This window comes from Actinomadura verrucosospora (assembly GCF_039540335.1).
Lineage (GTDB): Bacteria > Actinomycetota > Actinomycetes > Streptosporangiales > Streptosporangiaceae > Spirillospora > Spirillospora verrucosospora.
The window spans coordinates 1-55035 of sequence record NZ_BAABEV010000015.1; the positions used below are offsets into that span (position 1 = coordinate 1).

Annotated in this window: 58 protein-coding genes and 2 pseudogenes (1 of these 60 only partly in view); 45 read left to right on the forward strand and 15 right to left on the reverse strand. The window is 73.6% G+C overall.

The window, feature by feature from the left end:
- The 19 genes and pseudogenes from ABD944_RS17985 to ABD944_RS18075 form a co-directional block, all read left to right on the forward strand.
- A pseudogene (locus ABD944_RS17985) lies at nt 1–561 on the forward strand (fibronectin type III domain-containing protein); the annotation flags it as partial.
- 125 nt (nt 562–686) lie between these two features.
- Nucleotides 687–1814, forward strand: coding sequence for a DUF6801 domain-containing protein (locus ABD944_RS17990; protein ID WP_345177895.1), 1128 nt, complete (start codon nt 687–689; stop codon nt 1812–1814).
- A 9-nt stretch (nt 1815–1823) separates the two neighbouring features.
- The gene (locus ABD944_RS17995; protein WP_345177897.1) at nt 1824–3047 is read left to right on the forward strand and encodes a lipase family protein; all 1224 of its coding nucleotides are present in this window, start codon (nt 1824–1826) and stop codon (nt 3045–3047) included.
- Between the two features lie 54 nt (nt 3048–3101).
- Nucleotides 3102–3620, forward strand: coding sequence for a hypothetical protein (locus ABD944_RS18000; protein ID WP_345177899.1), 519 nt, complete (start codon nt 3102–3104; stop codon nt 3618–3620).
- Between the two features lie 55 nt (nt 3621–3675).
- On the forward strand, nt 3676–4461 hold the full coding sequence (locus ABD944_RS18005; protein WP_345177900.1) for an MlaE family ABC transporter permease: 786 nt from the start codon (nt 3676–3678) through the stop codon (nt 4459–4461).
- Nucleotides 4462–4464: 3 nt separating this feature from the next.
- Nucleotides 4465–5292: an MlaE family ABC transporter permease gene (locus tag ABD944_RS18010; protein WP_345177903.1), complete on the forward strand. Its 828-nt coding sequence runs from the start codon at nt 4465–4467 to the stop codon at nt 5290–5292.
- Nucleotides 5289–6548 (forward strand): MCE family protein, encoded by a 1260-nt coding sequence (locus ABD944_RS18015; protein ID WP_345177905.1) that lies wholly within the window; start codon nt 5289–5291, stop codon nt 6546–6548. The genes ABD944_RS18010 and ABD944_RS18015 overlap by 4 nt, the downstream gene beginning before the upstream one ends.
- A gap of 29 nt (nt 6549–6577) precedes the next feature.
- A complete protein-coding gene (locus ABD944_RS18020; protein WP_345177906.1) occupies nt 6578–7600 on the forward strand; it encodes an MCE family protein in 1023 nt (340 codons plus the stop codon).
- A complete protein-coding gene (locus ABD944_RS18025) occupies nt 7597–8640 on the forward strand; it encodes an MCE family protein (protein WP_345177909.1) in 1044 nt (347 codons plus the stop codon). The genes ABD944_RS18020 and ABD944_RS18025 overlap by 4 nt, the downstream gene beginning before the upstream one ends.
- On the forward strand, nt 8640–9632 hold the full coding sequence (locus tag ABD944_RS18030; protein ID WP_345177910.1) for an MCE family protein: 993 nt from the start codon (nt 8640–8642) through the stop codon (nt 9630–9632). The genes ABD944_RS18025 and ABD944_RS18030 overlap by 1 nt, the downstream gene beginning before the upstream one ends.
- Nucleotides 9629–10684 (forward strand): MCE family protein, encoded by a 1056-nt coding sequence (locus ABD944_RS18035; RefSeq protein WP_345177913.1) that lies wholly within the window; start codon nt 9629–9631, stop codon nt 10682–10684. Before ABD944_RS18030 ends, ABD944_RS18035 begins: the two co-directional genes overlap by 4 nt.
- Nucleotides 10684–11931: an MCE family protein gene (locus ABD944_RS18040; protein WP_345177915.1), complete on the forward strand. Its 1248-nt coding sequence runs from the start codon at nt 10684–10686 to the stop codon at nt 11929–11931. The genes ABD944_RS18035 and ABD944_RS18040 overlap by 1 nt, the downstream gene beginning before the upstream one ends.
- Nucleotides 11928–12458 (forward strand): hypothetical protein, encoded by a 531-nt coding sequence (locus ABD944_RS18045; RefSeq protein WP_345177916.1) that lies wholly within the window; start codon nt 11928–11930, stop codon nt 12456–12458. The genes ABD944_RS18040 and ABD944_RS18045 overlap by 4 nt, the downstream gene beginning before the upstream one ends.
- Complete coding sequence (locus ABD944_RS18050; protein ID WP_345177918.1) at nt 12455–12979, forward strand: hypothetical protein; 525 nt, start codon at nt 12455–12457, stop codon at nt 12977–12979. The genes ABD944_RS18045 and ABD944_RS18050 overlap by 4 nt, the downstream gene beginning before the upstream one ends.
- A gap of 10 nt (nt 12980–12989) precedes the next feature.
- Nucleotides 12990–13520 (forward strand): hypothetical protein, encoded by a 531-nt coding sequence (locus ABD944_RS18055; protein WP_345177919.1) that lies wholly within the window; start codon nt 12990–12992, stop codon nt 13518–13520.
- 1 nt (nt 13521) lies between these two features.
- Nucleotides 13522–14100 carry a hypothetical protein gene (locus ABD944_RS18060; protein WP_345177921.1) on the forward strand — a complete coding sequence of 193 codons (579 nt, stop codon included), beginning with the start codon at nt 13522–13524 and terminating at the stop codon, nt 14098–14100.
- Between the two features lie 120 nt (nt 14101–14220).
- Entirely contained in the window at nt 14221–15918 is a 1698-nt protein-coding gene (locus ABD944_RS18065; protein WP_345177923.1) for a GMC oxidoreductase, read from the forward strand.
- Between the two features lie 39 nt (nt 15919–15957).
- Nucleotides 15958–16320: a PadR family transcriptional regulator gene (locus tag ABD944_RS18070; RefSeq protein ID WP_345177924.1), complete on the forward strand. Its 363-nt coding sequence runs from the start codon at nt 15958–15960 to the stop codon at nt 16318–16320.
- Entirely contained in the window at nt 16317–17363 is a 1047-nt protein-coding gene (locus ABD944_RS18075; protein WP_345177927.1) for a hypothetical protein, read from the forward strand. Before ABD944_RS18070 ends, ABD944_RS18075 begins: the two co-directional genes overlap by 4 nt.
- A gap of 11 nt (nt 17364–17374) precedes the next feature.
- Here the strand turns inward: ABD944_RS18075 and ABD944_RS18080 are convergent, their stop codons facing one another.
- Entirely contained in the window at nt 17375–18592 is a 1218-nt protein-coding gene (locus tag ABD944_RS18080; protein WP_345177928.1) for a coiled-coil domain-containing protein, read from the reverse strand.
- A gap of 236 nt (nt 18593–18828) precedes the next feature.
- Between ABD944_RS18080 and ABD944_RS18085 the strand changes: the two genes are divergently transcribed.
- A complete protein-coding gene (locus ABD944_RS18085; protein WP_345177930.1) occupies nt 18829–19191 on the forward strand; it encodes a VOC family protein in 363 nt (120 codons plus the stop codon).
- 12 nt (nt 19192–19203) lie between these two features.
- Here ABD944_RS18085 and ABD944_RS18090 read toward each other — a convergent pair whose 3' ends face one another.
- Entirely contained in the window at nt 19204–19536 is a 333-nt protein-coding gene (locus ABD944_RS18090; protein WP_345177931.1) for an ArsR/SmtB family transcription factor, read from the reverse strand.
- Between the two features lie 89 nt (nt 19537–19625).
- Between ABD944_RS18090 and ABD944_RS18095 the strand changes: the two genes are divergently transcribed.
- The 3 genes from ABD944_RS18095 (at nt 19626) to ABD944_RS18105 (ending at nt 22402) form a co-directional block, all read left to right on the forward strand.
- On the forward strand, nt 19626–20624 hold the full coding sequence (locus tag ABD944_RS18095) for a zinc-dependent alcohol dehydrogenase family protein (protein ID WP_345177933.1): 999 nt from the start codon (nt 19626–19628) through the stop codon (nt 20622–20624).
- A gap of 126 nt (nt 20625–20750) precedes the next feature.
- Nucleotides 20751–21725, forward strand: a complete 975-nt coding sequence (locus ABD944_RS18100; protein WP_345177934.1) for a GlxA family transcriptional regulator — start codon at nt 20751–20753, stop codon at nt 21723–21725.
- Between the two features lie 71 nt (nt 21726–21796).
- The gene (locus tag ABD944_RS18105) at nt 21797–22402 is read left to right on the forward strand and encodes an isochorismatase family protein (RefSeq protein ID WP_345177936.1); all 606 of its coding nucleotides are present in this window, start codon (nt 21797–21799) and stop codon (nt 22400–22402) included.
- Between the two features lie 2 nt (nt 22403–22404).
- On the opposite strand, the gene ABD944_RS18110 is transcribed toward ABD944_RS18105, so the two are convergent.
- On the reverse strand, nt 22405–22893 hold the full coding sequence (locus tag ABD944_RS18110) for a MarR family winged helix-turn-helix transcriptional regulator (RefSeq protein WP_345177937.1): 489 nt from the start codon (nt 22891–22893) through the stop codon (nt 22405–22407).
- A gap of 105 nt (nt 22894–22998) precedes the next feature.
- Between ABD944_RS18110 and ABD944_RS18115 the strand changes: the two genes are divergently transcribed.
- The 5 genes from ABD944_RS18115 (at nt 22999) to ABD944_RS18135 (ending at nt 28104) form a co-directional block, all read left to right on the forward strand.
- A complete protein-coding gene (locus ABD944_RS18115; protein WP_345177939.1) occupies nt 22999–24231 on the forward strand; it encodes an amidohydrolase family protein in 1233 nt (410 codons plus the stop codon).
- Between the two features lie 82 nt (nt 24232–24313).
- Nucleotides 24314–25642, forward strand: coding sequence for a serine/threonine-protein kinase (locus ABD944_RS18120; RefSeq protein ID WP_345177941.1), 1329 nt, complete (start codon nt 24314–24316; stop codon nt 25640–25642).
- 68 nt (nt 25643–25710) lie between these two features.
- On the forward strand, nt 25711–26316 hold the full coding sequence (locus ABD944_RS18125; RefSeq protein WP_345177944.1) for a GNAT family N-acetyltransferase: 606 nt from the start codon (nt 25711–25713) through the stop codon (nt 26314–26316).
- A 161-nt stretch (nt 26317–26477) separates the two neighbouring features.
- Nucleotides 26478–27077 carry an RNA polymerase sigma factor gene (locus ABD944_RS18130; RefSeq protein WP_345177946.1) on the forward strand — a complete coding sequence of 200 codons (600 nt, stop codon included), beginning with the start codon at nt 26478–26480 and terminating at the stop codon, nt 27075–27077.
- Nucleotides 27070–28104 carry a CU044_5270 family protein gene (locus ABD944_RS18135; RefSeq protein ID WP_345177948.1) on the forward strand — a complete coding sequence of 345 codons (1035 nt, stop codon included), beginning with the start codon at nt 27070–27072 and terminating at the stop codon, nt 28102–28104. Before ABD944_RS18130 ends, ABD944_RS18135 begins: the two co-directional genes overlap by 8 nt.
- A gap of 76 nt (nt 28105–28180) precedes the next feature.
- Here ABD944_RS18135 and ABD944_RS18140 read toward each other — a convergent pair whose 3' ends face one another.
- From ABD944_RS18140 to ABD944_RS18150, 3 genes are all read right to left on the reverse strand, one after another.
- Entirely contained in the window at nt 28181–28777 is a 597-nt protein-coding gene (locus ABD944_RS18140) for a hypothetical protein (RefSeq protein ID WP_345177950.1), read from the reverse strand.
- Between the two features lie 77 nt (nt 28778–28854).
- The gene (locus ABD944_RS18145) at nt 28855–29211 is read right to left on the reverse strand and encodes a hypothetical protein (RefSeq protein ID WP_345177953.1); all 357 of its coding nucleotides are present in this window, start codon (nt 29209–29211) and stop codon (nt 28855–28857) included.
- A 22-nt stretch (nt 29212–29233) separates the two neighbouring features.
- Entirely contained in the window at nt 29234–29725 is a 492-nt protein-coding gene (locus ABD944_RS18150; RefSeq protein WP_345177955.1) for a hypothetical protein, read from the reverse strand.
- A 399-nt stretch (nt 29726–30124) separates the two neighbouring features.
- Between ABD944_RS18150 and ABD944_RS18155 the strand changes: the two genes are divergently transcribed.
- Nucleotides 30125–30535: a hypothetical protein gene (locus ABD944_RS18155; protein WP_345177957.1), complete on the forward strand. Its 411-nt coding sequence runs from the start codon at nt 30125–30127 to the stop codon at nt 30533–30535.
- Nucleotides 30536–30645: 110 nt separating this feature from the next.
- Here the strand turns inward: ABD944_RS18155 and ABD944_RS18160 are convergent, their stop codons facing one another.
- From ABD944_RS18160 to ABD944_RS18175, 4 genes are all read right to left on the reverse strand, one after another.
- Nucleotides 30646–31068, reverse strand: coding sequence for a hypothetical protein (locus tag ABD944_RS18160; protein ID WP_345177958.1), 423 nt, complete (start codon nt 31066–31068; stop codon nt 30646–30648).
- 126 nt (nt 31069–31194) lie between these two features.
- Nucleotides 31195–31461: a DUF397 domain-containing protein gene (locus tag ABD944_RS18165; protein ID WP_345177960.1), complete on the reverse strand. Its 267-nt coding sequence runs from the start codon at nt 31459–31461 to the stop codon at nt 31195–31197.
- 38 nt (nt 31462–31499) lie between these two features.
- Nucleotides 31500–31685 carry a DUF397 domain-containing protein gene (locus tag ABD944_RS18170; RefSeq protein ID WP_345177962.1) on the reverse strand — a complete coding sequence of 62 codons (186 nt, stop codon included), beginning with the start codon at nt 31683–31685 and terminating at the stop codon, nt 31500–31502.
- On the reverse strand, nt 31682–32491 hold the full coding sequence (locus ABD944_RS18175) for a helix-turn-helix domain-containing protein (protein ID WP_345177965.1): 810 nt from the start codon (nt 32489–32491) through the stop codon (nt 31682–31684). The genes ABD944_RS18170 and ABD944_RS18175 overlap by 4 nt, the downstream gene beginning before the upstream one ends.
- Nucleotides 32492–32591: 100 nt before the next feature.
- Here ABD944_RS18175 and ABD944_RS18180 point away from each other — a divergent pair, with 100 nt between their 5' ends.
- Nucleotides 32592–33032 (forward strand): ATP-binding protein, encoded by a 441-nt coding sequence (locus tag ABD944_RS18180; RefSeq protein ID WP_345177966.1) that lies wholly within the window; start codon nt 32592–32594, stop codon nt 33030–33032.
- A gap of 294 nt (nt 33033–33326) precedes the next feature.
- On the opposite strand, the gene ABD944_RS18185 is transcribed toward ABD944_RS18180, so the two are convergent.
- Nucleotides 33327–34439 (reverse strand): hypothetical protein, encoded by a 1113-nt coding sequence (locus tag ABD944_RS18185; RefSeq protein ID WP_345177967.1) that lies wholly within the window; start codon nt 34437–34439, stop codon nt 33327–33329.
- 54 nt (nt 34440–34493) lie between these two features.
- On the reverse strand, nt 34494–35708 hold the full coding sequence (locus ABD944_RS18190; RefSeq protein WP_345177970.1) for a L,D-transpeptidase: 1215 nt from the start codon (nt 35706–35708) through the stop codon (nt 34494–34496).
- 374 nt (nt 35709–36082) lie between these two features.
- Between ABD944_RS18190 and ABD944_RS18195 the strand changes: the two genes are divergently transcribed.
- Genes ABD944_RS18195 through ABD944_RS18230 form a run of 8 tightly spaced genes read left to right on the forward strand, consistent with a single transcriptional unit; the run spans nt 36083 to nt 45660 of the window.
- A complete protein-coding gene (locus tag ABD944_RS18195) occupies nt 36083–37489 on the forward strand; it encodes an exopolysaccharide biosynthesis polyprenyl glycosylphosphotransferase (protein ID WP_345177971.1) in 1407 nt (468 codons plus the stop codon).
- A complete protein-coding gene (locus ABD944_RS18200; RefSeq protein ID WP_345177974.1) occupies nt 37486–38814 on the forward strand; it encodes an O-antigen ligase family protein in 1329 nt (442 codons plus the stop codon). Before ABD944_RS18195 ends, ABD944_RS18200 begins: the two co-directional genes overlap by 4 nt.
- Nucleotides 38811–40508, forward strand: coding sequence for a lipid II flippase MurJ (locus tag ABD944_RS18205; RefSeq protein WP_345177975.1), 1698 nt, complete (start codon nt 38811–38813; stop codon nt 40506–40508). Before ABD944_RS18200 ends, ABD944_RS18205 begins: the two co-directional genes overlap by 4 nt.
- Nucleotides 40480–41157, forward strand: a complete 678-nt coding sequence (locus ABD944_RS18210) for a polysaccharide deacetylase family protein (protein ID WP_345178176.1) — start codon at nt 40480–40482, stop codon at nt 41155–41157. The genes ABD944_RS18205 and ABD944_RS18210 overlap by 29 nt, the downstream gene beginning before the upstream one ends.
- Complete coding sequence (locus tag ABD944_RS18215; RefSeq protein WP_345177978.1) at nt 41154–42287, forward strand: glycosyltransferase; 1134 nt, start codon at nt 41154–41156, stop codon at nt 42285–42287. The genes ABD944_RS18210 and ABD944_RS18215 overlap by 4 nt, the downstream gene beginning before the upstream one ends.
- Nucleotides 42271–43029, forward strand: a complete 759-nt coding sequence (locus ABD944_RS18220; RefSeq protein WP_345177981.1) for a Wzz/FepE/Etk N-terminal domain-containing protein — start codon at nt 42271–42273, stop codon at nt 43027–43029. The genes ABD944_RS18215 and ABD944_RS18220 overlap by 17 nt, the downstream gene beginning before the upstream one ends.
- A complete protein-coding gene (locus ABD944_RS18225) occupies nt 43026–44213 on the forward strand; it encodes a GNAT family N-acetyltransferase (RefSeq protein WP_345177982.1) in 1188 nt (395 codons plus the stop codon). The genes ABD944_RS18220 and ABD944_RS18225 overlap by 4 nt, the downstream gene beginning before the upstream one ends.
- A complete protein-coding gene (locus tag ABD944_RS18230) occupies nt 44206–45660 on the forward strand; it encodes a glycosyltransferase (protein ID WP_345177984.1) in 1455 nt (484 codons plus the stop codon). The genes ABD944_RS18225 and ABD944_RS18230 overlap by 8 nt, the downstream gene beginning before the upstream one ends.
- A gap of 287 nt (nt 45661–45947) precedes the next feature.
- Here ABD944_RS18230 and ABD944_RS42435 read toward each other — a convergent pair.
- Nucleotides 45948–46304: pseudogene (locus ABD944_RS42435) on the reverse strand (glycosyl hydrolase family 26); the annotation flags it as partial.
- Between ABD944_RS42435 and ABD944_RS18235 the strand changes: the two are divergent.
- The 3 genes from ABD944_RS18235 (at nt 46219) to ABD944_RS18245 (ending at nt 49360) form a co-directional block, all read left to right on the forward strand.
- Complete coding sequence (locus tag ABD944_RS18235; protein ID WP_345177985.1) at nt 46219–46395, forward strand: hypothetical protein; 177 nt, start codon at nt 46219–46221, stop codon at nt 46393–46395. The pseudogene ABD944_RS42435 and the gene ABD944_RS18235 overlap by 86 nt on opposite strands.
- 393 nt (nt 46396–46788) lie before the next feature.
- Entirely contained in the window at nt 46789–48078 is a 1290-nt protein-coding gene (locus tag ABD944_RS18240) for a carboxylate--amine ligase (RefSeq protein WP_345177987.1), read from the forward strand.
- Nucleotides 48079–48106: 28 nt separating this feature from the next.
- Nucleotides 48107–49360, forward strand: coding sequence for an NAD(P)-binding domain-containing protein (locus tag ABD944_RS18245; RefSeq protein ID WP_345177989.1), 1254 nt, complete (start codon nt 48107–48109; stop codon nt 49358–49360).
- A 73-nt stretch (nt 49361–49433) separates the two neighbouring features.
- On the opposite strand, the gene ABD944_RS18250 is transcribed toward ABD944_RS18245, so the two are convergent.
- The gene (locus ABD944_RS18250) at nt 49434–49685 is read right to left on the reverse strand and encodes a hypothetical protein (protein ID WP_345177991.1); all 252 of its coding nucleotides are present in this window, start codon (nt 49683–49685) and stop codon (nt 49434–49436) included.
- 373 nt (nt 49686–50058) lie between these two features.
- On the opposite strand from ABD944_RS18250, the gene ABD944_RS18255 reads away from it, so the two are divergent.
- The 3 genes from ABD944_RS18255 to ABD944_RS18265 all read left to right on the forward strand — a co-directional run bounded on the left by ABD944_RS18255 (nt 50059) and on the right by ABD944_RS18265 (nt 53032).
- Complete coding sequence (locus ABD944_RS18255) at nt 50059–51147, forward strand: hypothetical protein (RefSeq protein WP_345177992.1); 1089 nt, start codon at nt 50059–50061, stop codon at nt 51145–51147.
- 197 nt (nt 51148–51344) lie between these two features.
- Nucleotides 51345–52361, forward strand: coding sequence for a chaplin family protein (locus tag ABD944_RS18260; RefSeq protein ID WP_345177994.1), 1017 nt, complete (start codon nt 51345–51347; stop codon nt 52359–52361).
- Nucleotides 52362–52471: 110 nt separating this feature from the next.
- On the forward strand, nt 52472–53032 hold the full coding sequence (locus ABD944_RS18265) for a class E sortase (protein ID WP_345177996.1): 561 nt from the start codon (nt 52472–52474) through the stop codon (nt 53030–53032).
- Nucleotides 53033–53082: 50 nt separating this feature from the next.
- Here the strand turns inward: ABD944_RS18265 and ABD944_RS18270 are convergent, their stop codons facing one another.
- Nucleotides 53083–54048, reverse strand: a complete 966-nt coding sequence (locus tag ABD944_RS18270) for a matrixin family metalloprotease (RefSeq protein ID WP_345177998.1) — start codon at nt 54046–54048, stop codon at nt 53083–53085.
- Nucleotides 54049–54474: 426 nt separating this feature from the next.
- On the opposite strand from ABD944_RS18270, the gene ABD944_RS18275 reads away from it, so the two are divergent.
- Nucleotides 54475–55035: the 5' portion of a PRC and DUF2382 domain-containing protein gene (locus ABD944_RS18275; RefSeq protein ID WP_345178001.1), read on the forward strand. It continues 474 nt past the right edge of the window; the window shows 561 of its 1035 coding nt (coding positions 1–561); its start codon is at nt 54475–54477; the stop codon falls past the right edge of the window.

Sequence of the window (55035 nt, forward strand, 5' to 3'; positions counted from 1 at the left end):
TATCGAACTACGCCCACCCCCACGCCGACCCCGACCCCCACCGGCGGTGAGCACTACGACTTCACCCTCTCCGGTGAGACGTTCGTGAAGGCGCCGAACGGCAAGGCGCCCCTGACCGGCTCCGTCGGCGCCGACCTGAACCTGGACACCGGCGCCGTCACCGCGGACCTGAAGCTCGCCCCGACCAAGGGCAACTTCCAGATCCTCGGCTTCCTGCCGGTGACCGCCGACATCGGCCTCGTCACGCAGGGCCCGACCACCGGCCTCTACAAGGACGGCCAGCTCACGACCAACAGCAAGGTCATCACCAAGCTGTCGTCGTTCAACGTGTTCGGCGCCATCCCGATCGGCGGCGGTGAGAACTGCCAGACCACCAAGCCCTCCGACATCCGGCTCCAGTCGCCCGCGGGCGAGTTCTTCGACCCGGGCGTCGGCGGCAAGATCAGCGGACGGTACGCGCTCTCGTCGATCGACCAGTGCGGGCCGCTGACCGGCATCCTCAACCTCTTCACCGCCGGTGACGGCAACACCATCGACCTGACCCTCACGCCCAAGGCGTGACGGCGGCGGTGAGCTGACGGTCAACCAGGGCGGGCCCCCGCCGCCGCGCCGCGAACGCGGCGTGCCGCGGACGCGGCGCAGCCGGACACGGCGGGGGCCCCTCCCAGACGAGGCGAGGTCGACAGGTGACGAAGAAGAAGAGAACGGGCGCCGCGCTGGCCCTGGCCGCCGCCCTGCTGGCGTCGGGCCTCGCCGGCGCGGGCCCCGCCGCGGCGGGCCCGGCCACCCTCGGGCTCGACTACCACTGCACGTTCCCGCTCCTCGGGCCCCAGCCGGTGCACGTGGAGCTCAGCGCGAACGTCCCCGCCCGGGTCGAGGTCGGCGAGGTCATGCCGGGCATCACCGTCGACTCGGTCTCGACGGTGAGCGCGGAGTCCGCGCGTGGCCTGCGGGCCCTGTACGCGACGACCCTGCAGGGCCACGCGCTGGCCGACGCGACGCTGACCGTCCCCGAGACGCCGGACGGCCTGCCCGTCGAGGTCGACTCCGCGCTGGACGGGATGCCCATCCCGGCGTCCGGCGGCTTCACCGTGAAGGGGCGCGGCGCGGCGCCCGACCTGACGTTCACGAAGGCCGGGCCCGGCAAGGTCACCGTGGGGAACCTCGTCCTGACCCTGACCCCGCGGACGGACGACGGCGGCGCCTCCGGGCTCGGCACGTTCGAGTCCGAGTGCACGCAGGACCCGGGGCAGGACGCCGTCCTCGCCTCCTTCGAGATCGTGGACGAGGACGGCGGCCCGGGGGCCGCGCCGTACTCCTACACGCTCCAGGGCACTTCCACGATCAGGGCGTCCGGCGGGACGATCCCGCTGACCGGCGCCCTCGACGCGAAGATCGACGGCGGCGCGGTCACCGGCGGCCTCACGCTGGACCCGTCCAAGGCCCGGTTCCAGATGCTCGGCTTCCTGCCCGTGACGGCCGACGTCGTGTTCGCCGCCGAGGGCGGGACGACCGGGACCTACAGGGACGGCGTCCTCACCACCGTCTCGAAGGTGACCGCGCGCTTCCCCGCGTTCACGGTGTTCGGCTTCCTGCCCGTCGGAGGCGGCGAGGCGTGCCGGACGTCCCGTCCGTCCGGCCTCACGCTGAGCTCCGCCGCGGGGTTCGACCCGAAGGCGGGCGGCGCGCTGACCGGCGCCTACGAGCTGCCGCCGATCGACGGCTGCGGCCCCCTCACCGGCGTGCTCGGCTCCTCCCTCGCCGGCCCCGGCAACGCGGTCACCGTGACGCTCACCCCGAAGAAGACGAGCTAGGAGCAGGCGATGCCGAACCACCACCACCGGCGAGCGGCGCTCCTCGCCCTGGCCGCCGCGCTGCTGGCCGCGCTCTGCGCCGTCCCCGCGTCCTCCGCGCCCGCCTCGGCGGCCCCGGCGACCGAGCCCGGCCCCGCCGGGGACGCCTTCTACACCCCGCCCTCGCCGCTGCCGTCCGGCTCCCCGGGCGACGTCATCCGGGCGCGCCCGGCCAAGGCGGGCCCGCCGACCGCGCGCTCCCTCGCCGACGCCTGGCAGGTCATGTACCTGTCGACCGGCGCGCTCGGCAAGCCCGTCGCCGTCACCGGGATCGTCCTCGTGCCGAAGAAGGCGGACCCGGCGAAGGCGCCGATCGTGGGGTTCGGTCCCGGCACCAGCGGCCCGGCGTTCCGCTGCGCGCCGTCCAGGTTCATCGACCAGGGCGCCTTCTACGAGCAGGCGGCGCTGAACGAGATGCTCGGGAAGGGCTACGCGGTCGCCGTCACCGACTACGAGGGCTACCACGAGAACCCGGCGACCACCTACGTGGTCGACTCCATGGGCTACTCCGTCATCGACGCGGTCCGCGCGGCGCAGCGGCTCCCCGAGTCGGGCCTGGCGAAGGACGCGCGGGTCGCGTTCCGCGGCTACTCGCAGGGCGGCGCGGCCGCGATGTGGGCGGGGCAGAAGCAGCCGGAGTACGCGCCGGAGCTGAAGCTCGCGGGCGTGGTCGGCGGCGGCGTGCCGTCCGACCTGGCCGCCGTGGGCCTGCCGCTGGAGGGCCGGGACCCGTTCGGCTTCCTCCTCTACTCGATGGTCGGCATGGACCACGCCTACCCGGAGCTGGACCTCGCGTCCTACCTCAACGACGAGGGCCGCGCCATGGTGGACGGCCTGGAGGGCGGCGCCTGCACGCTGGAGCTGCTGCTCGACTACAAGGGCAAGACGATCCCCGACTACTTCACCACCAGCCCGTTCGCGACCGAGGCGTGGCTTGACCGCGTCGCGGAGAACCAGCTGGGCGGCGAGCCCGTGAAGGTCCCCGTCTTCCAGTACCACTCGGTCTCCGACGAGATCGTCGCGTACGGGCAGGCCAAGCAGCTCCGGGACGACTACTGCAAGCTCGGCGTCCCCGTCACCTGGAAGACGTGGGACGGCGTCAGCCACATCACCCTCGTCTACCGCGGCAACGACGACGCGATGGCGTTCCTGGCCGACCGGTTCGCCGGGAAGCCCGCCGCCTCCAACTGCTGACCCCGACCCCGCGACCGCCGGCACGGTCACCCACCCCCCGAGAAGGAGACAACCATGGTTCGGCGATCCGTCGCCCTCGCGGCGCTGGCCTCGGTGGCCGCCCTGTCCGCGGCCGGATGCGGCTCGGAGAAGAAGGACGGCCCCGAGGTCGCCTGGGCGGGCAGGGCCTGCGGCGTCCTCACCCAGAGCGCCCCTATGCGGGCGCCGAAGCTGGACAGCGCGAGCGTGCTGAAGTCCAAGGCGTCGCTCGTCCAGCTCCTCGACGGCATCTCCGACCGGATGCGGACGCTGGAGACGAGGCTGTCCGGGCTCGGCGCGCCGCCCGTCGACAACGGCGAGGCCGTGTTCTCCACCACGATGAACAACCTCACCCGCACGCACTCGACCGTCACGACCGCGTCCAAGAACCTCAAGCGGGCGAACGTGACCGACAAGCGGTCGCTGCAACGGGCCGTCGACCAGATGGGCAAGGCGTTCGGGCAGTACAGCGGCTACCAGGGGCCCGAGCAGGACCTCCGGAAGAACCCGCAGCTGGCCGCGGCGTTCGCCAAGGCGCCGGCGTGCAAGAGATGACGCCGCGTCAGGACCCGGGGGCTCCGGCGGCCTTCACGCAGGCAGGAGCCGCCGGATGACGGCGCCCCTGGCCACGTATCCGCTGAGCGCGCTGCGCGAGGCGGGCCGGATGTTCGCGCTCGGCGCCACCGTGTCCGGCATGGCGTTCCGGCGGCCCTTCCAGGTCCGCGAGTTCGTCGAGCAGTTCTGGTTCATCGCCAGCGTGACGATCCTGCCGACGGCGCTCGTGTCGATCCCGTTCGGCGCGGTGACGTCGCTGCAGGTCGGCTCCCTCACCCAGCAGTTCGGCGCGCAGTCGTTCACCGGCGCCGCCAGCGTCCTGGTGGTGATCCAGCAGGCCAGCCCGATGATCGTGGCGCTGCTGGTGTCGGGGGTGGCGGGCTCGACGATCTGCGCGGACATCGGCGCCCGGACGATCCGCGAGGAGCTGGACGCGATGGAGGTGCTCGGCGTCTCGCCCGTCCAGCGGCTCGTCGTCCCGCGCGTCCTCGCGTGCGTCGCCGTCGCCTTCCTGCTGAACGGGCTCGTCTCGGTCGTCGGCGTCGCGGGCGGCTACTACTTCAACGTCATGATGCAGGGCGGGACGCCCGGCGCGTACGTCGCGAGCTTCTCCGCCCTCGCCCAGCTCCCCGACCTCTACGTCGGCGAGGCGAAGGCGCTGCTGTTCGGCTTCGTCGCCGGGATCGTCGCGGCCCACCGGGGCCTGAACCCGAAGGGCGGCCCGAAGGGCGTCGGCGACGTGGTGAACCAGTCGGTCGTCATCACGTTCCTGCTGCTGTTCCTGCTCAACCTCGTGATCACCGGGATCTACCTCCAGGTCGTCCCGCCGAAGGGAGGCTGAGCGATGGCCGTGATCGGAGCGGGCCCCGCCGGGTGGTTCGCGTGGCTGGACCGGCCCGGCGACCAGGGCGTCTTCTACGTCCGGGCGCTGCTGTGGACGCCGCGCGCCGTCCACCGCTACCGCAGGGAGGTGCAGCGGCTGCTCTCCGAGGTCGCGTTCGGCAGCGGCGGCCTCGGCGTGATCGGCGGGACGATCGGCGTGATGGTCGCGATGACCCTCGCGACCGGCGTCGTCGTCGGCATGCAGGGCTACTCGGCCCTCCAGCAGATCGGGACCTCGGCGTTCACCGGGTTCGCGTCCGCCTACATCAACACCCGCGAGATCGCCCCGGTGGTGTCGGGCCTGGCGCTGTCGGCGACGGTCGGCGCGGGGTTCACCGCGCAGCTCGGCGCCATGCGCATCAGCGACGAGGTGGACGCCCTGGAGGTCATGGGCATCCCGTCGCTGCCGTACCTGGTGACGACGCGGATCGTCGCGGGCGCCGTCGCGATCGTCCCGCTGTACGCCATCGGCCTGCTGTGCGCCTACCTGGCGTCCCGGGAGGTCACGGTGGTGTTCAACGGGCAGTCGGCGGGCACCTACGACCACTACTTCCGGCTGTTCCTGGCGCCGGCGGACGTCGTCCTGTCGTTCCTCAAGGTGCTGGTGTTCAGCGTCCTGGTGATCCTGTCGCACTGCTACTACGGCTACCGCGCGGCCGGGGGACCGGCCGGGGTGGGGCGCGCCGTCGGCCGCGCGGTCCGCACGTCCATCGTCCTGATCAGCGTCAGCGACTTCTTCTTCAGCCTCGCGCTCTGGGGCGCCGGCACGACGGTGAAGGTGGCCGGGTGAACGCCCGCGGCGGGGTCCTCGGCCGGCGGCTCGCGGGGGTGGCGTTCCTGCTGGTGCCGGTGCTGCTGGTCTGGCTGTCGGTCGCCGTCTACGGCAAGAAGTTCACCGACGTCGCCTGGGTGACGCTGCGGACGGCGAGCGCGGGCAGCGAGATGCGCCCGCACGCGGACGTGAAGCTGCGCGGCGTGGTCGTCGGCGAGGTCCGCGAGATCTCCTCGGACGGCGGCGTCGCGACGCTCCGGCTGGCGATCCGGCCGGACAAGGTGCGGCTGCTGCCGCGCAACGTGTCGGCCCAGCTCCTGCCGACGACGCTGTTCGGGGCGCGGTTCGTCGCGCTCGTCCCGCCCGCGCGGCCGTCCCCCGAACGGCTCACCGGCGGGAGCGTCATCAGCCAGGACCGGTCGGCGAACGCGATCGAGCTCCAGCAGGTGATGGACACCCTGTACCCGCTGCTCACGGCCGTCCGGCCGGCGGAGCTGGCGGCGACGCTCACCGCCGTGTCCCAGGCGCTGGACGGCCGCGGCGCCGACCTCGGCCGGACGATCGCCGAGCTGGACTCCTACCTCAAGAAGATCAACCCGAGCGTGCCGGCCCTCAACCGCGACCTCAGGCTGCTCGTCGAGGTGAGCCGCGACTACACCGAGGCCGCGCCCGACATCCTCCAGGCCCTCCACGACTTCGCCTCCACGAGCCGGTCGCTGGTCGAGCAGCGCGACGACCTCGCGCGGCTGTACGCGTCGGTCACGGACGCCTCCCAGGACCTGGCCCACTTCCTGCACGAGAACTCCGGCAACGTCATCCGGCTGTCGGCGGCGAGCCGCCCGACGCTCGAACTGCTGAGCAGGTACTCGCCCGAGTACCCGTGCACGCTGCGGATGCTGACCGACTTCGTCCCCGTGATGGACAAGGTGCTCGGCAAGGGCACCGACCGGCCCGGCCTGCATGTGGACGTCACGACGCTGCCGTCCAAGGGCCGCTACGTCCCGGGCAGGGACCGTCCGCGCTACACCGACAAGGGCGGCCCGCACTGCTATCCGGTGGGCGGGACCGCCGTCCCGAGGTCGGCGCCGGTCGATGCGGCGACGCCCGTCGCGGTGGCGCCGGGCGCGCTCGGCCTGCCGAACTCGCCCGAGGAGAACCGCCTCGTCAACGAGCTGCTCGCCCCCGGGCTCCAGGAGGTTCCGGAGGCGCTGCCCGACTGGAGCAGCGTCCTCGTCGGGCCCGTCTACCGGGGCACGGAGGTGAGGCTCAAGTGAACCGGACGGCGCGAGGGAAACGGGGCCTGGTGAAGCCGCTGGTCAAGTCGCTGGCCTTCGTCGTGGTGACCGTGGTGGCGACCGCGATGCTCGCCCTCAGCATCACCGGGTCCGGCGGCGGCGACGCCGTCACCTACCGGGCGCGCTTCACCGACGCGTCCGGGCTCCGCGAGGGCGACGGCGTCCGGATCGCGGGCGTCGAGGTCGGCCGGATCGGCGGCATCGAGGTCGTGGACCGCCGCGTCGCGCTGGTCTCGTTCTCCGTCGAGCGCGGGCGCCGGCTGCCCGCCTCGTCCACCGCCACGATCAAGTACCTGAACCTGATCGGGCAGCGGTACGTCGAGCTGGGACGGGGCGCCGGGACCGGCGGGACGCTGCGGCCCGGCGCCACCATCCCCGTGGAGCGGACGGCGCCCGCACTGAACCTGACGCAGCTGTTCAACGGGTTCCAGCCGCTGTTCCAGGCACTGTCGCCGCAGGACGTGAACCGGCTCGCCGGGTCGATCGTTCAGGTGCTCCAGGGCGAGGGCGGGACGGTCGAGGGGCTGCTGTCGGCGGTCGGGTCGCTGACGCGCGGAATCGCCGACAAGGACCAGGTCATCGGGCAGGTCGTCGACAACCTGAACGCCGTCCTCGACACGGTCAACGCGCGCGGCGACCACCTCGGGAACCTGGTCGGGACGCTGCGGAGGCTCGTGTCCGGGCTGGCCGCCGACCGCACGTCGATCGGCGCGGCGATCGGCGCGCTGGACGACCTCGCGAGCACCGCCACCGGCCTGCTGCGCGACGGCCGCGAACCGCTCAGGCGAGACATCGCCCAGCTCGGGCGGCTGTCGCGGAACCTGTCGGACGACTCCCCGAAGGTCGAGTCGTTCCTGCGGCTGCTGCCGGTGAAGATGACCGCGATCGGGCGCATCGCCTCCTACGGGTCGTGGATGAACCTCTACCTCTGCCAGGCCGACCTCGGCGGCGCCGCCTACCGGCAGTACCCGGGCGAGGAGCATCCGCCGCCCACCGGTGTCCCGCTCACGGCCGAAAGGTGCGGCGCATGACGAACAGACGGCACGCCGAAGGCCGGCGGCCTCGGCTGCGGCCCGTCCGGGAGCGGAACCCGGTCGCCGTCGCGGTCGTGTCGCTCACGCTGATCAGCGCGCTGGTCCTGCTGGCGTTCAACGCCGGGGACCTGCCGGTGATCGGCGGCGGCACCCGCTACACCGCCGAGTTCGGCGAGGCCGCCGGGCTGCGTCCCGGCAACGAGGTCCGCGTCGCGGGGGTGAAGGTCGGCGAGGTCACCGGGGTCCGGCTGGACGGCGCGAAGGTCGCCGTCGCGTTCCGGGTGCGCCGCGCCTGGATCGGGGACGCCAGCACCGCCGCCATCGCGATCAAGACGCTGCTCGGCGACAAGTTCCTCGCCCTCGACCCGCTCGGCGCCCGCCCGCAGGACCCGGGCCGCCGCATCCCCCTCGACCGCACGACCTCCCCCTACGACGTGACCAGGGCGTTCGAGGATCTCGCCGGGACGACCGGCCGGATCGACTCCGCCCGGCTCGCCGCGAGCCTCGACGCGATCTCCACGACGTTCGCGGGGACGGCGCCGAGCGTCCGCAGGGCGCTGGACGGCGTCTCCGCGCTGTCGAAGACGATCTCGTCGCGGGACGCCGAGCTCGCGCGGCTGCTGGCGGGCGCCCGGCAGGTCACCGGGACGATGGCGGGCCAGAGCGCGAACGTCGAGGCGCTGCTGCGCGACGGGAACCTGCTGCTCGGCGAGATCCGGCGCCGCCGCGAGGCGATCCACGCGCTGCTCACCGGCACCCAGGCGCTGGCGGAGCAGCTCACCGGGCTCGTCGACGACAACCAGCGGCAGCTCGATCCGACGCTCCGATCGCTCGGCCGCGTCACGGACCTGCTGCGCAGGAACCAGGACGACCTCGACAGGGCGCTGAAGACGGCCGGCCCCTACACGCGGCTCCTCGGCAACACGCTCGGCAACGGGCGCTGGATGGACGGCTACCTGTGCGGGCTCGTCCCGAAGGAGTACGGGGCGAAGGCACCGGATCACGGGTGCATGCCACCCGGGAAGGGAAGTGGGTGATGCTGCGCCGACTGAGCATCCCGCTGGTCGCCGCCGGTCTCGCGGTGGTCGTCGCCGCCGTCGTGCCGGTCGCCCTGCGCGACCCCGGCGGGACCCGGATCACCGTGTACTTCGAGACCGCCGTCGGCGTCTACCAGGGCTCCGACGTGCGGGTCCTCGGCGTGAAGGTCGGCACGGTCGACTCCGTCCGCGCCGAGGGGACCCGGGTCAGGACGGTCATGACCGTCGACCGGGGGGTGGACGTCCCGGCCGGGGCGAAGGCCGTGGCGGTGGCGCCGAGCCTGGTCGCCGACCGGTACGTCCAGCTCACGCCCGCCTACACGTCCGGCCCGAAGATGGCGCCCGGGACGGTGATCCCGGTCGAGCGGACCGCCACGCCGATGGAGCTGGACGCGATCTACGACAGCATCCGCAAGCTGGCCGGCGACCTCGGGCCCCAGGGCCTGAACAAGGACGGCGCGCTGTCGCGGCTCCTCGAAACGGGCGCGGCGAACCTGAGCGGCAACGGGCGCGACATCCGCACGACCACCGAGCGGATGGCGCAGGCGGCCAGGACGCTGTCCGGCTCGCAGAAGGACCTGTTCGCGACGATCCGCGGCCTCCAGACGTTCACGACGACGCTGAAGACGAACGACGGGCAGGTCAGGGAGGCGGAGCGGCAGCTCGCCGACGTCTCCGGCTTCCTCGCCGACGACCGCGAGGAACTGGACGCCGCGCTGCGGGCGCTGGCCCAGGCGCTCGCCCGGGTCAAGGCGTTCGTGCACGACAACCGGCGGCAGATCGCCGGGAACGTCGCGAAGCTCGCCGACATCACGCGGCTGCTGGTGAAGCAGCGCCGGTCGCTGGCGGAGGCCCTGGACGTCCAGCCGCTCAACGCGACCAACGTCCTCAACGCCTACGACCCGGCGACGCGGTCGCTGATGGGGCGGCAGAACCTCGGCGAGCTGGCCCCGCCCCTTCCCGCGGCCGGTCCCCGGAAGGCGGCGCCATGATCCGGAACACCCTCATCCGAAACGCCATGATCCGGCACGCCGTGGGGACGGCCCTCGCCTGCACCGCCCTCGGCGGCTGCGGCTTCTCCGGCGCCGCGGACCTCCCGCTGCCCGGCGGCGCCGACCTCGGCGACCACCCGTACACGGTGCGGGCGCGGTTCGCGAACGTGCTGAACCTCGTCCCGCAGTCGGCGGTGAAGGTCAACGACGTCGCGGTCGGGCGGGTGGTGAAGGTGACGCTGCCCCGGGACGGCTGGGCGGCCGAGGTCACCATGAAGGTCGACGGCGACGTCCGGCTCCCCGCGGACGCCCGCGCCGAACTGCGCCAGTCGAGCCTGCTGGGGGAGAAGTTCGTGCAGCTCGGCGCGGGCCCACCGGGCGGGACCCCGCCCGGCGCGGGGGTGGGCGCGCTGGCGGACGGCGCGGTCATCCCGGAGTCCCGGACGAACCGGAACCCCGAGGTCGAGGAGGTCTTCGGCGCGCTGTCGATGCTGCTGAACGGCGGCGGCATCGCCCAGCTCCGGACGATCACCGTCGAGTTGAACCGGGCGCTCGGCGGCAACGAACCGCGGGTCCGGTCGCTGCTGGAGCAGGCCCGCACGCTCGCCGGCGCCCTGGACGCGAACAGGCAGGGCATCACCGACGCCATCGACGGCCTGAACCGGCTGTCGGCCACGCTGCGCGGCCGCCGGGACCAGATCGGCGTCGCCCTCGACGACATCGAACCCGGCCTCGCGGTGCTGGCCGAGCAGCGCGGGGCGCTCGTCCGGATGCTGCGCTCGCTGGACGACCTGTCGCGCGCGGCGGTCACCACCGTCCGGCGGAGCAGGGACGACATGATCGCCGACCTGCGCGCTCTCGAACCGACGCTGCGCAGGCTCTCCGACGCCGGCCGCGACCTGCCGAACGCGCTGCAGGTCCTGGCGACGTACCCGTTCACCGACGCCGTCCTGCCCGCGGTGAAGGGCGACTACCTGAACGTGTACCTCCAGATCACGGCCCGCCCGGGGACCCGGATCGTCCCGCCGGTCAAGCCCGCCGAGGGGGACTGATGCCGACCGCGTCCGCCAGGGTCAAGAACCTCGTGTTCCTCGTCGCCGGCCTGCTCGCGGTGGGCTACGTCGGCCTCACCTACGCCGGCCTCGGCGGGTACGTCGGCTACCGCGACCACTACGTCGTGCGGGCCGACCTCGCCGAGGCGGGCGGCCTCGCGGAGAACGCCGACGTCACCTACCGGGGCACCTCGGTCGGGCGGGTCGGCGCGCTGCGCCTGACCGGCGACGGCGTGCTCGCCGACCTGAAGATCAAGAAGTCGGCGCCGCGCATCCCCGCGCGCACGCGGGCCGTCGTCGCGAACCGCTCGGCGATCGGCGAGCAGTACATCGACCTGCGCCCGGACACCGGCGCCGGACCGTACCTGGCGGCCGGCTCGGTGATCCCGCGCTCCTCCACGGCGACCCCCGCGCCGGTGACGGACCTGCTCACCAGCGTGAACGCGCTCGCCACGTCCGTCCCGACCGAGGCGCTGCGGACGGTCGTCGGGGAGCTGGGCCAGGCGTTCGCCGGGCAGGGTCCCGACCTCCAGGCCCTCCTGGACGGCACACGGTCGCTGACCCGCGCCGCGAACGAGAACGCCGGGCCGACCACCTCGCTCATCGGCGACGGCGAGACCGTCCTGCGCACCCAGAACCAGGAGGCCGCGTCGCTGAAGGCGTTCGGCCGCAACGCGCGGCTCCTCTCCGAGCAGCTCCGCGAGTCCGACCCGGCCTTCCGCAGGCTGGTGTCGACCGCGCCGGGAGCGGCGGGCGAGTTCCGGGCGCTGGTGCGCGACCTCGACCCGTCCCTCAGCGTCCTGGTCGCGAACCTGCTGACCACGGCCGATCTGCTGGAACCCCGGGCCGACGGCCTGGAGCAGCTCCTGGTCAAGGCGCCCGCGGCGGTCTCCGCCGGCATGTCGGCCGCCCAGGGCGGCAGGCTCCGCTTCGGGATGGTCACGACGTTCTTCGACCCGCCGAACTGCGTGAGCGGCTACGGCGGCACGAAGTACCGCAACGGCCTCGACACCTCGCCCGGCCCGGCGCTCAACACGGCCGCCCGCTGCGCCTCGCCGCCGTCCAGCGGCGTGAACGTGCGCGGCGCGGGCAACGCTCCGCGACGTCCCGTCCCGGCCCCGGCGCGGGCGGGGTCGGTGCTCTCCGCCGGTTCGCCCGCGCTGCCGGGGGCGCTCGCCCTGCCCGGCGTGGAAGACGGCCCCACCGGCATGGGCGGCCTGCTCGGCGTCGAGGGGGCGGGCGAATGACCGCGACCGCACAGGATGCCCGGGGGCGCGGCCGGCGCCTCGCCGGGTGGGCGGCGATCGCGGCGGCCGCCGCGTTCCTCGCCTGGTCGGGCTGGACGGTGTGGCACGACGAACCGGACGCCCGGAGCGGGCCCGAACGCGCGCGGGACGTGGTGCTGCGGAGCGCGCGCGAGCAGATCGCCGCGCTCAACTCCATGGACCCCGCGCGGGTGGATGCGGGGCTGCGCGCCTGGCGGGACGCCTCCACCGGCGCGCTGCACGACCAGCTCGCCCGGGACGAACCGCGGAACCGCACCAGGATCGGCCGGTCCCGGACCACCGCCGCGGCCACCGTCACCGGCGCCGCCGTCACCTCGCTCGACGTCCGGGCGGGGAAGGCGAAGGTCATCGCGTCCGTGCAGGTGAAGCTGGCCTCGCAGGGCGGCGCGCCCACGTTGCAGCGCAAGCGTTTCGAGGCCGGGACGGTCCGCACGTCGTCCGGCTGGAGGCTCGAATCGCTCACCGCGATCCCGGTCGGTGCGCGATGAGGCGGCTGCCCAGGCTCCGCGGGCCGTTCGCGGTCGCGCTCGCGCTCGCCGTGCTCGCGCCGGCCCTCCGTCTCGCCGCCGGGCCGGCACGGGACCACGGGCTGGCGGGGGGCGGGAAGACTCCCCGCGACACCGCCGTCCTGGACGACGTGGCCACGACCGAGGTGCTCGGGGACGTGTCCACGGCCCTCGCCCGGGTGTTCAGCTACGCGCCGGACGACCTCGCCGCCACCGAGCGGGCCGCGGGAACGGAGCTGTCCGGCCGGGCGCTGGACGAGTACCGGCGGCTCTTCGCGCAGGTCAGGCGGCAGGCCCCGGCCCAGCGCGTCAGGCTCGCCACCCGCGTCGTGCGCGCCGGGGTCGTCTCGCTGACCGGCGACACCGCCCGGCTCCTGGTCTTCCTCGACCAGACCGCCACGCGCGCCGGCGGGCCGGACGGGACGCCCGCCGCCGCGCAGCTCGCGGTGACCGCGCACCGCGACCGCGGCCACTGGACGATCACCGCTCTCACCTCGGTCTGAGGGGGCTCGCATGGCAGACGGAACCCTGCGGGGGACAGACGACACCCCGCGACGGACGGCGACGGCCCTGCTCGTCCTCGCCGCGCTGTTCGCCGCCTGGGCCGGCCGGTCCTGGTACTCGGCCGCGCACGACGGCGCCCGCGCGTACTCCCGCGCGCGCGACGACGTCCTGGAGGCGGGGGAGCAGGGCGTCCAGAACCTCAACACCCTCGACTACCGCTCCCTCGGGCCCGGCCTGAGGACCTGGCAGGACTCCACCACCGGCGACCTGCACCGGCAGATCGCGCAGGGCCGTCCGGCCTTCGAGCGGGAGGTCGCGAAGGCGCGGACGATCACCAGGGCCCGCATCCTGGACGCCGCCGTCGCCGAACTGGACGAGCGGTCCGGCAGGGCCCGGATGCTGGTCGCCGTCGAGATCACCGTGACCCCGCCGGACGGCGACCCGGCCGTCCGGCAGAGCCGCCTCGTCGGCGAGCTGACCAGGACGTCCGGCGGCTGGAAGCTCAGCGGGCTGGGCCAGGCTCCGGCGGAGGGATCCTGACATGGCGGAGCTCGGCCGTACTTCTCTGCGGACCGCCCGGCTCTTGCGGAACACCGCGTGGTGGCGGGCCCGCGCGTCCTCGCCCATCGCTCTCGGCCTCGCCGCCGTCCTGCTCGCCGCCTTCGGCGTGTGGGCGCTCCGGCAGGCCGGCGGCCTGCGGGACGACCCGTCCGCCCGCAACGCCGCCCTCACCGACGGCGCCGCGACCAGCGAGGTCAAGGGCGCCGTCGCCGACATGATCGGCAAGGTGTTCTCCTACGACTACGCCGCCCCCGGCCGGACGTCGCGGGCGGCACGGGCGTCCCTCGCCGGCGACGCCGTCCGCCAGTACGAGGCGATCTTCGGGAAGGTCCGCGAGGACGCCCCGAAGACGAGGACCGTGCTCAGCACCCGCGTCACCGACAGCGCCGTCACCACCCTGACCGGCGACCGCGCCGCCGTCCTCGTCTTCGCCGACCAGCGGACCACCCGCACCGCCGACGGCGAGAGCACCCACGCGCCCGCCATGCTCACCGTCACCGCCGCCCGCCGCGACAGCCACTGGAAGATCACCGCACTCGACGCCTTCACCGCCGGCTGAGCGGGCTTTGTCGCTCCACTGACAAAAGCCGCCGTGAATCGTTGCGATGCGTGCATGGTGCGCGCACGCTCCGGAGGAGCACACTCGGCCCCTTCGCTCCCCCGACGAAGGCGGTGTGTGATGCCCGACGGCTTCGATTTCGACGTGATCGTGGTGGGCTCCGGGTTCGGCGGCAGCGTGTCGGCCCTGCGGCTGGCGGAGAAGGGCTACCGGGTCGCGGTGGTCGAGGCGGGGCGCCGCTTCGACGAGGGCACGCTGCCCAAGACGTCGTGGCGGCTGCGCAGGTACGTGTGGGCGCCGCGCCTCGGGATGCGGGGGATCCAGCGCGTCCACCTGGTGGGCGGAAAGGCCGGTGTCCTCGTGCTGGCCGGGGCGGGCGTCGGCGGCGGCTCCCTCGTCTACGCGAACACCCTCTACGTCCCGCCGGAACCGTTCTTCAAGGACCGCCAGTGGGGCCACATCACCGACTGGCAGGACGAGCTCGCGCCGTTCTACGACCTGGCCCGCCGCATGCTCGGCGTCACCGTGAACCCGCTCGTCACGCCCGCCGACGAGGCGATGAAGCGCGTCGCCGAGCGGATGGGCGTCGGCGACACCCACCACCCGACGCCGGTCGGCGTGTTCTTCGGCGAGAGGCCCGGCGAGGATGCCGCCGACCCCTACTTCGGCGGCGCGGGCCCCCGCCGCACCACCTGCACCGGCTGCGGCTCCTGCATGATCGGCTGCAAGGTCGGCGCGAAGAACACGCTGACCAAGAACTACCTGTACCTGGCGGAGAAGGCGGGCGTGCGAGTCGTCCCCGACACCACCGTCACCGCCCTGGCGCCCCGGGAGTCCGGCGGATACGAGGTGACCGCCGAGCGCACCGGCCCGTTCCGCGGGCGCCGCCGGACGCTGACCGCCGAGCACGTCGTCCTCGCCGCCGGGACGTACGGGACGCAGCGCCTCCTGCACCGCATGCGCGCCGCCGGCCGTCTCCCGCACCTGTCGCCGCGCCTCGGCGAGCTCACCCGCACCAACTCCGAGGCGCTCCTCGGCGTCGAGCGCATGACCGTCTGGCACCGCGCGAAGGACGTGGACCACAGCACGGGCCTCGCCATCACCTCGTCGTTCCACCCGGACGACAAGACCCACATCGAACCCACCCGCTACGGCGCGGGCAACAACGCCATGGGCGTCATCCGGACCCTGCTGGTGGACGGGGGCGGCGCGCCCCGCTGGCTGAAGTTCCTCGGCCAGGCCGCCCGGCACCCGACCGTCATCCTGCGCGGCCTGTCCCTCAGGGACTGGGCCAAGCGGACCGTCATCGCGCTGGTCATGCAGACCGCCGACAACTCCATCACCATCGGCGAGGAGCGCGGCCGCCTCGGCCGCCGCAGGCTCGTCGCGCGCCAGGGCGACGGGGAGCCCAACCCCACCTGGATCCCCGTCGCGCACAGGGCCGTCCGGATGCTCGCCGAGGAACTCGACGCCACCCCCGGCGGGACGTGGTTCGACCTGTTCAACATCCCGACGACCGCGCACTTCATCGGCGGCTGCGTCATCGGCGAGACGCCCGAGACCGGCGTCGTCGACCCGTACCACCGCGTCCACGGCCATCCGGGCCTGCACATCGTGGACGGCTCGGCGGTCACCGCGAACCTCGGCGTCAACCCGTCCCTCACCATCACGGCCCAGGCCGAGCGCGCCATGGCGTTCTGGCCGAACCGGGGCCAGAAGGACCCCCGTCCGGAGCCCGGCCGCCCCTACGAGCGCGTCGACCGCGTCCTGCCCGGGAGGCCCGCCGTCCCGCCCACGGCCCCCGCCGCGCTCCGATGACGCCTTGCCATAGTCAGATGATCGATATATAACGATCACATGCCCAAATCCATGCAGGAGCCGACGTTCCTGATCCTCACCGCGCTCGCGGACGGCCCGCAGCACGGCTACGGGATCATGTCCGACGTCGAGCAGATCTCCGCCGGGCGCGCCCGGCTGCGCGCCGGCACGCTCTACGCCGCGCTGGACCGGCTGCAGGCGGAGGGGCTCATCGCCCCCGACCGCGAGGAGGTCGTGGACGGCCGGCTGCGCCGCTACTACCGGCTCACCGAGGACGGCGCCGCCGCGCTGAGCGCCGAGGTCGAGGCGCTCCAGCACCGGACGCGGGTCGCCGCCCGCCGCCTGGCCGCCTTCCCGGACCTGCGCGGCGGCACCACCACGGCCTTCGGGGGGCTCCGGTGAGCGCGCTCGAACTCCGCTACCGCCGCCTCCTCGCCTGCTACCCGGCCGGACATCGCGCCGAGCACGGGGAGGAGATGCTGGACGTGCTGATGTCCGCGGCCCGCCCGGGGCAGACGCGGCCGTCCCTCGCCGACACCGCCGACCTGCTCCTCGGCGCCGTCCGCATCCGGCTGCGCCGCGCCACGGGCGACGCCACCGGATCGCCGTGGCCGGGAGCGCTCGCCGTGGCCGGCCTCGTCGCGATGATCATGCTGGTGGCCGACGGGGTGCGGTTCGCCGTCAACGTCCCGCACCTGGGCATGGTGTTCGCGGAGCGGGTGGGCGAGGGCGGCTGGCCCATGCTCGCCTCCTACGTCGGCACCGCGCCCTACTGGGCGGCCTGGGCGGTCATCGCGACCCTGGCCTGGCGCGGAGCCCGCCGCCCCGCCACCGTGGCCGCCTGTGCGGTGACCGCCGCGCAGCTGCTCCTCGCGTTGTGGGCCGCGACCTTCACGGAGGCCCCGTACGCCCCCGTGGCGTCCTCGGTGGCGGGCATCCCGTTGGCGCTCGCCCTGCTGGCCACCGCGTCGCTGGTCGCGTCGCCGGGCCCCCGCCACGGCGCCCGCCGGCTCGGCCGCGCCCGTGTCGCCGGTTTGGTCGCGATGGCGGGGGTTCTGGTGGCGCTCTCGTCGCACCCCCTGTTCGCCCTCGTGTTCCAGGGAGACCTCGGCCAGGTGGGCACGCGCGACATCGACCGGTTGGTCACCTTCTCCCAGAAATGGGGCTACGTCCAGTTCGTCGCCGCGCTGGCCATCGGCGTCCTCGTCTGCGCCGACCTGGCGAGGTCCCGCCAGGGGCGCCGGGCCGCCGCACTGCTGGCGATCGCGGGGCTGCCGCTCCTCGTCCGCGTGGGCCTGTTCCACATGGGCTCGTCCGGAGAGCCCCCGGCCCTCACCCATCTCCTCGCCGAGGGCCTGGCCGGCTTCGCCGTGACGATGGTGTGCGTCCGGCTGGCGGAACTGCCCTTGAAGACCGGCGCGCCCGGCCGCGCCGGCGAGGCCTGACGCCCGCCGGGCTACTCCTCGGGGCCGGGCTCCTCGGGTTCGGCCGGCGGCTCCTCCACGGCGCGGCGGGTCGCCTGGTGGACGCGGACGGCCAGGATCGCGCGGGCGAACCGTCCGGCCAGCTCGCCGTCCATCAGCTCGGGGACCTGGTCGACGCCGACCAGGCCTCCGGGCTGGACGGTGACCGCGCCCGTGTCGCCGACCCGCACGCCGCGGCCGTCGTCGAGGTCCTCCATGGACGGGAGGTCGAGCGCGGCGCGCAGGGTGTCCTGCAGCGCCCGCACGGTCGCGGCGTCGCGGTCGATGCGGATCTCGGCGGCGTCCGCGCGCTCCTCGGCCCGGTCGGCCCGCGCCCGCTCGCCGTCGATCCGGGCGTCGGCCGCGTCGGCGAGCTGCTCGGCGCGCTCGGCCCGCGCGGCCAGGTCCGCGGCCCGCTCCGTCGCGGCGTCGCGTTCCACGCTCAGCCCCGCGACCTCGCCCTGCACGACGCTCAGCTCCGCGCGCAGCCGCCGCTCGGTGTCGGCCGCGGCCTCCAGCTTGGCGCGCGCCTCCGCCAGTTCGGCCCGCACGTCCGACAGCTCGGCCCGTACGTCGGCGAGGTCGCTCTTGGCCGCGGCCAGCGCGAGCTGGTCGTTGCTCAGCCGCGCGGCCAGGTCGTCGCGCTCGCGCTCGGCCTCGGTGCGCGCCTGGTGCTCGGTGCTCCACGCCGCCTCGGCGCGCTTGCGGATCCCCTCGGCGTGCGCGGCCTCGTTGGCGGACGTGGCGCGGGCCTGCTGGTGGGCGCCGGCCTCCCTCCACGCGTTGGCCTCGCTCTCCTGCGCGGCCGTGACGCTGGCCTTGGCGGCGGCGAGCCCGGCGGCCAGCTCCTCCTGGGCCGCCACGGCGTCCAGGCGGGCCGCCTCCGCGCGGGCCTCGGCCTCGGCCGCGCGGGCGTCCGCCTCGGCGGCCTCGCGCCGCGCGTCCCGCGCCTCGGCGAACGCCTTCTCCGCGGTGCCCAGCACGTCGCGGACCTCGCCGTCCAGCCGCACGCCCAGCACGCCCGCGCTCTCGACGAGCTGCGCGACCAGCCCGGCCAGCCGCTCCACGTCCCGCCCGAACGCGCCCGCCGGCGCGGGAACGGGGCTCGGGGCGCGCTCGGCCGGCTCGTCCGCGGCCACCGGCGCGCCGCCCGGCAACCGGATCGGCGCGGTCAGCACGCCGTCGTCCGGGACCTCTTGATCTTCGCGCACGCGAGCATCCTAGTGAACCACTCCGTTTCGTACCTCCCCCGCGAAAAGGTTCATATCGGTCAGCCGGGGAGGCCCCGCTCGTAGGCGGCCGCGACCGCCGGCGCGCGGTCCCGGCCGGGGGCGGGGCACAAAGATCTTCAAGCCCGGGAGCCGCCGGTATCGGCAGGCTGGCCGCACGCGGGTGCCGAGAGGCCCCGCGCTTCATACCGGTCAAGTACGTCAGCAGGGGGTTCCCCATGTCCGTTCTCAACGCTCTCGGCGCGGTCATCATCGACTGCTCCGACCACACCGCGCTGGCCGAGTTCTACCGGAAGGCCACCGGCTGGGAGGTCGGCTACGGCGACGACGACGTCGTCTACCTCGACAGCGGGTCCGCGCCGCAGCTGGCGCTCCAGCGGATCGAGGGGTACCGGCCCCCGGTCTGGCCCGGCGCCGCCAAGCACGCGCACCTGGACTTCGCCGTCGCGGACGTCGAGGTCGCGGTGAAGGAACTGCTCGCCCTCGGCGCGACCCGCCCCGACACCCAGCCGGGCGGCGACGAGTGGACCGTGCTCCTGGACCCGGAGGGCCACCCCTTCTGCATCGCCGCCGGCGACTGACCGGCGGGGTCGCTAGGCAGGCCGGGGGGACGTGCGGTCGGCGGCGACGATGGCGTCGACCAGGCCCGGGAAGGCCTCGTCGATCTCGTCGCTCCGGAGGGCGTTCATCCGGGAGGTGCCGACGTAGTACTGCCGGATGAGCCCCGCCTCGCGCAGGATCCGGAAGTGGTGCGTGGCCGTGGAGTTGCTCACGGGCAGGTCGAAGGCGCCGCAGCGGATGTCCTCGGCGGCCTCGCGGAGCTTCGTGACGATGCTCCGCCGCACGGGGTCGACCAGGGCTTCGAGGATCTGCTGAAGCGGGATCGTCCGGATGTCGGGGTGCGCCGGGATGCGGTCGTCCTCCATGGCGCCCATAGTACGACACCCATCAAAGTTTGACAGCCATCGTACTAAGGGGTTCAGTGGACCGACCTGCTACGAGGAAGGGCCCCGCGATGGCCATGACGGTGATGTTCCACGAGCTCGGCGGTCCCGAGGTGATGCGGATCGAGGACGTGGAGGTCCGCGAGCCCGGCCCGGGCGAGCTGCGGATCCGGGTGGAGGCGATCGGCCTGAACCGGGCCGAGGTGCTGTTCCGGACCGGCCGCTACATCGAACCGGTGACGGCGTTCCCGGCCAGGCTGGGCACCGAGGCCGCGGGCGTCGTGGAGGCGGTCGGCGAAGGCGTCACCGGGTTCCGGCCAGGGCAGCCGGTCAGCACGGTCCCCGGGTTCTCGCAGAACGAGTACGGCGTCTACGCCGAGCAGGCGATCGTGCCCGCCTCGGCCGTGCTGCACCGTCCCGAAGGGCTCGGCGCGGTCGAGGGGGCGGCGGTGTGGATGCCGTACCTGACGGCCTACGGCGCGCTGGTCGAGGTCGGCGGCATGCGGCCCGGCGACACGGTCGTGCTGAACGCCGCGTCCAGCAGCGTGGGCCTGGCCGCGATCCATGTCGCCGACCGCGTCGGCGCGACCCCGATCGCCCTGACCCGCACCGCCGCCAAGAAGGACGCGCTGCTCAAGGAGGGCGCGGCCGAGGTGATCGTCACCGGGGAGGACGACGTGGCCGGACGGGTGCTCGCGGCGACCGGCGGCCGGGGCGCCGAGTTCGTCTTCGACGCCGTCGCGGGCCCCGGAGTGACGGACCTGGCCCGGCTCGTCGCCCCCGGCGGGTCTCTCCTGGTGTACGGGGCGCTGAGCGGCGAGCCGACGCCCTACCCCGGCATCGAGCTCGGCCTGCCGGCGCTGAACATGCGCACCTACACGATGCTGGAGACGGCCAGGGACCCCGAACGCCTCCGCCGCGCCGCCGCCTTCGTGACCTCCGGCCTGCGCTCGGGCGCGCTCCGCCCCGTCGTCGACCGCGCCTTCCCCCTGGCGGAGATCGCCGACGCCCACCGCCACCTGGAGTCGAACACCCAGATCGGCAAGATCGTCGTCACCGTCCCCCGCTGACGCCCCGAGGAGCCCGGAGCGTCGTCCGAGCCGACGCGGCCCTGACGCCCGCGCCAGGCCACGGGTGTCCGGATGTGACAGGACCTCGTCATGGCGGCCATCGCGACCCGCTGCGAGGATAGGGACATGTCCGCTTCGCACCGTGTCGTCATCGCCGTGTTCCCGTGCGTCGATCTTCTCGACGTCACCGGGCCCGCCGAGGTGTTCGCGATCGCGAACCGGGAGCTGTCCGGCGGGACCCCGTACGAGGTGCTGCTCGCCGGGCCGGACGGAGGCCAGGTGCGCACCAGCGCCGGTGTGCGGCTCGCCACCGACCTGACGTTCGAGGAGGTCGGCGACCGTGTCGGCACCCTCGTGGTGCCCGGCGCGCTCGACTCCGCCGGCGTGCCGGTGGTCGATCCGGATCTCGTCGGATGGATCGCGGAGACCGCCCGGCACGCCCGGCGGGTCGCGTCGGTCTGCGTCGGCGCGCACCTGCTGGCCGCGGCGGGGCTGCTGGCGGGCCGGACGGCGACCACGCACTGGGCCACCGCCGACCGGCTGGCGGCCGACCACCCGGATGTCGTCGTGGACCCCGATCCGATCTACGTCCGGTCGGGGAAGGTGTGGACGGGCGCGGGAATCAGCGCCTGCATGGACCTGGCGCTCGCCCTCGTCGCCGAGGACCATGGCGAACGGGTCGCGCTGGCGGTCGCCCGGCAGCTGGTGATGTATCTCAAGCGCCCAGGCGGGCAGAGCCAGTTCAGCGTGCCGCTCTGGCACGCGCCCGCGCAGCGCCGTGACATCGACGAGCTGCGAGCGTGGATCTGCGCGAACCCGGCCGAGGACCTGTCGGCGGCCGCGCTCGCCGAGCGGATGTGCCTGAGCGAACGGCACTTCAGCCGGGTCTTCCGCAAGGAGACCGGCGCCACCCCTGCCGCGTTCGTCGAAGCGGCGCGCGTGGAGGCGGCGCGGCGGTTGCTGGAGGGCACCGACGAGCCGCTCGACCGGGTCGCCACCGCCGCCGGGCTGGGGTCGGCGGAAACACTGCACCGGGCGTTCCGGCGGCGCCTTGGCGCGACTCCGGCGTCCTACCGGCGGCGGTTCCGCACCGCCGCCTGACCTTTCCCCTGTTTCCCGGCCCCGCGCGGCCGGTGCCCCACCCTGCCTTTCCCTTTCTCGAGGAGGATGCGATGAGTGCTGTTTCGGCGACCCTGCGTGAGCTGATGGGCCTGGACGGCGGACTGCCGTCCCTGGCCGCGAGCACGCTGATCATGATCGACTTCCAGAACACCTACCGCACGGGCGTGATGGCGCTGCCCGACGCCGACCGGGCGCTGGACGCGGCGGCGCGGCTGCTGGACCGTGCCCGCGCCGCCGGGACGCCGGTGGTGCATGTCGTCAACGACGGCGGTGAGGGCGGCCCCTACGACATCCGCGCCGAGATCGGCCAGGTCGTGGAGCGGGTCGCGCCCCGTGACGGTGAGCCGGTCGTGGTGAAGGGCTTCCCTGACTCCTTCCACGAGACGGACCTGCTGGACGTGCTGCGCGGGGCCGATGCGGGGCCGGACCTGGTGCTGGCGGGCTTCATGACGCACATGTGCGTGCAGTCCACCGCGCAGGGCGCGTTCAACCGCGGTTACCGGCCGACCGTCGTCGCGGAGGCGAGCGCCACCCGGCCCTTGCCCGGCCCGGACGGAGCGCCGGTCCCGGCGGAGGTGCTGCACGCGGCGGCCCTGACCACGATCGGCGACCTGTTCGGCCGGGTCGCGGCGCGCGTGGACGACCTGCCCGCCTGAGGTCAGGCGTCCGCGCCCGCGCCGTCCTGGCCGCCCCGGCGCTGCCGCGCGGACCAGGCGCCGGCGTCCTCGCTGTAGCGGACCAGGAACCGCGCGAACTGGACGCGTTCGGCCGGCTCCCAGCCCGCCGTGATGTCCTCGAAGGTCGCGCGCTGCTCGGAGGCGAAGCGGCGGCGCTCGGCCTCTCCGGCGTCCGTGAGTTCCAGGACGGTGCGGCGGCTGTCCGCCTGGGACGCGGCCCGCCGCAGCAGCCCGTCGGCGATGCAGGCGGCGACGGTGCGGCTGGCGACGGGCTGGGTGACCCCCATCTCGGCGGCGAGCCCGCCGACCGTCATCTCCCCGTGCGCGTTCGCGACCACGTTGAGGACGAGGTTGCGCGTGAGGTCCGCGCGCCCGCCGGAGGTGCGCCGCCGCAGGTGCGACAGCGCGGGCCCGATCTGGTCGAGGAGGGCGCTGCCGTCGGTTCCCGGGTCCCGGGGGGCGTTGTCCATGCGGCCATCCTACGGAGTGGCGCCCGACATGCATATACATGACGTCATGCATTTGCATAGCAGGTGCTATATATTGGCGGTGCACCCTAAGGATCGAGGTAAGCCATGCCCGTGACCGCTGTCACCGGCGCCCAGGTCTTCGACGGCGAGAACACCCTGGGCGTGACCACCGTGCTCGTCGAGGACGGGCGGATCGCCCGCGTCGGCGGCGACGTCCCGGAGGGCGCCGAGATCGTCGACGGCGCCGGGGCGACGCTCCTGCCGGGCCTGATCGACGCCCACGTCCACACGTCCCGGGAGTCGCTCGCCCTGGCGCTGCGCTTCGGCGTGACGACCGAGCTGGAGATGCAGGGCCTCCACACGCGCGACAACCGCGGGGACATCGGCGAGAACGACGCCCTCGCCGATGTGCGGTCCTCCGGGTTCGGCATCACGCCGCCGGGCGGCCACCCCAGCGAGCTGTTCCCGGAGGGCTTCCGCCCCGGGCCGCCCCCGGGCGTGAAGCCGCCCGGGCAGCCGCCGCTCATCCCGTTCTCCACCACGCCGGAGGAGGCCGTCGCGTTCATCCCGCAGCTGATCGAACGCGGCTCCGACTACATCAAGTTCATGGTCGACGACGGCAGCGTCGAGGGGCACCCCGGCCTTCCGATGCTCGACCAGGCCACCCTGAACGCCGGCGTGGCCGAGGCCAAGAGGCGCGGGATGCTCACCGTCGCCCACACCCTGACCCTGGACGCCACCCGCATGGCCGTCGAGGCGGGCATCGACGGCCTGGCCCACCTGTTCATGGACCGGCCCCCCACCGGCGAGATCATCGACCTGATCAAGGATGCGGGGGTGTTCGTCGTCCCCTGCGTCGTCCTGAACGCCTCCATGATGGGGATCACCGGCGGCGACCTCGCCGACGACCCCCGCGTCGCGTCCCGGCTGAGCGCCGACTGGGACACGACGCTGCGCTCCAGCTACGGCCACTATCCGCAGGGCGAGATCGAAGACGTCCTGGCCACCGTCAAGGCCCTCGGCGACGCGGGCGTGGACCTGCTGGCGGGCACCGATGCCGCCATGCCCCTGCCGTTCCTGGGCGGGATCGCCCACGGCGCGAGCCTCCACCACGAACTGCAGTACCTGGTCCGCGCCGGACTCGACCCGGTGCACGCCCTGCGCGCGGCCACCTCCGTCCCCGCACGCCGTTTCGGCCTCGACGACCGCGGACGCATCGCCGAGGGCCTGCGCGCCGACCTCCTCCTCGTCGACGGCGATCCCACCACCGCCGTCTCCGACACCCTCAACACCCGCGCCGTCTGGCGCCGCGGCACCCGGAGAGACCCTGGCATGTGAAGCGACGGCCTCACGGGCATCCTATAAATACACGGACGTCTATATGATTTCCCGGGCGGCCTTGCCGAGCTGAGGAGAGCCGATGCGCGATGGTCTGGAGCTGGCCGGGCGGTACCGGCTGGAGGCGCCTCTCGGCAAGGGCGGCATGGGGGAGGTGTGGCAGGGCGTCGACCTGCGGCTCCGCCGCCCCGTGGCGGTGAAGATCCTCACGTTGAGCGGGGACGTCGACGGGGCCGGGGTCGCGCGGTTCCGGCGGGAGGCGGAGATCGCCGCGACCCTGAACCATCCCGGCATCACCACGGTGTTCGACGTCGACGAGCACACCGACGGGGGCCTGCGCCTGCTGTTCCTGGTGATGGAGCTGATGCGGGGGCGCGACCTGGCCTCGGTCCTGCGCGACAGGCCGGCCGGGCTGCCCGCCGCGCAGGTGACGGACTGGGCGGTGCAGATCCTCGACGCCCTGGCCGCCGCCCACCGGCGCGGGGTCGTGCACCGGGACATCAAGCCGGCCAACCTCTTCCTGACCGACACCGGGCAGGTGAAGGTCTGCGACTTCGGGATCGCCCGCCTCGCCGACGCCACCAAGATCACCGCTACGGGGTCGTCGGCGGGGACGCCGGTCTACATGGCGCCCGAGCAGATCGAGGGCCACGCCGTCGACGAGCGCACCGACCTGTACGCCTTCGGCTGCGTGCTCTACCAGCTGCTCACCGGGACCACCTGGGTGGACACCGAATCCAGCGCCGGCGCCATCCTCTACCAGCACCTCAACAAGGCCCCGGCGCCCCCGCGATCCGTCCGGCCCGACATCGACGACCGCCTGAGCGCCCTGGTCCTGGACCTGCTGGCCAAGCAGCCCGACGCGCGTCCGAGGGACGCGGCCACCGTCGCCGAACGCCTGCGCGGCCTCGCCGCCCGCCCGCCGTTTCGCGGCGAGCCGATGGGGCCGCAGCATGTCCCTCCCGAACAGCGCGGCGGACACCCCTGGACTCCACAGCCCCAGATGGCGAGCCACCCCACGGTGGCGGTCCAGCGCGGCGGCGCCGGCACCGCGATCGCCGCGATGGCGCTGGCCCTGCTGTGCGTTCCGGGGCTCCTGATCATGCTCCTCCGCTCCGCCTATGACCTGGATCTCCCCGATTCGCCGGGCGCGGTGCTGGCCAATGTGAACATGGCGGTGGGCGTGGCAGAGCCGGTCGCGCTCGTCGCCGGAGCGTGGCTGCTGTCCAGGCACAGATCGGCAGGACGCTGGACGATCGTGATGACCGCCGGCCTGGTGGCCCAGCGCATGTGCGCCAGGGGGGACGAGTACGGTTGGGGCCCTCTAGTGATCGTTTTCATTCTTGCGGTCGCTGCCCTGATCATGGCCGCACTCCCGGCTACCGGCCGCTGGTGCCTGCGGCGAAGCTAGCTCGCCGTCCGGCGCACAGGTACTGCCCAGAAGCCCGAGCGAGGAGTGGGGACGAACGGAGGAGACCCGTGCTCACCCTGGCGCAGATCGCTGAGGATCCGGACTCCCTGCGGAGCCGTCTGGAGTCGCCCGACGGCGTGCCCCTCGTCTTTCGTCCCTTGGCCCGGACCGACGCCGAGAGCCTGGCCGGCTCTCTCGCCGCGCTTTCTCCCGAGTCCCGCAGGTTCAGCGGGTTCGACGGTGACGACCTGGCGGCCGCGCAGGAGTTGTGCGCGGCGATCGCGCGCTACGACAAGCTCCGCCTGGTGCTGGAGGAAGAAGCGTCAGCCAGGATCGTGGGGCTGCTGGAGTTCAGCCTCTCGCTGCCGGATGGCGACCTCGTGCGCTACCGCAGAGCCGGAATCCACCTTGATGAGGCGACCGACTGCCGGTTCGGCCTGACGCTGGCCGACGACCACCAGGGCAAGGGGCTGGCGACGCTGGTCTTGCCGCTCGTCTGCGAGGTCGCCCGGCGGCTCGGCAAACGCAGAATCATCCTGTGGGGCGGCGTTCTGGCCGACAACCCCCGCGCCATCCGCTACTACGAGAAGAACGGCTTCCGGCGGGTCGGCTCCTTCACCGGGCCGGACGGTCAGACGTCCCTGGACATGATCCTGGACATCGATCCCCGATGAACGGGCTGGGCACGGAACGCATCGTGCCTGGGTGGGACGTCCATATCCTCTGATCTCGTCGCCGTCCGTGGGTATCCGACCGCTCTCGCGATCGCGATGGGAACCGGACGGGGGTGGCTCGGCAACAACGGGTGTTCCGACCCGAAGCCGAGAGGCCGTGTATGAGCACTGCGAGTGAAGAGGACGCCGATGACGCCTCCGTCATCAGGCGGTCCCGGCAGGAGCCCGAGGCGTTCGCCGAGGTGTTCCGCCGGTACGCCCCGGACATCAAGCGGTACGTGATCCGCCGGCTGGGCGCCGACGCCGCCGAGGACGTGGTGGCCGAGACGTTCCTGGCGGCGTTCCGGCAGCGCGACCGGTACGACCTGTCCCGTCCGAACGCGCGGCCCTGGCTGTACGGGATCGCCACCAATCTGATGGGCCGCCATGTGCGGGCGGAGGTGCGGCAGCTGCGCGTCCTGGAGCGGATGGGCACCGACCCCGTGATGGAGCCGTTCACCGAGCGCAGCGACGAGCGGCTCAGCGCGGGGGCGTCCGGCAGGGCGCTGGCGAGCGCGCTGGCCGCGCTGCCGAGGGGGCACCGCGACGCGCTGCTGCTGGTCGCCTGGGGTGATCTCAGCTACGCCGAGGCCGCGCAGGCCCTGGGCGTGCGCGTCGGGACGGTGCGGTCCCGCATCAACCGGGCCCGGCACAAGCTCCGCAGGCACCTCGGTGCGACCGAACCCGTGATCTACGTCAGTGAGGAGCCCGTCCATGAATGAGATGACCGAGCTTGAGCGGTTCCGCTCGGACGTTCCCGAGCTCGACCTGACCGACGTGCGGGCCGAGGAGCGCCGGCTGCTGAGCGTCATGCGGGACACGGCGCCGAACCCCGGGCGTTCCAGGCCCGTCCTCGGCCGGACCCGGCGAGGGTGGATCGGTCTGGCGGCGGGACTGGCCGCTGCCGCCGCCACGGCCGGGGTCATCGCGGTCGGCACGGGCGAGGAGCCGGGTACCCGGCCGGTCGTGCACACGATGCCGGTGGCGTCGGTGCAGCTGCTCGAGCAGGCCGCCGACCACGCGGCGAAGTCTCCGGAGCTGCACCCGCGTCCCGGCCAGTTCCTGGTCTTCGAGTCGCGGACCATGGACACCGTCGAGAGCAACTCCGGCGGGCGCCACGAACGCTACCTGGACCGGCAGGAACGGAAGATCTGGCTGCCCGTGGACGGCGACGCCACACGCGGAGTCCTGTGGGCCAGGACGCTGGAGCCGAAGCCGTATCCGGGATGGCCCGTCCCGGCCGTGGCCCGCCAGGGCGTGGGACGCAGCTCGATGTCCAAGGCCGCCGACTTCGACCGCCGCGCCGAGCACCTGCGCAGCGACTACGCCTACCTGAGCCGCCTGCCGGCCGATCCGGCCAAGATGTACCAGCACTTGTACATCGGCCTGGGCACCGGCCCCCAAGCCGACGCCACGGCGTGGCAGAACGTCGGCGGCATGCTCACCGAGGCCTACATGCCCCGCGCGCAGCGGGCCGCGCTGTTCCGGGCGGCGGCGGCCATCCACGGCGTCACCACCGTCGGCCGCGCGGTGGACGCGGCGGGCAGGACCGGCGTCGCCGTCACGCTGGACCCGCTCGACGGCGGTATCCGCGAGGAGTACATCTTCGACGACAAGACCTACGAGTTCCTCGGCCGGCGCAGCGTCGTCACCAAGGCCGAGAAGGCGGAAGCCCCGGTCGGGAGCGTCCTGACCACCTCGGCACAGCTGAAGGTCTCCATCGCGGACCGCCCCCCGGCGGTGACCTGAGCCCGCGGCGCAGGAGGGGCCGGTCATCCCGACCGGCCCCACCTCGCCTCGCGCTGGGCGGCAGGCTCCGGGCCGGTCAGGACGCCGTCGCGAGCGAAACGAACGCCACTGCCATGCCTGTGACGCACACGACCCCGGCGACCGCGAATGCGAGCCGGTAGGGATGCTGCTCGACCCACGACACAAGGCCCGGGTACGTCGCGGCGAACTCCTTGGCGCTCACGGGACGGCCGGGCCCGCTGCACGGCACGCCGAGCCCGTCCGCCAACCGGGTGAGGGCCTCGCGCGAGTAGAGGCTGCCCTGCACTCTGAAGAGCAGGGCGCGCTGCGCGTCGAGCACGAACAGGCTCTCACCGGCCCCTCCGCGGGGCGCGATGATGCTCGCGCGCACCACCTCCGCGACGCGCGAGCGTGGTTCACGTTTCCGGCCGAACAGCCCTTGGACGACGAGCTCGTGAGCCGTCAGGGTGATCCGGGCGCTGAGAAGGGCCCCGATCGCCAAAGGGATCAGTAGGGCGAACAGGCCGCCCACGATCAGGGCGAACACGGTCGGGGCGTCGCCGATCAGGATCGCGGCGACGATGCCCGCCCCGGCCACCGCCATGACGACCAGAACGACCAGACCTGTCCGGAAGTCCGGCCGAACCACGAGCTCATCCTGATCACTGCTCACACCGACATCAGCCCCTCCTCCGGCTGCTCAAGAGCCTGCCGCATCGTCGGCGATGCTCCGGCCGCCCAGAGTCGGGTTCATCTGGTCAGGGCGTCGACACGGTCTCTGACGTCGGCGTATTCGTTCTCCGCGTCCTCGACGATCGCTTTCGGGGTTCGGCCTTCGCGTCGTTGGAGGTGGATTTCGGCGATGCGGGCGAGCTCGGGCTGTGGGCCGGTGTCCTCGTCGATGTCCTCGTCGGCTGTGTACGCCATGGAGGCATCGAAGGGGGCGACGCCGGCGGCGAGCAGGTAGAGCAGGTCGCACAGATCCTTGGCGACCGGGCCGACGTGGCCTTCGCTCCCGAACAGCACGACGGGTTGCCGCTCGATCGGAAGTCCTTCGTGGACGAGCCAGAACGCGACCCGCCCGCCGCTGCCGTCCACCCCGAACACGCGGAACTCCCGGTCGGCGTCGTCATTGCCGGTCCAGGACGCGACCGCCTTCGGCTCGAAGCGGTCGAACGTCTCGAAGTCGAGCCCGTCGAGTCCGGAGGCGTCCTGGTTGGCCTTCAGCGCCCGCAGGGCGGCGGGGAGGAACTCGTGGGGGGGCGGGGGCCGGCCAGAGCGGGATCGCCCGGGCATTCGGTATCGCCGCCTCCAGCAGTTCCGGGTCGTTCTCGGCGCGTTCGTTGAGGGTCAGCAGGTACCAGATGAACCGGCCGTCCTCGTGGTAACGCACCTCGAACGTGCTCTCCTCGTCGCGGTGCAGTACGTGGACGACGTTCCCGTACTCCGCGACCATGCTGTCCAGCGCCCGTGCGCGGGCCTCCGGCTCGGGCAGCGCGACCGTGAGGCCGTCCCGCACCGGCGCGGGATAGGACTCGGTGAAGTAGACCTTGGTGACATAGCCGATCACCGGACCGCGGCCGCGCACCCGGGGTGAGGGGTAGCGGCCGGGGACCCTCACAGTGGCCCTGTAAGCCATCTCCCAGCCTTGCTCCGGGACGCCCATACCGTCCCAACCGTCCCTGGCGGGGAACATCGGCGGTGGACGCAGACCGTGGGCACGGTGCAACTCGGCCAGCCGAGGATCATCGGTGCGGCTCCCGAGCAGGCCTTCCAGCAAGGCGAAGGACGGCGAAATGATCACACCTGGACGGTAGTGCACGCGCGTCCACACGCAGGGCCCGGATCCACTCCGGGCCGTCTGATCCCGCCCATTTCGGCGGTGACCACGAGACCCCGTTCCGGGAATGGCCGGCGATCAGACTTCGTGCCGCCGATTCCCGTCGATGCGGTCGAGCTCTGTACGGTCTCTTCCGAGCCCGTGCGTGTAAGCGGGAAAAATCCAAAGCAGGAGAGAATCATGAAGGGTCTCACGAACCTTCTGACCATCCTCGTCGCAGCGCTCCTAGGCGGGTCCGTCGGCAGCGTGGTCTTCGTAGTCTCCATGGGCGACGTCATCAGCGGGGAGGACGTCGTAGGGGCCGTCATGCTGGGCGGTGCTGTCGGCACCATGTTCGCCGTCATCGCCAGCGCGGGCATCGTCCTTCTCGGCAAGGTCGCCTCGCACACCTTGCTGGGCTCCGGCCTCGCGACTCTTGGCCTGATCGTCTTCGGCGCCAAGGCGCCCCTCTTGTGCGTCATCGGCTTGGGCCTCCTCGCGGGCGTCCTCGCCAACTACATCGCCGGCCGCGCCGGTACCGTCAGCGCCGCTGGAACAGTGGCCCCGCAGGGGCAGCACCCCGAGTCCTCCGGTGACGCTTCGCAGAAGTAAGGCCGGAGAACCGACACCGACGGGCGGCCGGGACTCTGTTCCCGTCCGCCCGTCCGCCCGTCCGTTCGACGGCCACCTACCACCGCCGATTCGCCGAACGAGGTCGCGTCTCAGGCGACCTTGGTGATCTTGCATTCGATGCCCGAAGGGCCGATCGGCGCCTGCGCCGCGGTGGTCCCTTCGAAGGCGTTCGTGCCGCGGACCTCGAAGGTCTGGAGGCCGATCCGCTGGTGAGAGGCCGCGTCCAGAACCTCGACGGTGACCGAGTAGCGCGTCGCGTCGCCTGTGATCGTGCCGCTGACCGTCACCGTGCCCTGCGATCCGGCCGAGTTCACCTGGCATTCGACGTGGGCGCTGTAGTTCTTCGGGCCAAGGGACCGGGTGGTCCCGTCCAGCCCACCGACCAGGTACAGCACGACGAGTAGCCCCAAGAGCACTGGCAAAGCCACGGCGAGGACCATGAAGGTCTTCCGCCTCGGGCGCGAACGCGAGCCGTAATCATCACCGGCCATGGTCCACTCGTGAGTCGGCATCGCGGCACCGTCACCCCGATCGATCCTGATAGGCGAAGTTTGCGCAGGTCAGCTTATAGCCCAGTACCTGTGGCTTGATCGCGGGCGTCTGGTGGGGGACAGACCGGCACCGATTCCGCTGTCAGGTCAGCGCGGCAGAGAGTCCTGCTTGGCGCGGGCGAGGAGGTCGGCGAAGGCGCGGGGGGTGAGGGCGAGGTGCCCTGCGTCGGGAGCCTTGCTGTCGCGAACGGCGACCGCGTAGGGGAGCGCGGCCAGTTCGACGCAGTGGCCGCCGGTCTCGTCGCTGTGAGTGGACTTGCGCCATGGAAGACGGGCGACTTCCACGCACTGCTCGGAAGTTCCCTGGGTGCTTTGGCTGCTCTTGCGCCACACGGGGCGGTCTTCCGTCACCACGTCTCCTACCTCGTTCCGTGCCCGCAGGCGGCTGGGGGTCAGTGTGGAAGTCTGTCCAGTTTGGCGCGGGTGAGGAGGTCGGCGAAGGCGCGGCGGGTGAGGGTGAGGTGCCCTGCGTCGGGGGTTTTGCTGTCTCGGATGGCGATCGCGTGGGGAAGGGCGGCCAGCTCGACGCAGTTGCCGTAGTCGTCTGATCGAGTGGATTTGCGCCAATGAGTGTTCATGAGAGTGAGTCCAGTGTCTTGGCGATGAAGGCGCGGGATGCCTCGACGGACAGCGAGGACATGCCGATCTGGTCGTAGCGTAGCGCTTGCTCTTGGATATCCACCGGATCGAGGGATATGTGAGCCGTGGTCCCATAGTTGGCGAATCCAAGGTCGCCGGTAGGTGTCTGCATCACGCTGAACCCGCATCCGACACCGCCGTAGCCGATCAACTTGTCCGAGGTCACTCGCAGGTAGACGTTCGGCCACTCGGAGACTTCGAGAAGGTGGCCGAGTTGGTCTCGCATCGCGTCCACGTCTCCGAACACTCGCAGCACAGCGGCAGTGTCGAGGATGGCCATGAGTGTGCACGGATCTTGGCGAGTGAGGATTTCCTGACGGGCCAGGCGCTCTGCAACCGCCTCGTCGGCGTCCGTCCTGCGGCTCGACGTGAAGATGGCGCGGGCGTAGGCCTCGCGTTGGAGGAGCCCTGGGATCAGCGAGGGCTCGTAGGTCTTGATGAGGGTCGCGCGGCGTTCGTATTCCTTGAAAGTTTCCCACCAGTCCAGGTCTCGGGCGTTCTTGGCGTGTTTGACCAGGTTTTCGAAGAGGCTTTGAAGGCCCCATTCTTGATCTAAGACCCTGGCCCGTCCCGTGGGGAGCTGGACGTCCCCCGATTCATAGCGTGCGACAGTCGACCGATCGCAGTCGAGTATGACGGCCAGGGCGGCTCCGGAGATCCGTCGCATCTGGCGCTGTCTGCGCAGCTCAACGGCGATGAGATGCCAGAGCGAGAAGTCGGGGCGCAGGAAGTCGGCGCGGCTCATTCACTTTCCTCCGTCGTTGCATCTGCTGTACGAACCTTTCGAAATTAACTCGGTGCGGTCACGCTTGTCTCCGGAATGCCGAGAAAGGAGGGTGGTGGAAATGGCGGTAGAGGCCGTGGATGCGGGCGAGGTGGACATTTGTTGCCTTGCTGATCGGACCGTGCCGGGGATGGTGCGGACGGTGGTCGGGTTGCGGCTTTCGGAATGGGGGCTCGGGGTGGTGGCTGACAGCGTTCTCCTGATCGTGGCGGAGCTCGTCACCAATGCCGTGCGGGTCGCCGGGGAGCGGGAGATCCGGATCAGGTGCGTGCGGGAGGTGCGCGGCGTTTTGGTGGCTGTGTGGGATCCGTCTGAGGAGAGGCCCGTGACTCGGCCGGTGTTGGGGCCGGGGGATATGGGGCCGGACGCTCGGGCGCTGGATGACGGGTACGACGACGGGACCGGCGGGTGGGGGTTGCCGCTTGTGCAGGCGCTGGCATCCGCGTGCGGGGTGACCGGGGCCGCGCCCGGCAAGTGGGTGTGGGCGAGGGTCTCGTGCTGAGGCGGTGGCGGAGGCGGCAGAAAGCCGTCCGGTATCTGGATCTGTTGGCGCTCGCGGTCGGGGCGCTTGGGTGGCGGTGCGTGAAGCTGTACGGGCGCGAGTTCCCCACGCCGCTGCTCTGGGTGTACGCGAGCGGGGTCGCGGAAGACGTGGGCGTGGTCGTGAGGGCGCGGGCCGTTGGCGGTGCGTGGGTCTACCAGGACGTCCAGCGAGGCCGGGTCCTCTTCCCGTGCGGGGACGCCAAGGCTGCCGGGGAGCGGGTCGATTCCGTGCTGAAGGGGCGGTTGTTTCCGGCTACGTGGTGAGGCGGTGGCGCAGGCGGCGGATGTTCCGTTGGATCAGGGTTTCCTGGAGAGCCACCGTTGCCAGGGCCATGGCTGCTTCGGCGCCGGCTTGGGCTATTTCCTCTGGGGTCGGTGGGGTCGTTGTCTCCGCGGACGGGTCGTAGCGCAGGTCTTCAAGGTCGCCGACTATGTGCGCGGGTGTGTCCTGGAGGGCGGCCAGATCCTCCTCGCTCCACTCCGTCAGGCGTTCCCGCCATTCGGGTGGGGTGGCGACCTTGCCGCCTCGTCGGGGGCGGGCCTGGAAGCGGGCCGTGACGGCCTGGCGGATCCAGTCGGCGTGCTGGCCGCTCCAGGACGCCTGGCGGATGGCCGCGTTCATGGACGACAGGACCAGCGTCTCCGGGGCCGTCAGGCCGGTGTGGGCGCGTTCGGTGGGCATGGTGGGCGGTTCGGCGAGGGCGAGAAGGCCGATCGCCTCGGCGAAGCGTTGCCACAGGAGGCGCGGCGGCCTGCCCGGAGTGGTGACGATGCTGACGCGGGTGGCTCCCGCGTCCGACCAGCGTCGGGCCAGGCGGCCCAGGTCGAACGCCCGCCACAGGTGGGCCGACCGGTCCGTCTCGATGTGGTCCCGGCCCTTCTCGCGCTCGTTGGCGAGACCGGTCAGGTAGGTCCCGAAGCTCACCGAGCGGCCGTTGCGGATGTGCTGCTGCCAGAGGGAGGGCAGGGCCCAGCCGAGGCTGCGGGCCGTGACCACGACCTCGATGTCGTCGGCGCCCAGCGCGTCGAAGAAGCGGTGGATCGCGGGTGTTCGGATGACCGAAAGGGCCTCGGCCGAGAGGAGGACGGTGCCGGGCCTCGACTTCACGTCGTCCAGCAGCGTCCGCCAAGAGGTCGCTTCCTCGGAGGCGCGGTCGTGCGACACCCAGGGGAACTCCGCACCCAGCAGGCCGTAGGTCGCCCACTCGTGGTTGGCGACCGTCCGCTTCCCCCGGGCCCAGTCGGGGCTGACGGGGTAGCGGACGCCCGCCTTGGCGAGGGCGTCGGCGTTCGCCTGGAGCACCTGCTGCAGGAACGTCGTGCCCGACTTCTGCACGCCGATGTGAAGGATGATTCTCGCTGCCACCCGGGCCACTCCCCCCGCGACCTGTCGGTCACGAAGGGTAGTGGCCCGGACGGGTCAGGCGTGGGACGTGGTGATGGACTTGCCGAGGGCGCTGCCGCTGGTCCACTTGGAGAAGGGGAGCTGCCAGTAGCCCCAGCCGTTCGTCCACTGGAGGCTGCGCTTGGTGCCGGTGATGTTGACGATGTCGCCCCGGTAGGACCAGTGGAAGAACCACTGGGCGTCGCTGGAGGGCGAGCGGACGCAGCCGTGGCTGCAGTTGCGCCGGCCGAGGCAGGTCGGGTCGTCCATGTTCTGGTGGATGTACTCGCCGCTGTTGGAGATGCGGGTCGCCCACGGGACCTTCTCGTCGTACCAGCCCGGGTCGCCCTTCTTCTTGCCGGGCGGGCGCATGCGCTCCAGGCGGACGTGGTCCATGGTGAGGTGGACGCCGCTGGTGGTGAGCAGGTGGTCGACGCCGTCGCCCTGGACGTCGCCGCCGCTGCCGAGGCTCACGCCCCAGGTGCGGACGGTGCGGCCGTTCTTCTTCACGACGGCGCGGTGCGTCGTGGCGCTGATGTTGACGACGTGGGAGTCGCCGATCTTGAAGGTGCGGACCGTGTCGCGGTCGCCGAAGACGTTGTCGCCGATCTTCAGGCCCGCGAAGTGGACCTTGACGGTGACGGTCTGGTTCGCCTTCCACGGGTGCTTCGGGCGGAAGACGACCGAGGGCAGCCCGTTGAAGGACTCGCCCGCGCTCAGCCAGCGCCAGGCGCCCTCGGTGGGCGTCGTCGATGAGATCTCGATGGCGCGCTCGATGGCGGGCTTGGCCTTCTCCGGGACGGCCTTGTTGAACTGGACGAACACCGGCATGCCGGTGCCGACCGTCTCGTTCTGGCTGGGCACGACGTTGTTGACGCGGGTCGCCGCGGTCGAGCGGATCGTGCGGAACGCGCTCGTCGCGGTGGTGGACTTGCCCTTGTCGGACGTCGCCGTGGCCGACACCTGGTAGCTGCCGCCGGGCTGGAGCGTCCACGTCGAGCGCCACTTGGTCTTGTCGGCGGACAGGGCGCCGGGAACGTCGACGCCCTTCAACTTCACCTTGACGTCGCCGAGCTTGCCACCCGCGGCGGTCACGGTGACGCCCTGGTCGGGACGCGCCTTGCCGCTGCCGTCCGCCGGAGTGATCGTCAACTGGGGGGCGCCGTCGTCGCCCTTCGTGGTCGTCCCGCCGCCGCCGTCGCCGCCGCTGCTTCCACCGCACGCGGTCGCCAGGCCCAGGACGAGCGCCATCACCAACGCCTTACCTCGCACCGTTCTCCCTCAACAGCCCGCCGGTTCCCGCGCGATGCGGGGCCGGCAACAAGATCGGTTGCGGAACGGCCTTTATTCCGGCCCGCCCGGAGGCGGGACGGCCGGGTTCGGCGTCCGACTCACCTATAGACGTCCATGGTCTCGCAGAGGTTCGCATGCGGTGGCCACTTCGCATGATCTTTCTGGGGCCACGGCCCGGCGCGCGGCCGCGGAGACCGTCCCGTCGATCTTCTCTTCAAGACTGCGGCGGCCCCGGTTAAAAGCGGCGATTTGTGCTCTGACCAGGTGCGATGCTGATCACCGGCCGCCAGCGACGGCCCCCGCAAGGTGCTTGTCTGTGAAGGGGACGCGCGATGAGAGCCCAGGGGCTGAGTTTCTCCGTCGACTCCGGCTCGGCCCCTCCGGAACTGCTTTCGGCGGGCGGCCGGCCGGTCACCCCGCGAAGGACGCGGATGCTCGCCGGGCTGTTCCCGGTGAGCCTCGCCGTCCTGGACGGCTGCGCGACGGCGGTCGCCGTGTCCCTCACCGGGGGCGGCGACCTGCCGGGCCTCGCCGCGTTAACGGTCGTCGCGCTCAACGGCGCGGGCGGGCTGTACCGGGCGCGCCGCGCGCCGGCCCTGCTCTCCGACGCGCCGCCGCTCGTCCTCCGCACGCTGCTCGTCTGCGGGATCGCGGCGCTGCTGCGGGCGGACGCCTCGGCCTGGCTGTGGACGGCGGCCCTCTGCGGGACGGTCCAGCTCAGCGGGCGCGCGTGCGCGAACGCGATGGTCCGCACGTACCGGACCCGGCGCTCCCGGGCCCGGTCCGCGCTGGTCGTCGGGACGGGCGGGGCCTCCGCCCACGTGCTCGACGTCCTGCGCGAGCGCGCCGACCTCGGGCTCGCGGTGGCGGGGCAGGTGTCCGCGGGGGACCCGGAGGGGCCCCCGGGCGCGGCGCCCGTCCTCGGGGAGACCTCCGACCTGCCCGCGCTCGTCGAGGCGCACGGGATCGAGACGCTGGTCGTCGTGGCCGAGGACGTGCGGCCCGACCGGCTGGACGCGGTGCTGCGGACGTCGTTCGCGCTGCCCTGCGAGACGCTGCTCGTCCAGCCGCCCTCGGACGTCGTCCCGGTGGCGCCGGGGCGGCGCGAGTACCTCGCGGGGCTGCCGTGCGCGCGGATCGAGTGGGGGCTGCGCGCCCCGGCGGCCCGCCGCGCCAAGCGGGTCCTCGACGTCGTCGTGGCGGTCCTGGTCCTCCTGCTCGCGCTGCCGGTGCTCGCGGCGTGCGCGGTCGCCGTCCGGTCCGAGGGCGGTCCCGGCGTGCTGTTCCGGCAGCGGCGGATCGGGCTCGGCGGCGAGGAGTTCGTCCTGCTGAAGTTCCGGACGCTGAAGCCCGCGGACGAGCGGGAGGCCGACACCCGCTGGACGGTCAAGGACGACGAGCGGATGGGGCGGGTCGGCCGGTTCCTGCGCGCCACGTCCCTGGACGAGCTCCCGCAGCTGTGGAACGTCATCCGCGGCGACATGAGCCTCGTCGGCCCGCGCCCGGAGCGGCCGCACTTCGTGGAGCAGTTCTCCCGGACCTGCCCCGGCTACGCGGCGCGGCACCGCGTCCCGGCCGGGATGACGGGCTGGGCGCAGATCCACGGGTTCCGGGGCGACACGTCCATCGAGCTGCGGGCGAGGCTCGACAACCACTACATCGACCACTGGTCGTTCACCGGCGACCTGAGGATCCTGCTGCTGACGGCGCGGGCGATGCTCTTCCGGGACCCCGCATGACGACCTACGCCGCCGCTCCGCTCCTCGCGAGGCCGCTGCCGAGGCGCCCGAGCCTGCTCGTCGCGGCGACCGTGGCGTGCGCCGGGATCCCGCCCGGCGCGCAGGCGCCCGGGGCCGGCACGCAGGTCACGGCCGGGGACGTCGCCAGCGCCGTGCTCGTGCTGGTCGCGGCCGGGATGCTCGCCACGGGCCGGGCGCGGCTGCCGCGCCGGGCGCTGCCGGCGTTCGGGCCGCTGGTCGCGGCGCTCGGGATCAGCACCGTGCACTCGGCCGACATCGGGACCAGCCTCGCCGGGTTCGTCCGCGACCTTCAGGTCTTCGTGCTGGTGCCGCTCGCCGTGGTCGTGCTCGTCCGGGACCGGCGCGACCTCGCCACCGTCTGCTGGGCGGTGCTCGGGCTCGGCCTCGCGGAGGCGGTGTACGGGATCTGGCAGGCGGTCACCGGGAACGGCGCGTCGATGGGCGGCCAGAACATCCGCGCGGTCGGGACGTTCGGCGCGCTCGACGTGATGGCCATGTCGGTCGTCGTCGGGTTCGCGTTCCTCGTGCTGACCGCGTTCGCGCTGACGGCGCCCCGGCACGGCGCCGCCGCCGTCCCGTCCGCGCTCGCCGGGATCGCCGTCATGGGCGCGGCGCTGGCGCTCGCGCTCAGCCGCGGGACGTGGATCGCGCTCGGCGCCGCCGCTCTGCTGACCCTGGTGCTGTTCGACCGGTGGACGGCCGTCAAGGTGCTGACCTGCTGCGGCGCGCTGATGCTCGTCCTGCTCGGCGCCGTGGGCGGCGGGTCCCAGGCCGTCGTGGAGCGCGCGAAGTCGACGGTGGGCTCGGTCAGCGACCCGGACCAGTCCGTGGACGACCGCTACAACCTGTGGGCGGCGGCCGTCCGGATCTGGGAGGACCACCCGGTCACCGGCGTCGGGGTGAAGAACTTCCCGGCCTACCGCGACACCTACGCGACGATCGAGCTGTCGTCCGGCAGCGAGACCGCCGACCCCGTCAACGGCTACGTGCGGCAGCCGCTGCTGTCGCCGCACAACGAGTACCTGCTGTTCCTGTCCGAGCAGGGGGCGGTGGGCCTCGCGGGGTTCGCCGCGCTGCTCGCCGCGATCGCCGCCGGGCTGTGGAGGCGCCGCGACGCCCGCGACCCGTTCTGGCTGGCGAGCGTCGCGCTCCTGGCCTTCCTGCTGATCAACTTCCTGTACGCGGATCTGGGCGGGCCCACGTGCGCGCTCGTCGGCGTCGTCCTCGGCCTCACGGCGGCCCGCGCGTTCGGGGCGGCCGGCGCCTCCCCGGTCATGACGTCCCCTTCCGGGAGGGCGCCGTGACCGGGCGCGGCGGGCGGCCTCCCGGCGGTTCCGTGGGACGGGCCGCGATGGTGTCGGGAGTGCTCATCGCGGCGGGCACCGGGCTGGGGTTCCTGCGCGACCTCGTCATGGCGGACCTGTTCGGCGCCAGCGGCAGCACGGACGCGTTCCTCGTGGCCTGGACGATCCCCGAGACCGTCTCGCCGCTGCTGATCGAGGACGCCATGGCGCTGCTCATGGTCCCCGTCGTCACGCGGCTCCTCGCGCGCGGGGACGGCCTGCGCCCCCTCGTCGGCACGGCCCTGCCGCGCATGGTGCTCGGCCTGTCGGTCATCACCGGTGCGCTCGCCGTCGCGGCGCCCACCGTGGTGGACGTCCTCGCGCCCGGCCTCTCCGAGCAGGGCCCGGCCGTCCAGTGCGTCCGGCTGACCGCGGTCACCGTCGTCACGTTCGGCGTCGCGGGCTTCATGAGCGCGACGCTGCGCGCCCACCACCGGTTCGGGCCGCCGGCCGCCATCTACCTCGCCTACAACGTCGGCATCCTCGCGCTGATCGCGGGCCTGTCCGGCGCCGTCGGCGTCACCAGCGCGGCGGTCGGGGTCGCCTGCGGCAGCTTCCTGATGGTCGCGGTGCAGCTCCCGGCGTTCCTGCGCTGCCTGCGGGACGCGCCCGCGGAACCGGACGCGGCGCCGTCCGGGAGCGTGGACGTGCGGCTCGGCCTGGCGGCCATCGCCCCCATCGTCGTCTACACGGTCACGCGGCAGTCGCAGGTGTTCGTGGAGCGGTTCATCGGGGCCGGGCTGGCCGCCGGGTCGATCTCGCACCTGAACTACGCGCAGAAGGTCGCGCAGGTGCCGATGGTGCTGTCGCTGCTGATCGTGACGGTGACGTTCCCGAGGCTCGCCCGCGCGTCGGCGGACGGCGACACCGCGCAGGTCGCCCGCCGCATCCGGCAGGACCTCGCCGTCGCGAGCGCGACGGTGCTGGCCGCGACCGCGTTCCTGGTCGCGTTCGCCCCGGTCGTCATCGGGGTCCTGTTCGAGCACGGCGAGTTCACGTCCGCCGACACCGCGAGCACCGCGGCAATCCTGCGCGTGTACGCGCTCGGCCTGTGGGGGCAGATGGCCGTCGGCCTCGCCGCCCGCGCGTTCTTCGCGCAGAAGAAGCCGACCTGGCGCCCGGCGGCCGTGCTCGCCGCGGGGCTGGCCGTCACGGCGGCGATCGGCGGCGCGTTCGCCGCGTCCGCCGGGACGCTCGCGCTGGCCGCCGCGAACGCCGCCGGCTTCACCCTCGCCGCCGTCCTGATGCTCGCCCGGCTGCGCCGCGGCGTCGCGCTCGTCCCGCTGCGCCGGATCGCCGCGGACGTGGCGCGGCTCGTGCTCGCCGCCGCGGGGGCCTGCGCGGCGGGGACGCTCGCCGCCGGGGCCCTGGACGCGCCGCCGGTCGTCCGCCTGGCGGCCGGCGGGCTCGCGGTCGCCGCCGTCTTCGCCGTCCTCGCCGTCCTGGCGGGGCCCGGCCTCGTCGCTCCATGGATCGCTTCACGGCCGCTCGGTGGGCGCCACCGGCGCGGCCGCACCGAATCGGGGGACACCAGTGAGCAAGCCGACAGAACCGAGTCACCTGACCGAACCGGCCCAGCTCCCGGCACGGACGGCCGAGGGCGTCCGGCACGCGCCGCCGGTGCTGATGTACCACTCGGTCGACCACTTCGATGAGGACCCGCACCTGGTGACGGTGTCGCCGGCGCGGTTCGGGCGGCAGATGGCCTGGATGCGGGCGCGCGGCCTGCGCGGCGTCGGCATGCGCGAGCTGCTGGACGCGCACGCCGCCGGACGGGCCCGCGGCCTGGTCGGGCTCACCTTCGACGACGGGTACGCCGACTTCGCGACCCGGGCCGTCCCGGCGCTGGTGCGGTACGGGTTCGGCGCGACGGTGTTCGTCGTGTCCGGGCGCATCGGCACCTACAACGCGTGGGACGACGGTCCGCGCAAACCGCTCATGACGGCCGAGCAGATCCGCGCCGTGGCCGACGTCGGGATGGAGGTCGCCTCGCACGGCCGCCACCACGTCTCGCTCCCCGAGACGGACGACACCGAGCTCCGCGAAGAACTGGAGGAGAGCCGCGCCGTCCTGGAGGACCTCGTCGAGGCACCGGTCACCGGCTTCGCCTACCCGTACGGGCACGCCACCGCCCGCGAGGTCGAGGCCGTGCGCGCCGCCGGCTACGACTACGCGTGCGACATCCGGCCCGAGGAGCCGGGACGGCACGCGCTGCCCCGCACCTACGTCGGCGACCGGGACGGCCCGCTGCGGCTGCGCGTCAAGCTCGTCCGCCACGAGCTGCGCCGGAGGAGCCGCGTGTGACCCGGGTCCTGCACGTCATCACCGGCCTCGACCACGGCGGCGCCGAACGCCAGCTCGCGCTGCTGCTGCGCCACCTGCCGGTGTCCTGCGAGGTCGCGACCCTCACCCGGGCCGGAGCCCTCGGCGCGGAGATCCGCCGCTCGGGCGTGCCCGTCCACGAGATCGGGATGCGCGGCAACCGGGACCTCGGGGCGCTGCCCCGGCTGGCCCGGCTGATCCGCCGCGGGCGGTACGACGTCGTCCACACCCATCTCTACCGGGCGTGCGTGTACGGCCGGATCGCCGCGCGCATGGCCGGGGCGCCCCGCGTCATCGCCACCGAGCACTCGCTCGGCGAAGGCCACATCGAGGGGCGGGCCACGACGCGCGGCGTCCGGGCCCTGTACCGGGCGACCGAGCGGCTCGGGTCCGCCACCGTCGCGGTGTCGCCCGCCGTCGCCGACCGGCTCCGCGCCTGGGGCGTGCGCCCCGGCCGGATCGTCGTGATCCCGAACGGCGTCGACGCCGCCGCGTTCGCGTTCGACCCGGCCCGCCGGGCCGCGACGCGCCGCCGCCTCGGGATCGGCCCGGACGAGCCCGTCGTCGGCGGCGTCGGGCGGCTCGTCCCGACCAAGCGGTTCGACCTGCTGGTCGAGGCGGTCGCGCGGCTGGACGGCGTCCGGCTGCTGCTCGTCGGCGCGGGCCCGGCGCGGGAGGCGCTCGCCCGGCTCGCGCGCGAGCGCGGCGCCGCCGGCCGCGTGGTCTTCGCCGGGGCCACCTCCGACGTCGCGGGCGCCCTCGCCGCCATGGACGTGCTCGCCGCGCCGTCCGTCCAGGAGACGTTCGGGCTCGGCGTCCTGGAGGGGCTGGCCGCCGGGCTGCCCGTCCGCTACACCGCCTGCCCCGCCCTCGACCACCTCCCGCCCGGCGACGCCCCGGACGCCCGCCGCCTGCCCTCCGACGCCGGGGTCTGGAGCGCCGAACTCGGGCGCGTCCTGCGCGAACCCCGCGACCGGACGCGGGTGGCGCCGGCCGTCGCCCGCTACGCCGTCGCCGAGCGGGCCGCCGAGCTCGCCCGGCTCTACCGCCCCGACCCGTTCGCCGGCGGGGCCGAACCGATACGAGAAAGGGCTCATGATGCAGCGACGTGACGCCAGGAGGAGGCCGCCGAGACCGCCGAGGACGGTGCGCCGGGCCGGCCGGTTCGGCCCGGCCGCCCGGCGCCTGCGCGGGCTGGTCACCGCGACGGCGCGGCGCTTCGGCCTGCCCATCGCGTTCGTGCTCGCCGGGTTCCTCGGCGGGCTCGGCTACGCCGTGTTCGCGCCCACCACCTACACCGCGACGGCGTACGTCCTGGTCGTGGACGCCGGGAAGGGCCAGTCCGGCCCGGCGGCGGTCAGCTTCGCGCAGGCGTTCGGGCGGCTCGCGCCGCTCCCGGAGACCCTCGCCTACTCCTCGCTCCCGCTGCCGGACGGGGAGAGCGGCTCCACCCGCGAGCACATCCAGGCGTCCACCTCGCCGGACACGCCCCTGATCAAGCTCGCGGGCAGCGGCCGGACGGCCCGCGACGCCGCCGCGTACGCCAACGCCGCCGCGGACGCGCTCGTCCGGTACGGGACGTCCCACCGCTCCGACACCGGCGTCCGCGTCGCGCTGATGACGCTCGCCGAACCGCCCGCCGAGCCGTCGTCGCCCAACCTGCCGCTCGGCCTCGCCGTCGGCACCGCGTCGGGGATCCTGCTCGCCGGGCTCGCGGCCGCCGTCATGAGCGGCCGGCGCGGGCGGGCCGGGCGCCGGGAGCGGGGCCACGTCCCGTCGGCGGCGGGAGCGGGCGCCCTCGAAGAGAAGATCGCCGGTCCCGTCCCCACCGGACGGGTGGAGGTGGGCTCGTGACCGTGACCGCGCCCTCCCTGCTGACCGCGCCGCCCGGCGCCTCCACCGAGTGGTCGGCCGAGGTGCACCGGGACGAGCAGGCCCTCATCGCCCTGGCCGACGACCTGCGCGACCTCTACGAGCGCAGCCCGGCCGCGACGCCCTTCCAGTCCTACGAGTGGATCAAGTCGTGGTGGGGCTGGTACGGGACGCGCGGGCGGCTCCGCCTCGCCACCGTCCGGCGCCGCGGCAGGCTCGTCGCGGCGGCGCCGCTGGCGTCGGGCGTGCGGCACGGATTCCCGGTGCTCGTCCCGATCGCCGCAGACCAGAGCGACTTCACCGACGTCCTGCTCGACCCGGTCCACGCCGACGGCGCCGTCCGGCACCTCGCCCGGGCCCTGCTGGACGAGCGCGGATGGTGCGCGCTCGACCTGCGCGAGGTGCGTCCCGGCTCGGCGGCGCACCTGGTGGCGGCGCAGTGGCCGCGCGGGACGTGGCGGACGCCGTCCTCGGTGTGCCTCGAACTGCCCGCCGGCGGCGGAGACCCCGGGACCGGCGCCGGGATCGACGCCGTCCTGGACCGGCTCCCGCGCCGCACCGCCGGGAAGATGCGCGCCAAGCTCCGCAAGATCGACGTGCGCGGCATCACGGCCGAGAGCGTCCCGGCGGACCAGGTCCCCGACGCCGTGCACGCGCTGCTCGACCTGCACGCCCGGCAGTGGCGCGGCCGACCGATCAACCCCGAGCACACCCGCGGGCGGTTCCGCCGCCACCTCGCCGAGGCGGCCGCCGGGATGGTCCGCGACGGGCGCGCCGCCGTCCTGCAGTACCGGTGGGACGGCCGGCTGGTCGCCAGCGACCTCGTCCTGATCGGGCACCGCCACGTCGGCGCCTACCTCTACGGGGCGCTGCCGGACCTGCGGTCCCGCGTGGACGTCTCGCTGATGATGCTGCGCGAGGACCTCGCCCTCGCCCGGGACCGGCGCCGCCAGGGCGTCAGCCTGCTGCGCGGGGACGAGCCGTACAAGCTGAAGTGGCGGCCGGCGGCCGTCCGGAACGAGCGGATCATCCTCGGGCGGACCGCGCCGGCCGCCGCCTACGCCGGCCTCGCCCGGACCCGCGCGTACCTGGCGGAGCGGCGGCGCGGGGGGCCGGGAGCGCACGCCGGCCCGTCCGGGAGCGCGTCCCCGCTGCTCCATGACTGACCCGCGGGGCGGCACCCCGCTGCGGATCCTGCACGTCAGCCAGCCGAACGCGGGCGGGGTCGCCGTCTACGTCGGGCAGGCGGCGGGCGACCAGCGGCGGCGCGGCTGGGAGGTGGCGGTCGCCTGCCCGCCGGGCGGCGACCTGCCCGAGCGGTGCATGGCGGCGGGCGTGCCCTGGCTCAGGTGGGACGCCGGGCGCGCCCCCGGCCCCCGCACCCCGCTGGAGGCGCTCGGCCTCCGCCGCCTGGTGAAGGGCTTCGCCCCGGACGTCGTCCACCTGCACTCCTCGAAGGCGGGCCTGGCCGGGCGGCTGCTGGGCCGCCCGGCCGGCACGCCCACGATCTTCCAGCCGCACGGCTGGTCGTGGCTCGCCGCCACCGGGCGGACCGACACCCTCAGCCGCCTGTGGGAACGCGCCGGCGCCCGGTGGAGCGACGCCCTGGTCTGCGTCGGGATCGGCGAGCTGCGCGAGGGCGAGCGCGCGGGCGTGCGCGGGCCGTACCGGCTCGTCCGCAACGGCGTCGACCGGCGCCGGTTCGCGCCCGCCGACGCCGCCGCGCGCCTCGCCGCCCGCACCCGTCTCGGCCTGGAGGCCGCCGTGCCGCTCGCGGTGTGCATCGGGCGGCTGACCCGGCAGAAGGGGCAGGACGTCCTGGTCGCGGCCTGGCCGGGCGTCACCGCGCGCTGCCCGTCCGCCCAGCTCGCCATCGTCGGGGACGGCGAGGACCTGGACCGGCTGCGCCGCGAGCGCGTGGCCGGGGTCCGGTTCGTCCCGGCCGTGGAGGACCCGCGCGACTGGCTCTCGGCGTCCAACCTCATCGTGCTGCCGTCCCGGTGGGAGGGGCTGCCGCTGACCGCGCTGGAGGCCCTCGCCACCGGGCGCCCCCTCGTGGGGACGGACATCCCGGGCATCACCGAGGTCGTCCGCCCGGGGCTGGGCGCGCTGGTGCCCGTCGAGGACCCCGCCGCGCTCGCCGAGGAGATGGCCGGGCGGCTGCTGTTCCCCGGGATCGCCGAGCGGGAGGGGCGCGCGGCGGTCGCCGCGTCCGCCGCCTACGACATCGGCCGGACGGCGGCGCTCCTCGCGGCCGTCACCCGCGACGTCGCCGGGCTCGGGGAGACCCCCGCGGAGGCCCTGGCGGACGCGCGGGCGGTGGCGGGCGGCCCCGACCACGGCGGCCTCGGCGTCACCGGTTTCGGCGGCCTGGGCGGCTTCGAGGGCGCCTTGACCGACGGCTTGGCGGAGGGCGGCGCGGGCGGGGCCGGCGCGGAGGGCGCCGGAACGGCCGATGCCGGGGCGGCCGGTGCGGATGTGGCCGGTGCGGATGTGGCCGGTGCGGACGCGGCAGGCGGAGAGGCGGCCGGTGCGGGGGCGGCGGGCGTCGGGGTGAACGGGCCCTTGCCCGGGGGCGGCGGGGCGGTCACGCCGCCGAACAGCTCCCGGTAGGCGGCGGAGGAGCGGGGGTTCCCGCCGCCGCACGACCAGACCCCGTGCGGGCAGTAGTCCGTGATCGACTGGTAGACGACGTCGTGCGACATGATCCAGTCGTGCATTCCCCGTACATACGCGGGATTGTCGGAATTGCGAAACAGGCCCCACTCGGGAAACGAGAGGGGCTTGCCGTGCGCGGTCGCGAACTCCGCCTGCTCGCGCAACCCGTAGGGCTCGTCGACGAAATCCTGGAATGACTTTCCCTCGGGTTGGTCATAACTGTCGGAACCGATGATGTCGACGACGTCGTCACCCGGATAGCAGTCCGTCCACGGGATCGCGTCCGGGCCCCGCGTCGGCGCGAAATCGAAACGGAAGTGCGCGCCCCGCACCGCGCGCATGGTGCCGACGATCCTGCGCCAATAGGCCTTCCACGCGGTCGGATCCGGGGCGCACCGTCCGGCGTAGACCTCGCCGTTCATCTCCCAGCCGAGGACGATGACCGCGTCGCCGACGCCCAGGGAGACGAGCCGTTCGGCGAGCGTCCGGTAGTGGTCGTCGAACGTGCCGCGCATGCCGCCGCGCAGCAGCGAGGCCAGCACCGGAACCGGGATCCCCGCCTCGTTCGGCGCCATCATCGGGACGTTGAGCACGAGCATGCGCCGCTGGTCGGCGGCCTTCCAGTGCGCCCAGGCGGCCAGCATCGCCCGCGGCCCCTCGATCGCCTCCCAGTCGTCGCCCGGCAGGTAGGTGCGCCCGACCGTCACGGTCGAGCCGAGCCAGCGCTCGAAGCGGGCCACCCGGGCCACGCCCTCCGGGCCCGAACCCAGAAACGCCCCCAATGGCACGTGTGCCGCCCATCGGTGAATCGCCCGCGGCTGCTGCCACGTCACCAGTGCCGACGCCATGAGGGCGAACAACACCACGGATGCGGCCAGAATAGGAGGGAGCGGACACCAGAACGGCGACCTTTTTCGCCGGGGTTCGAACGGCCGTCCCGTCGAATGGATATCCGCAGCTCGCATGCGTATCGTATGCCCAAGGGAGCCCGTCGCGAAAAAGTCGGCGGGGTGGAAAATGTGAAAATTTACCGTGGGGAAGGGATGCCGGTGCGCCGCGATACGAGGGAATGGGCCTGAGGGGATGTTCTTCGACAGCCGGCCGCGGGCCGTCCAGCCCCGCAACGCGCGCCTCGACCCGGGCCTTCCCGTCCTGCTGCTGCGCACCGACCGCAACCTGTTCCACCACGGCACGCTGGCGGTGATCCGCAGCCTCGGCCGCGCCGGGGTCCCCGTGCACGCCCTCCTCGAAGGGCGCGGCAACCCCGCGTCCCGCTCCCGCTACCTGTTCCGCGGGCACCCCTGGGGGCCGCCCGCCGAACGCCCGGACGAACTGCTGGCCCACCTGCGGACCGTCGCCGAGCGGATCGGCCGCCCCGCCCTGCTCGTCCCGATGGACGACGCGGGAGCGATCTTCGTCGCCGAGCACGCGGACGGCCTGAGGCCCCACTTCGTCTTCCCCCGCCAGGACCCCGGCGTCCCGCGCGGCGTCGCCGACAAGGCCCGGCTGCTGGAGGCGTGCCACCGGCACGGCGTCCCCTGCCCGCCGAGCCTCACGCCCGAGTCGGCCGCCGACGTCGACGAGGCCGCCGCCGCGCTCGGCCTGCCGCTGATCGCCAAGTGGGCGCGGCCGTGGCGGATGCGCCCCGGGATGCGCAGCACCACGCTGGTGCCCACGCTCGGCGAGCTGCACCGGCTGTTCGCCGCCACCCGCGAGCGCGACCCGCACGGCGGCGCGGGCCCGCTCATCCTGCAGCGGCGCATCCCGCCCGCGGGCGGCGACTGGTTCTTCCAGGGCTACTTCGACGACGACGGCGACTGCCTGTTCGGCGGGACCGGCCGCAAGCACCTCGCGCACCCGCCGCAGGCCGGGCACACGGTCGCGGGGGAGTGGGTCGCCAGCCCCGAGCTCGAACGCCACGCGGTCCGGATCGTCCGGCTGCTCGGCTGCCGCGGCCTCGTCGACCTCGACTTCCGGTTCGACGCGGGCGCCGGCGTCCACCACCTGCTGGACTTCAACCCCCGCATCGGGGCGCAGTTCCGGCTGTTCACCGACCGCGACGGCCTCGACCTCGCGCGGGTCCTGCACCTGCACCAGTCGGGTCGGCCCGTCCCCGCCGCGCGGCCGGCGCCCGGCCGCCACCTGCTCGTGGAGAACCACTACCTCGCGCGGTCGGCCCGGCGTCCGCGCCACGGAACGCCCCCGGGTCCCGGAACACCGCGGCTTCCGCGGCTGCGCCCGCTGCGGGAGACCCTCCGCCCGCTGCGGGAGGCCGACGAGTTCGCCTGGTACGCGGGCGACGACCTGCCGCCCTTCCTCGCCATGGGGCGGCGCAGCGCGCTCCGCGCGGTCGAACGGCTCCGCACCAGGTAACACCACGCACACACGGGGGGAATCGAACATGAGCGACTCGGCCAGCGACGTCGTCATCGCCGGCGCCGGGCCCTACGGCCTGTCGACCGCGGCCTACCTGCAGAACCTCGGGCTGGACGTCCGGGTCATCGGCGAGCCGATGCGGTTCTGGGACGCGAACATGCCGCTCGGCATGTACCTCAAGTCCGAGCCGTTCGCCTCCAACCTCGGGGCGCCGCAGGCGGGCCTGCGGTTCACCGACCGCCATCCGGGCTGGCGGATCGGGCAGCCGATCCCGCTGGAGACGTTCGTCGAGTACGGGCGCTGGTTCGCCGCCGAAGCCGTCCCGGGCACCGAGGACGCGCAGGTCGTGAAGATCGAGCAGGGCGTCGCGGGCGGCTACCTCGTCACGCTGTCGTCGGGCGAGGCGATCGCGGCGCGCGCGGTCGTCGTCGCGGTCGGCGTCGGGCCGTTCGCGCACATCCCGGAGCAGCTGACGGGCATGCCGTCCTGGCTCGTCTCGCACAGCAGCGCCCACAGCGACCTCGGCCTGTTCGCGGGCAAGGAGGTCGCGGTCGTCGGCGCCGGGCAGTCCGCGCTGGAGACGGCGGTGCTGCTGGCCGACGCGGGGGCGCGGCCGCACCTGATCGCCCGGCGGCGCGTCCTCGACTGGAACACCGTCCCGGAGGAGCGCCGGTCGCCGCGCACCCTCCTGCGGGAGGGCCCGAGATCCGGGCTCGGCACCGGCTACCGGACGTGGCTGTGGGCGGAGCGGCCCGGGCTCGTCCGGTACCTGCCGGAGCGGACCCGGCGGCGGATCGTCCGCGAGACGCTCCCGCCGGCGGGCTCCTGGTGGCTGCGCGACCGGCTGGACGAGCGGATCCGCGTCTCGACGGGGCGCCTGCTCGCCAAGGCCGTCGAGCAGGACGACGGCGTCGCCCTCACCACCACCGACCACGAGGGGCGCCGCCTCGTCACGGAGGTCGAGCACGTCATCGCCGCGACCGGGTTCGTCCCCGACGTCGAGCGGCTCACCCTGCTCGCGCCCGAGCTGCGCGACCGGATCACGACCCGGCTCGGGGCGCCGGTGCTCAGCCGCGACTTCGAGGCGTCCACGTCCGGCCTCTACTTCGCCGGGCTCGCCGCCGCCCCCACCTTCGGGCCGGTCATGCGGTTCGTGCACGGCGCCGACTTCGCCGCCCGGCGGATCGCGCGCCACATCGTCCGGCGGACGCCGCGCGTGCGGGTGCCGGCGAGCCGACCGTCGGCCTTCCTGGAGCCGGGAACCTCCTCCCAGAGGTGAAGAATCCTCCTCCGAGCCGGCGGTGCGCCCCAGGGCGCCCGCCGGCTCCCGGCTCTCCGGGACCGGCCGGCCGTCACCCCCAGGGCGGCCGGGCCCGGCGGCGCGCGCGCTCGGCCCTGGCGACGGCCACGGACCACTGCAGGCGCGAGTAGAGCGTCCACGCGCCGCACCGGCCGCGCGCGGGCGCCGGGTCATGAGCGGTGGAAACGGCGGAGAGCATGATCAGGTCGGCGTCGGCGCGGGTGACGAACCGGCGGGTCTCGCGCCGGGGGCGCTGGGAGCGCGCGGGCAGCAGGCGCGCCATCGCGGACGAGGGATCGATCATCGCAGGCTCCTCGCTGGACGGCCGGTTGTGACCGCCCGCTCACTGAATGTAGCGCACCGATACCGTCCACCATGCTTCTCCCGGACGCCAGGCATGGGGGCGGCGCCTGACGGTCCCGCAAGGGCACCGAGGCTCCGGAGAAAGCCATGCGTCTCGACAAAAAGAAAGAGCCTGGCAAAAAGGGCGACAGGTACCGGGAAACCGGCCGAGATAAAAGCCAGATTAATGCCACGGTAAATGATGGGGAGACACGGCGGGAGACCGGCCAATGGCTCCTTGATCGGTGTTGCGGCGGTGCTACGTTCATGCCGTCCGGAACGACCGGGACCCGAAAACGACCTGGCCACGGCCATGGCGACGAGAGGAAGCGGCTGTGCACACCGAACCGATCCAGCGCGGGGCGAAGCGCCCGCAGGGTCGGCCGCGGCACGCCCTCCTCTCCGTTCTGGTCCGCCTGGTCGCCGTCGCGGGCTTCGCGTTCGCGGGATGGCTCACGCTCTCCGCGCTGACCCACTCCGCCTTCGCCGCCGAGCGGGCCGCACGCCCCGCCGCCGCCCCGGACGACCACGGTCTCCTCGACCAGACCCCGCGCGTCGCCAACCTGGACGGCGCGGCCGCCATCCGCCACCTCACCGCCGACCACGACCCCCAGGCCCGCAAGGGCCAGGCCGGTCAGGCCCGGCACGAGGGTCAGGCCCGCCACAACGGCGGCCACGCCGCCCACGGCGGCCAGGCCCGTCAAGGCGGGCTGGTCCGCGGCGGCGGGCAGGGGGCATCTCTCTCCGAGGCCGTTTCGGACTCCGCTCCCGGCGTTGGCCGTGGCTCTGGCCTCGGCTCTGTTTCCGGGGCCGTCCCGGGTGGTGTGCGGGAGATCGGAGAGCACCCCGTCCGGTACCTGCGGGCACGGCAGCAGGATGTGCTCGACGGCAAGGACCGGGCCGTCAGCCAGGTGCGTGACGTGGCCGGCGAGGCCGGGGTGCCGGGCGTGCGCGTGTCCGACCTCCTTCAGGAGCGTCCTGTCATCGGGGGGCTCGTCCACCGGGTGACGGACCAGCAGCCGCTGCTGGAGGACGGCGCACCGGCCGGCGCCCAGCAGGGGCCGAAGGCGCAGCGCGGCGTCGACCGGGCCCGGGACGAGGCGGCGCCCGCCGCCGCGTCGCACGCCAGGCCCGCGGCCGTCCCGGTCGCGGCGAGCGCGGGCGAGCCGGCGCACGAGAGCGCCGAGCCCTGCAGGGGCTGCCGCGGCGACCACCGCACTCCCTCGCCCGGTCCCGCGCTGCCGTCCGGCCAGGACGCCCCGCGCGGCGGCGGCTCGGCGGGCGGGCACCCGTTCGCCCCGTTCGCCGACCTGCTGAACCGGCAGTACCCGGCGGCGCCGTCCGCCGCCGACCCGGGCACCTTCCGCCGCACGGCGCTGCGCGACGTCGCCGCGCCCGGCGGCCCCTCCGTCGTCCCCGACTAGGAACCCCCGTCCGGCCGCGAACGGCCGGCTCACGGCGGCCGCGTGCGACGCACGCCGCGCGCCCTCACCTCGATCTTTACCGGAAACGCAACGGCCGCGCCTGGCCGCTGCCAGTCCTGCGCCCACCCGGATGGTGCCGCGCAGCGATCACCACCGATCACCACCGATTCGCAAAGAACCGACAGGAGCAACACATCATGCGTATCTGGTCCAGGAACACCGGCCGCGCCGCTCTGGTGGCCGCGAGCGCCCTCGCCGTCGGAGCCGCCTTCGCCACCGCGGTCCCGGCCAGCGCCGACGAGTCGTTCGGCGGCGGCCACGGCGGCCGCGGCGGGGTCGACATGACCAGCGCCGGCAACTTCGGCCTGCTGAACGGCACCCAGGTGTTCGCGCCGATCAGCATCCCCGTCAACGTCTGCGGCAACGCCATCGCGGTCGCCGGGCTCTCGCGTGCCCAGTGCAAGGGCGGCGCGTCCGTCAAGAGCAACCACCGGCAGGCCGACTCGGGCTACCGGACGGCCGGCGACTGGGGCGGCGGCGGCTGGGGCGGCCACGAGGGCGGCCGCGGCGGGGTCGACATGACCAGCGCCGGCAACTTCGGGCTGCTGAACGGCACCCAGGTGTTCGCGCCGATCAGCATCCCGGTCGACGTCTGCGGCAACGCCGTCGGCATCCTCGGCGCGGCCCAGGCCGCGTGCAAGGGCGGCGCGTCCGTCAAGCGGCACGGCGACCCCAAGGTGAAGATGACGAGCGCCGGCAACTTCGGCGCCGCGAACGGCACCCAGGCATACATCCCGGTCAAGGCCCCGATCAACGTGTGCGGCAACGCCGTCTCGCTGCTCGGCCTCGCCGAGGCGCAGTGCAAGGGCGGGGCGACCGTCGAGGAGGGCCACGGCCACAAGGAGCTGCCGCCCACCCTGCGGACGCCCAAGAAGAAGAAGCCGTACAAGCCGTCCAAGCACCGTCCGGCCGCCAAGCACAAGAAGCTGCCCTCGACGATGCGCTCGGAAGGCCAGCGCATCGCGAACACCGCGCCGAAGACCGCCCCGAACTACCGCCGCGCGGACGCCCTGCCCGCCGTCAAAGGGTTCGTGGACGGGCTCAGGCGCACGGTGAAGGTGCCCGGCGTGGACGTCAAGCCCGGCCAGATCGGCCCGAAGGTGCCCGCGGGCAAGGACACGCCCGTCACCCTCGGTTCTCCGATCCTGCGCTGAGCACGTGTCGGCCTGGATGACGATCCGCGGCCGATGAACAGCGGAGAAGGGGCGGCAGACGTGCCGCCCCTTCCCATGCCAGCAGAGTCCCGAGCTATGGAGAGGGAGCCATGCTCGACCGAAAGTCCCTGTTCGCGGCGGCTCTCGCCGCGTGCTGCGCGGTGCCCGTCCTCGGCGCCGTGACCGGGGCGCGGGCCACCGGAACGGCGGCCGCCGCTCCGGCGGCGGCCACCGCCGCCCGGCCCCGGACCGGCGCGATGATCGCCCAGATCCGGATCAGGCGGATGGGCCTGAAGATGGGCGTCCGGCAGGGCGTCACCGAGGCCGTGCTGCGGCGCGGCGTCGGGCACTACCCGGGGACGGCGCTCCCCGGGCGGGAGGGCAACGCCGTCCTGCTCGGGCACCGGACGACCTGGCGCGCCCCGTTCTTCCAGCTCGACCGGCTGCGGCGCGGTGACCGGATCGTCCTGCGGGTGGGCCGCCGGTCCTACGTCTACCGGGTGCGGACCAGGCGCGTCGTCGACCCGCGGGACCGGCGGGCGCTGGAGCCGGTCCCGTTCAAGCGGGCCAGCGCGCCCCACGGCAGGTACCTCACGCTCGTCACCTGCACGCCCAAGGGCTCGGACCGGCACCGCCTCGTCGTCGTCGGCAGGATGGACTCCGGGCGCTGACCCGCGCTCCCGCGGCGGGACGCTGGGACGGTGCGTGCGGCTCGCGCCGCTCAGCGCCCGCCGTAGAGGGCGATCAGCCCGTCGTAGTCGCCCTTGCCGAGCGTGGCGGGCCCGTTGTCGCAGGACGCGAGGGACGGCGTCATCGTGAGCATGCGGTGCTCGGCGCCCTCCACGTGGGAGAGGCCGAAGACGTGGCCCGCCTCGTGCGCCGCGACCGCCTCGGCGGAGTAGCTCCCGGACGGGCACGTCCCGCCGGTCCACCACCGCTTGCCCCGCGCCTGCACGGCCATGTCCGTCTCGACCGTCGTCGGGCCGGAGAACCACGTGCAGGTCGCCGCGAGGACGGGCGCCTCGGCGCTCGGCATGGCCAGCCAGCCGAACGTGTTGACCCGGTCCCGGGTCCCGCACGCGGCCGAGCTCGTCACGTTCGGGGGCCTGCTGCTCTGGCCCGCGTAGCTCTCGGTCACGTCCGGCGAAGGCGTGAAGCGCCCCGTGTTCGTGCAGTCGGTGCGGGCCTCGGGGACGGCGGCCACGCCTCTGGCGATCGGATCCCTCGGCAGCCCGGCCGTGCCGGCGTAGTAGTTCCACCGGACGGCGGTGCCCTTCGGCCACTTGCTGGACTGGGGACGGTACGCGCCGTCCTGGCACGCCTGCGCCGGCGCCCGGAACTGGCGCGGCCTGCCCTGCGGCACCCGGTCGCCGTGCGTCCCGATCGTGATCTCACCCGCCCGGGAGTTCACCCCGATGTGCAGCTCGGCGGCCCCGTCGGTGCGCAGCGCGTACGCGATCAGGGAGGTCCCGTCGGACGGGACGGTCGCCGTGAGGCCGTTCGCGCCGCGCACCGTCCGGCCGCGCAGGTCGCAGTCGGCGATCTTGATCTTCTGCGGCATCGCGCGGGCGGTGAGCGTCCCGCCGGGCTTGCACCAGCTGGGCGGGCGCCGGACCGCGGCGGTCCCGGCGTCCGTGAACGCCGTGCACGCCAGGGCGGCCGCAACCGCCGCCGCCGTGGCCGCCACCGCGGCCGCCCGTGGGGCCGCGAGTGAGGCCGGCTCCGCCGTTGACCGCCGGCCCGGCCGAGAAAAGTCGCGCATATCGGTTCTCCGATGTGTGGGAACGTCCCTCGCAGTCTTCGCGCGGAGCGGGGCCGGGAAAACCGCGCCCGGATAAAATGATCACCATCTTGACAAAGGTGCCATTCGCCAATGAGTTACTTGTGGGTATATGTCGGAAAAGGTGTGATGGAGACCGTGGGGTGGTCGCTGTAAATATGTGGTAAATCGTTCCCTATAGTTCTGCAAACGCGTTTATAGCGACCGTGTCCGGAAAAGCAGCAGGTAACGCGGCAACTCGGGATCAACTGAACACCGCTACCGATAGGCGGGCTCCACCTCCCCCCGGCCCCCCGCCGTCCGGAAGCGTTCACGGAAGCGGAGGTGCTCAACGTGCAGACGCAGACACAGGTGCGGGAGCTCATGGGGATGAGCGTGACCGACACCCATGGGACGAAGGTCGGCACGGTCAAGCAGGTCTACCTCAACGACGACTCCGGTTCCCCGGAGTGGGTGACCGTGCACACCGGCTGGTTCGGAATGCGTGAGAGCTTCGTCCCGCTGTCCGGGGCCCGCAAGGCCGAGGACGCCCTGCAGGTCCCCTACGACAAGGAGACCATCAAGGGAGCCCCGAACGTCGACGCCGACGAGCACCTGTCGCATGCGCAGATCGTGGACCTGTACAGGCACTACGGAGTGCGTCCCCCGGGCGGCCGCCGCACGGGCGGGGAGACGGACACGGGCACTTCCGAGAAGACGGCCGAGAGCGCGGGAACGGCGGGAACGACCGGCACCACCGAGCCGGGCGAGGCCGTCGGCACGCGGGGCGCCGCCGAGACCGCGGGCACCACCGGAACGGCCGGAACCACCGAGGCCGCCGGGACGACGGGGACCGCGGGGACCACGGGCGCCGCGGGAATGGCCGTCCACCCCGAGCGCGGCAAGCGCGGCCCG

What these genes read in the sequence shown, in the direction of transcription:
- ABD944_RS17995 (WP_345177897.1), top strand. Translation starts at nt 1,824, where the DNA reads ATGCCGAACCACCACCACCGGCGAGCGGCGCTCCTCGCCCTGGCCGCC.
- ABD944_RS18000 (WP_345177899.1), top strand. Translation starts at nt 3,102, where the DNA reads ATGGTTCGGCGATCCGTCGCCCTCGCGGCGCTGGCCTCGGTGGCCGCC.
- ABD944_RS18005 (WP_345177900.1), top strand. Translation starts at nt 3,676, where the DNA reads ATGACGGCGCCCCTGGCCACGTATCCGCTGAGCGCGCTGCGCGAGGCG.
- ABD944_RS18010 (WP_345177903.1), top strand. Translation starts at nt 4,465, where the DNA reads ATGGCCGTGATCGGAGCGGGCCCCGCCGGGTGGTTCGCGTGGCTGGAC.
- ABD944_RS18025 (WP_345177909.1), top strand. Translation starts at nt 7,597, where the DNA reads ATGACGAACAGACGGCACGCCGAAGGCCGGCGGCCTCGGCTGCGGCCC.
- ABD944_RS18030 (WP_345177910.1), top strand. Translation starts at nt 8,640, where the DNA reads ATGCTGCGCCGACTGAGCATCCCGCTGGTCGCCGCCGGTCTCGCGGTG.
- ABD944_RS18035 (WP_345177913.1), top strand. Translation starts at nt 9,629, where the DNA reads ATGATCCGGAACACCCTCATCCGAAACGCCATGATCCGGCACGCCGTG.
- ABD944_RS18040 (WP_345177915.1), top strand. Translation starts at nt 10,684, where the DNA reads ATGCCGACCGCGTCCGCCAGGGTCAAGAACCTCGTGTTCCTCGTCGCC.
- ABD944_RS18045 (WP_345177916.1), top strand. Translation starts at nt 11,928, where the DNA reads ATGACCGCGACCGCACAGGATGCCCGGGGGCGCGGCCGGCGCCTCGCC.
- ABD944_RS18050 (WP_345177918.1), top strand. Translation starts at nt 12,455, where the DNA reads ATGAGGCGGCTGCCCAGGCTCCGCGGGCCGTTCGCGGTCGCGCTCGCG.
- ABD944_RS18055 (WP_345177919.1), top strand. Translation starts at nt 12,990, where the DNA reads ATGGCAGACGGAACCCTGCGGGGGACAGACGACACCCCGCGACGGACG.
- ABD944_RS18060 (WP_345177921.1), top strand. Translation starts at nt 13,522, where the DNA reads ATGGCGGAGCTCGGCCGTACTTCTCTGCGGACCGCCCGGCTCTTGCGG.
- ABD944_RS18065 (WP_345177923.1), top strand. Translation starts at nt 14,221, where the DNA reads ATGCCCGACGGCTTCGATTTCGACGTGATCGTGGTGGGCTCCGGGTTC.
- ABD944_RS18070 (WP_345177924.1), top strand. Translation starts at nt 15,958, where the DNA reads ATGCCCAAATCCATGCAGGAGCCGACGTTCCTGATCCTCACCGCGCTC.
- ABD944_RS18085 (WP_345177930.1), top strand. Translation starts at nt 18,829, where the DNA reads ATGTCCGTTCTCAACGCTCTCGGCGCGGTCATCATCGACTGCTCCGAC.
- ABD944_RS18090 (WP_345177931.1), bottom strand. Translation starts at nt 19,536, where the DNA reads ATGGAGGACGACCGCATCCCGGCGCACCCCGACATCCGGACGATCCCG.
- ABD944_RS18095 (WP_345177933.1), top strand. Translation starts at nt 19,626, where the DNA reads ATGGCCATGACGGTGATGTTCCACGAGCTCGGCGGTCCCGAGGTGATG.
- ABD944_RS18100 (WP_345177934.1), top strand. Translation starts at nt 20,751, where the DNA reads ATGTCCGCTTCGCACCGTGTCGTCATCGCCGTGTTCCCGTGCGTCGAT.
- ABD944_RS18105 (WP_345177936.1), top strand. Translation starts at nt 21,797, where the DNA reads ATGAGTGCTGTTTCGGCGACCCTGCGTGAGCTGATGGGCCTGGACGGC.
- ABD944_RS18110 (WP_345177937.1), bottom strand. Translation starts at nt 22,893, where the DNA reads ATGGACAACGCCCCCCGGGACCCGGGAACCGACGGCAGCGCCCTCCTC.
- ABD944_RS18115 (WP_345177939.1), top strand. Translation starts at nt 22,999, where the DNA reads ATGCCCGTGACCGCTGTCACCGGCGCCCAGGTCTTCGACGGCGAGAAC.
- ABD944_RS18120 (WP_345177941.1), top strand. Translation starts at nt 24,314, where the DNA reads ATGCGCGATGGTCTGGAGCTGGCCGGGCGGTACCGGCTGGAGGCGCCT.
- ABD944_RS18130 (WP_345177946.1), top strand. Translation starts at nt 26,478, where the DNA reads ATGAGCACTGCGAGTGAAGAGGACGCCGATGACGCCTCCGTCATCAGG.
- ABD944_RS18135 (WP_345177948.1), top strand. Translation starts at nt 27,070, where the DNA reads ATGAATGAGATGACCGAGCTTGAGCGGTTCCGCTCGGACGTTCCCGAG.
- ABD944_RS18155 (WP_345177957.1), top strand. Translation starts at nt 30,125, where the DNA reads ATGAAGGGTCTCACGAACCTTCTGACCATCCTCGTCGCAGCGCTCCTA.
- ABD944_RS18160 (WP_345177958.1), bottom strand. Translation starts at nt 31,068, where the DNA reads ATGCCGACTCACGAGTGGACCATGGCCGGTGATGATTACGGCTCGCGT.
- ABD944_RS18170 (WP_345177962.1), bottom strand. Translation starts at nt 31,685, where the DNA reads ATGAACACTCATTGGCGCAAATCCACTCGATCAGACGACTACGGCAAC.
- ABD944_RS18175 (WP_345177965.1), bottom strand. Translation starts at nt 32,491, where the DNA reads ATGAGCCGCGCCGACTTCCTGCGCCCCGACTTCTCGCTCTGGCATCTC.
- ABD944_RS18180 (WP_345177966.1), top strand. Translation starts at nt 32,592, where the DNA reads ATGGCGGTAGAGGCCGTGGATGCGGGCGAGGTGGACATTTGTTGCCTT.
- ABD944_RS18190 (WP_345177970.1), bottom strand. Translation starts at nt 35,708, where the DNA reads ATGGCGCTCGTCCTGGGCCTGGCGACCGCGTGCGGTGGAAGCAGCGGC.
- ABD944_RS18195 (WP_345177971.1), top strand. Translation starts at nt 36,083, where the DNA reads ATGAGAGCCCAGGGGCTGAGTTTCTCCGTCGACTCCGGCTCGGCCCCT.
- ABD944_RS18200 (WP_345177974.1), top strand. Translation starts at nt 37,486, where the DNA reads ATGACGACCTACGCCGCCGCTCCGCTCCTCGCGAGGCCGCTGCCGAGG.
- ABD944_RS18210 (WP_345178176.1), top strand. Translation starts at nt 40,480, where the DNA reads ATGTACCACTCGGTCGACCACTTCGATGAGGACCCGCACCTGGTGACG.
- ABD944_RS18220 (WP_345177981.1), top strand. Translation starts at nt 42,271, where the DNA reads ATGATGCAGCGACGTGACGCCAGGAGGAGGCCGCCGAGACCGCCGAGG.
- ABD944_RS18230 (WP_345177984.1), top strand. Translation starts at nt 44,206, where the DNA reads ATGACTGACCCGCGGGGCGGCACCCCGCTGCGGATCCTGCACGTCAGC.
- ABD944_RS18235 (WP_345177985.1), top strand. Translation starts at nt 46,219, where the DNA reads ATGCCGCCGCGCAGCAGCGAGGCCAGCACCGGAACCGGGATCCCCGCC.
- ABD944_RS18240 (WP_345177987.1), top strand. Translation starts at nt 46,789, where the DNA reads ATGTTCTTCGACAGCCGGCCGCGGGCCGTCCAGCCCCGCAACGCGCGC.
- ABD944_RS18245 (WP_345177989.1), top strand. Translation starts at nt 48,107, where the DNA reads ATGAGCGACTCGGCCAGCGACGTCGTCATCGCCGGCGCCGGGCCCTAC.
- ABD944_RS18250 (WP_345177991.1), bottom strand. Translation starts at nt 49,685, where the DNA reads ATGATCGATCCCTCGTCCGCGATGGCGCGCCTGCTGCCCGCGCGCTCC.
- ABD944_RS18260 (WP_345177994.1), top strand. Translation starts at nt 51,345, where the DNA reads ATGCGTATCTGGTCCAGGAACACCGGCCGCGCCGCTCTGGTGGCCGCG.
- ABD944_RS18265 (WP_345177996.1), top strand. Translation starts at nt 52,472, where the DNA reads ATGCTCGACCGAAAGTCCCTGTTCGCGGCGGCTCTCGCCGCGTGCTGC.